Source organism: Photobacterium carnosum, from assembly GCF_021236965.1.
Taxonomy (GTDB): domain Bacteria; phylum Pseudomonadota; class Gammaproteobacteria; order Enterobacterales; family Vibrionaceae; genus Photobacterium; species Photobacterium carnosum.
This window is the reverse complement of record NZ_WMDN01000029.1, coordinates 1-42,928: the sequence shown is the minus strand read 5'-3', so window position 1 is coordinate 42,928 and position 42,928 is coordinate 1. Positions and strand designations below refer to the sequence as shown.

Below are 42,928 nucleotides of genomic sequence, written 5' to 3'. Positions count from 1 at the left end.
GTGCAGGATGTGCAGGATGTGCAGGATGTGCAGGATGTGCAGGATGTGCAGGATGTGCAGGATATTCTTAGAAAACGTGTCCGTAATAGCAATGTATAGATATAAAAAATGCTGGCCTTAGCCAGCATTTTTATTATTTATCAGCGAGGATAAATTAGATAGCTACAACGTTCGCAGCTTGCAGACCTTTTTGGCCTTGCTCTACTTCAAAAGACACTTTTTGGCCTTCAGCAAGCGTTTTGAAGCCTTCTGAAGCGATAGCACGGAAGTGAACGAATACGTCAGCACCGCCGTTGTCTTGAGTAATAAAACCAAAACCTTTCTCTTCGTTAAACCACTTAACGATACCTGTTGTATTAGACATAATGTGTCCCTTAACTTAAATGTAATTATATTATTGCGTAGCGTAATAATCTGAAATGATAATATTTATATAAGTAATAATCTTCGCGTAATCACTATAACAATACCGTGTTGTCATAGAAGGCATTCAATACTTACATAATCATTAAATAATGTCATTTGGCGAGATAAGACATTTAATTAAAATCATTTCTTAATTAAATCCCCTGAGGTATTAATAAGAAATGTAGAAATTACCAATTACTTTATTGCTGCTGTTCGTTATGTTGCCTGCGGCTGTTTTTTCACAGTAACTAAATGATATATCTAGATTATCAACATTACCGTTAATAAGAATATGGCGTTTTAACACATCACTGTTTAACTGGTGAATATTGGCAGTCCAAGCACGTTGATCTTTTACTAAATTAAAATTTACTATCATTGTTTAACCTCTTGGTTTTCATTTGAATTTACAGGGTTTTCTGGGCGAGTTTGTTGGAACCAAAACCGCTTACGGCCTAATGAACGAGACATAAGTATCCTCAATTGTTTATGCGTAACAAAATATTAAGATGATAAAATTCATCTAAATCTTTTCTACGGATTAAGTATTAAAATGCTATTTATAATAATGTAACGAAGAAAATAAGGAACGTAACGACAGATGCAGATGCAGATGTTGGAAGTGTTTTATATTTCGATGATATTGTATAAATAATTTTTTAGTTAAAAGTGACGTAAATGGTACAAAGACCATTTACGTCGACTTAGAATATTATAAAGCTACAACGTTTGCAGCTTGAAGACCTTTTTGGCCTTGCTCTACTTCAAAAGACACTTTTTGGCCTTCAGCAAGAGTTTTGAAACCTTCAGAAGCGATTGCACGGAAATGAACGAATACGTCAGCACCGCCATTGTCTTGAGTAATGAAACCGAAACCTTTCTCTTCGTTGAACCACTTAACGATACCAGTAGTAGACATAATGTGTCCCTTAATATTGGATTAAAATTCATAATATTTACCGTGATTATATCACGATGCACTGAAAGCTTGAATTATTGAATGTGACTATGAAGCTAAGGGAAACACTAAGGAATGCAACAATAACGAAGATATTCTGAGGGTTTTTCTTTTACTTGATGTTTTCATTAATAACTCTGAACAACAGAGCGACATCATTATTATGTGGTTCGCACTTATTGTAAAGACTTATTTTCACAAAAAATATCAAAAAAAACATAAGTAGATGATATTACTTGGAAACATTTTATACTTAACCAAGTAATACCGATAAAAAAACATCATTTTGGATAAAATTTGAATCTTTTAAGCATTTAAATCATAAAAATTATCGCTTAAATATCAAGCATTCTGACCAGCGACATAACCAGAACTCCATGCCCACTGGAAGTTATAACCGCCAAGCCAACCGCTAACATCCATCACTTCACCAGCAAAAAACAGACCTTTAATTTTTTTAGATTCCATGGTTTTTGATGACAATTCATCAGTATCAACCCCACCCAACGTCACTTCAGCAGTGCGGTAGCCTTCAGTGCCATTTGGCGCAATGTTCCATTGATGAAAATAGGTTGCTAGCTGTTCAAATTCTTTGTGATTAAGTTGCTTTAATGGCTTATCCGTAATATCACCACGAGTAATCAGCACCTCAATTAAACGCTTAGGTAACAAACGAGATAAGGTGATTTTTAGACTCTGATTAGGATGCTGTTCGCGTAATTCAATTAACGTTTCAGCTAAATTAAGCATCGGTAATAAATCAATGCTCACTTTCTGACCAGGCTGCCAGTAAGATGAAATTTGCAAAACCACAGGGCCCGATAAGCCACGGTGGGTAAATAATAAATTTTCTTTGAAACTGGTACCGTCAGCGGTTGTGATCACCGCAGGTACAGCAATACCCGATAATTCTTCAAAACTATTTTTATCTTGTTGATGCAGTGTAAATGGCACTAAACCTGCGGTAGTTGGCACCATTTTCAAACCAAACTGTTGTGCTAATTGATAACCAAACGGGGTTGCGCCCAATTTCGGCATCGATAAGCCGCCAGTTGCTACCACCAGCGATTCACAACTGATGATTTCACCATTAACACTCAGACTAAAACCTGTCTCTAATTGCATGATTGAGGTGATATCGGTCTGATAACGTAAACTGATATTTGGCAAGTCACATTCAGCAACTAACATTTTGACAATATCTTTCGCTGAATCAATACAAAATAACTGACCGTGATCGCGCTCTTCATAGTCAATTTCATGCTGACACATTAAGCCGATAAAATCCCATTGGCTGTATTGCGATAATGCTGATTTAACGAAATGGGGATTACGACAAACATAATTATTAGCAGCGACATCATTGTTAGTGAAGTTACAACGACCGCCACCTGAAATTAAAATTTTACGGCCAGGTTTCTTACCATGATCAAGCACTAACACTGAGCGTCCACGCTGACCTGCAGTGGCAGCGCACATTAAGCCTGCAGCACCTGCACCAATAATTACTACATCATATTTGTTTGCCATCGATTTCAATCAGCCTTAAATGTCACTAAATAAACGCAAAAAGGATGCTAACGATTAGCATCCTTTTTCTATTGTTGGCTCTATTTTACCTGCCTCTTAGCCCAATACCAACCGCTATCCAACCACAGCGATTTATTCGATTAAAATCAAGCTTGTTGACGACTATCTATGGCAGTTAATGCGGTAATTGCAGCTGTTGGCATATCTAATGTCGTGGTTGGTAACGCAAAATCAGCACCATGTGCATGTACAATCGCGACAATTTGCAGCATCACATCTTGCTGCACCGCTTTGTATTTGACCCAATCAACCGTTTTGGTAAAAGTGTAAACCAAAATATTCAGCGACGAGGGTCCATAAGTGTCAAAACTGACAATCAAGGTTTGACGCGTTTCAATATCAGCATGATTTTGGAGCATTTTTTTAATATCATCAACCACCAGCCCCACCACAGCCGCATCACAATAACGTAAACCGACACTTTGTTTAATACGTCGATTCTGCATCCGTGAAGCATTCTCAACCACCACTGAACTAAAGACGGAGTTCGGTACATACAATGGTCGCTTATCAAAGGTACGAATCACTGTCATACGAAACCCAATCCGCTCAATAGTACCTTCTATTTGTCGATCTGGACTGCGGATCCAGTCACCCACTTTAAAAGGTCGATCAAAATAAAGCATCATCCCACCAAAGAAGTTAGCCAATAAATCCTTAGCTGCCATACCGACCACTAAGCCACCGACACCACCAAAGGTGAGTAACCCCGACAAACTTAAGCCGAAATTTTGCATCACAACTAAACTGCTCAACACTATTACCAGTAAGCGTAATATTTTTGAAATAGCAGTTACCGTAGTTGCATCGCGATGGGGACGATTATCTAAGATGGTTTGTTCAATATTGGTGATCAACCGCATCACAATCCAAATAAAGACCCCGACCAATAATAGATGGCGTAATGACGCTAAAAAACCACTGGAATAGGTCGTAACATTATCGACCATGATTCCTAATGCCATCAGCCCAGGCCACACCCAAATACATAATGAAACCGGTGTTCGAACAGCATCAATTAAGGCATCATCCCAAATTAAATGGGTTTTACTTGCCATGGTAGCTAAGCGGCGTGAGAGTAATAACCACCCACACCATAATAATGTACTTAACAGTAGTAACAGGCCGATGTTATACATCCAATTAACAGATGCTCCTTTTTCAAGGGATGACCACCAAATGACAAATTGATCCATAACGACTTAGTTTCCGATGCTGAATGGGTAAAAATGAGAGGTAATTGATAAGCTGTGATTATATCAATACCAATGATATAACACTGAATGAGGATACAGCAAAGAAAGTGCCACCAGAAAAATGACACCTAAATACATAAAACGAAGATTAAAGTCCGAGGAACGCGACAGCAAAAATAGCCACAAAGAAAGTGATCATAAAGGTAGTGGCCAATACAAATAATTTACGGACTTTCATGCATTTAGCCATAAATAACGGATCGTGATGTTTTTTATACTGTTGGCTACGAATGTAATGAAATAAGCGAATCTGTTTACTAACATTGCCTTGAGACGAAAAGAAACCACGCCCATCCACCTGTTGATATAACAATGGATCGCAATCTCTCATTACCACGAGTAAAGATCGTAGTGTACTGATATATCTACAAGTATTAACCGTTGCTACCATAAAAATTGCAACCAAAAGTGCATCACCACTGATCATAGTTATCCCCTCTTATATATCATTTGCTTATAGGGATAAAAGGGGCGATATTTTATTATCGTCCCCAGAATCATTTAAGCTTGTGAGTCCATTACCGATGTTGGTGCAGATTCACCTTTAGCCATCGCTGCTAAGTCTTTATCAATAAAAAATAGTGCTTTACCATCTTCACCGACTAATTCAATTTTATCCAAAATACCTTTGAATAATTTTTCTTCTTCGTGTTGCTCTGATACATACCACTGTAAGAAATTAAAGGTTGAATAATCTTGAGTAGAAAATGCAACATGAGCTAATTCATTAATTTTTTTAGTAATCAGTTGTTCATGCTCATACGTTTCACGAAACACCGTACCAAGAGAAGCAAACTGATGTTTTGGTGCTTCAATAGTACCTAAAATAGGTAATGCACCCGTTTCACTTACATAAGTAAACAAGCGTTGCATATGTTGCATTTCTTCAGCAGCATGCACACGTAAGAACGCCGCAGCACCTTCAAAACCTTTATCTTCACACCATGCGCTCATTTGCAGATATAAATTTGAAGAAAAGAATTCTAAATTAATTTGCTCGTTAAGATTTTCAACCATTGCCTTGGCTAACATAGCACTACTCCTGTCTGTTTAAGTGTAATCAATACATTGTCACTATGCATTGTTAAGAATGCAACAAAGGGACAAAACGTCCTCAAAAAGAAAACGTCTATTAGTATAAGCTACTAAAATAACAATAAAAGTGACTCAGTGATTACGAAAAATAATTAACCATTTCGTAACCTATAGATGCGATCTAATCGATATTTTTAAGTATATACCAGTGCTAACATAGATCATTATTATATAGTCATGGAATGTAAGTGATGGTTTATAAACATATTCTCGCTGCTATCGACCTTTCTGAAGACAGCGCCTATCTCGTCAATAAAGCCGCTAAATTAGCACAATCGTTGGATGCAAAATTATCACTGGTCCATATCGATGTTGACTATGCTGATCTCTACACTGGTTTAATTGATATTAACTTAGCAGAAATGCACGAACGTGCTGAAAGCGATGCTCAAAACAGATTACATGAGCTTGCCAATAATGCGGGTTACCCTGTTGCTCACACCCTAGTGGGTAGTGGTGATCTAAGTGAAGAAATTTGTGGCGCTATCAAAGATCTTAATGTTGATTTAGTTATCTGTGGTCATCATCAAGATTTCTGGAGTAAGATTTTATCATCAACGCGTCAACTTATTAGCCGTACTCCTGTTGATCTACTTATCGTACCGCTCAAGTAACACCAATGAACAATAGTCACCGTTATTATAACGGTGACTAATCTGTTGTTATGATTTCAGCATTATAATTATCATATTCCTCACGCCACAATTTAGTTACACTGCCGTCACCTTTTACAACATACCATGTTGCGACGATGAGATACTTATCTGTAATTACCCTTTTATGGGCATTTTCTTTTAGCTTAATTGGCGTTTATCTTGCGGGCCAAGTTGATGCTTGGTTTTCAGTATTAACCCGTGTCTGCTTAGCCGCAGTAGTTTTCTTACCGTTTTTACGTACCAAATATCTACACCCAAAGCTTGCTCTCAAATTAATGGTTGTCGGCGCGTTTCAGTTAGGGTTGATGTATTGTTTTTATTATCAATCGTTCTTGTATCTAACCGTACCAGAAGTGTTGCTGTTCACTATTTTCACTCCGATTTATGTCACCCTTATTTATGACGCATTACATAAACAATTCTCGCCATGGTATTTACTGAGTGCAGTGATCGCAGTGATTGGGGCGGCGGTAATTAAATTTGAGGGGATTAACCAACACTTCATTATTGGATTTTTCATTGTTCAAGGCGCTAACCTATGCTTTGCGATTGGTCAGGTTGGCTATAAACGCATTATTGAACAAGAACAAACGAATATTCCACAGCATACGGTCTTTGGCTGGTTTTATTTAGGGGCAGTTTGCGTGGCAGTGCCGATGTATTTATTATTTAGTAATAGTGCCAAATTACCCACAACATCATTACAGTGGGGAATTTTAACCTACCTCGGTGTGATTGCTTCTGGATTAGGATATTTCATTTGGAACAAAGGCGCGACAATGGTCAATGCTGGCGCGTTAGCAATAATGAATAACGCCTTAGTCCCCGCAGGGCTAATCGTTAATATTGTCATCTGGAACCACGATGTGGATTACTTACGATTAATTATTGGTGGCGGGATTATTTTATTATCATTATGGTTTAACGAAACATGGGTTAAACAAAAGGTTGCGACCCAAAGAGAATTATCCATCAAAAAATAGGCACAAAAAAGGCGCGACTATCGCGCCTTTCTCATGCGGTTCATTCGTTAAATAAACGCAAACGCATCAGCAAACATATGATCGCGTAATGCACCTTTTTCAGTACAGAAACGTTCACGTGCCGCACCCGCCATTTCAAAACGACCACACACATAAATGTCATAGGCAGATAAGCTTACAAAATCATCAGCAACCGCATCAAGCACATTACCAACTTTACCCTGCCAACCTTCAGTTGCGGTTTCTACCACGGGCACATAGCTAATATTGGGGTATTGCTGGGCTAATGCCTGCATTTCGGCGTTAGCATATAATTGGCACACATCACGCCCTCCCCAATAAACAAAGATCGGCTGAGTTAAACCACGACTAATACAATTATCAACCATACTGCGAATATAAGAAAAACCCGTCCCCCCCGCAATCATCAATAATGGACGCTGACTTTCATGGCGTAACCAAGCTTCACCATGCGCAGCTTCAACCGTCACTGTTTGGTGAGTAGCTAACGCGTTCTTCATTGTATCAACCACTTCTAGCGCATACGCATTATGCTCAGCAGCACCAATATGAAGTTCAAGCTCATCTTGACGACAAGGGCTGCTAGCAATCGAGAACGGACGTTTATCTTGCTCTCCCATTACCGCTAATAAGTATTGCCCTGCTTTGAAATCGAGGGCTTGTAATGGCGTTAATAAAATACGGTATGTATTACATGCCAACGGTTCAACTGACTTTACTTCACATTGGATAGACATGGTTTTCCTCTAGTCTAACGATAATACCAAGTCGCTTTCCACCCTCGCAAGACAAGCAAAAATCCAGCCTTGTGCCTGCTCTTGTGGCGTCAACATCGGCTCAAGCTCATAGCTTATTTGACCGTATTGTTTACGACACATACACATCGCACAAGCACCCACTTGGCAGCGATTAGGAAAAGCGATACCTGCGTTGAGCGCTGCTTGTAATACAGTTTGCTGCGGGCTAGCAGTAAACGTAATGTTATTTGGCAACAGGCGTACTTGGTACATAAAAAACTCTCAGTTCAATGACGAATATTGTCACTGAAATATAAAAATATCAGGCGATTAATTAGTGCTTATGATAGCGATCCAATTTAGTTTTTAATCGCTAATTGGGCCCACATTGCATCAACCTGCGCCACTATCTGTGGATCTTTAACGATTGGAGTTCCCCATTCACGGTGGGTTTCTACGCCAATTTTATTAGTCGCATCAAAGCCAATTTTCGAACAACAAGTCGGTGTGGCTGCAATTAATACCGTATCACGACTAGGATCCACCCGTGTCGTCACCGCCCAAATAACATCATTCCAATCGCGTACATTAACGTCACCATCACACACAATCACAAACTTAGCATCGGTAAATTGATTTAAAAATTCCCATACACCAGTCATCACTTGCTCGGCTTCACCCGCAATGGTTTTATTCATACTTATGATTGCCATGCTGTAATTAGCGGCTTCAAGCGGTAGATAGCAATCAATAATGGCAGGGAATTGTAACTTCAACGCAAGTAATCCAGCCTCAATATCAAACGCAGTCTTAACAGGCGTAGCCTCTGTTTGCATTGTTGCCAATTCTGCAGGCCATTTAATGGTGGCATCAATCCCCATTTTTGAACCTAAACCCACTACGGGCGAGGCGAAATCCAGCGAATCAATCGGAGTATTATCAATAAATAGGCTATCTCTCACCGGATCCATTCGCGTCGTCATCGCATGAATCACGCTCTGCCAATCACGAGCATTAACGTCATCATCACACACGATAACAAACTTGGTATACATGAACTGACGTAAGAACGACCATACCCCCATCATCACCCGCTTAGCATGGCCGGGATATTGCTTCTTCATTGTTACCACTGCCATGCGATAAGAACACCCTTCTGGCGGCAGATAAAAATCGACAATTTCAGGAAACTGCTTATGTAAAATCGGCACAAAGACTTCGTTTAATGCCACCCCAAGCACTGCGGGTTCATCCGGTGGACGCCCGGTATAGGTACTGTGATAAATCGGATCGTTACGCATCGTAATATGAGTAATGGTAAACACATGATGGCGTTCAACCTCATTGTAATAGCCGGTATGATCACCATAAGGGCCTTCATCAGCATATTCTTCAGGGTCGATATAGCCTTCCATCACAATTTCAGCACTGGCTGGTACTTGTAAGTCGTTACTGATGCTTTTAACCACCTCAGTACGACTACCACGCAATAAACCAGCAAATGCATATTCAGACAGTGAGTCAGGTACAGGGGTTACTGCACCAAGCACGGTTGCAGGATCAGCCCCAAAAGCAACCGTGACAGGAAATTTTTCACCCGGATGGGCTTCACACCATTCACGCATATCTAACGCGCCACCACGATGCGCCAACCAACGCATAATGACTTTATTTTTAGCAATTTTTTGCTGACGATAAATACCAAGATTTTGGCGCTTTTTATTGGGGCCACGGGTAATAGTTAACCCCCATGTTAACAACGGTGCGACATCGCCAGCCCAACAACTCATCACTGGGATTTTATCTAAATCAATCTCATCACCTTGCCAGATGATTTGTTGGCAAGGCGCTTTACGTAATACTTTAGTGGGCATATTAAGCACTTGCTTAAATATCGGAATTTTATTGATCGCATCCCGCAAGCCATGCGGTGGCTCGGGCTCTTTTAAATACGCTAACCATTCTCCGACTTCGCGTAACTGCTTAACATTGTCGCGCCCCATTCCCATTGCAACTCGCTCTGGCGTACCAAACAAGTTTGCCAGTACAGGCATGTCATAACCTACAGGATTTTCAAATAACAATGCCGGACCACCAGCACGCAAAGTACGATCGCAAATCTCCGTCATTTCCTGATTAGGATTAACCGGCTGTTGAATACGTTGTAATTGCCCTTGCTGCTCTAAATAGGCAATAAAGTCACGTAGATCTTTGTATTTCATAGCGACTACCTGTAGCTAAACAAAGTCAAACCAGCATTGCTGACATTAACTTAATGAGAATGATTTTTGCTAGTATAACCAGTTGTGAGATGGAAAACACCCGTCGCCCACAAAAAGAAAATACCCTTTTATATTCTGTGGGTTAAGCCATAATCATAAGAGCATTATTTAAAATTTAGCCATAAAAAAGCGCCACCCTAAGGTAGCGCTTTTAATTCAATAACTGCTTAAATGAATTATGATTTCTGACGACGCATTGCGTCAAAGAACTCTTCATTAGTTTTGGTCATTGATAGTTTGTCGATCAAGAATTCCATGCTGTCAGATTCACTCATTGGGTGAACGATCTTACGCAGGATCCACATTTTCTGTAGCTCATCAGCTTTCGCCAATAACTCTTCACGACGGGTACCAGAACGATTAATGTCAATCGCAGGGAAAATACGTTTCTCAGCAATTTTGCGAGAAAGATGCAGTTCCATGTTACCTGTACCTTTAAATTCTTCGTAGATAACTTCATCCATTTTAGAGCCAGTATCTACTAGCGCTGTTGCGATGATAGTTAAGCTACCGCCTTCTTCGACATTACGTGCCGCACCAAAGAAGCGCTTAGGACGGTGAAGAGCGTTAGCATCCACACCACCTGTTAATACTTTACCTGAAGAAGGAATAACGGTGTTGTAAGCACGCGCTAGACGAGTAATTGAGTCAAGTAAGATAACAACATCTTTCTTATGTTCAACCAAACGTTTTGCTTTTTCGATAACCATTTCTGCCACTTGTACGTGACGTGAAGCTGGTTCATCAAACGTTGATGCAATGACTTCGCCTTTTACAAGACGTAGCATCTCAGTTACTTCTTCCGGACGCTCATCGATAAGCAATACCATCAACACACATTCTGGGTGGTTGTGAGAAATACTTTGAGCGATATTTTGCAGTAACATTGTTTTACCGGCTTTTGGCGGTGCAACAATCAAACCACGTTGGCCTTTACCGATTGGAGAGGCTAAATCTAGAACACGCGCTGTAATATCTTCTGTTGAACCATTACCACGTTCCATACGCATACGATCGTTTGCGTGTAGTGGAGTAAGATTTTCAAAAAGGATTTTATTGCGAGCGTTGTCAGGTTTGTCGTAGTTTACTTCGTTAACTTTTAATAGAGCAAAGTAACGTTCACCGTCTTTCGGTGGACGAATCTTTCCGGCAATGGTATCGCCAGTACGAAGGTTAAAACGGCGAATTTGGCTTGGTGATACATAAATATCATCAGGGCCTGCAAGGTAAGAACTGTCTGCGCTACGCAGAAAGCCGAAGCCATCTTGCAAAATCTCTAGAACACCGTCGCCAAAAATATCCTCACCACTCTTCGCGTGTTGCTTAAGAATGGAGAAGATGATGTCCTGCTTACGTAAGCGGGCCAGGTTTTCCAATCCTAAACTTTCGCTAAGTGATACCAACTTAGGAATAGGTTGGCTCTTGAGTTCTGTAAGATTCATAGTGGTGGGTTTCTTGTCTGTCAAAATCGGGGTTCTATATTAGTTGAGATAAGGATGACCAATAGGGTTTGGTCAAGAATTGAACGGAAATGCAATTTCTGTGCATTACGTTAACACTAAATGTTCTACCAGTCTAGCATAGTCGCTAGACCAACCATGCACAACTTAGAAATTGTGCATGGCTGGTATTATATCACTTATAAGTTCGCTTCAAGGAACTCTTTCAGTTGAGTTTTTGATAACGCGCCAACTTTAGTTGCTGCCACTGCGCCATCTTTAAACAGTAATAACGTTGGAATACCACGAATACCAAACTTTGGCGGTGTTGCCGCATTTTGGTCGATATTTAATTTACCAATCGTTAATTTGCCTTCGTATTCATCAGCGATTTCATCAAGAATCGGGGCAATCATTTTACATGGACCACACCATTCAGCCCAAAAATCAACCAGTACCGGGCCCGCAGCATTGACAACATCAGTATCAAAACTTTCATCGGTAAGCTGCACAATCTTATCGCTCATCTTCCACTCCAACAGTGATTTTGTTAGCTGATATTGAATTAACCAGCAAATCGTTATCCTATTTGAATGGAATACGTTTCGTATTGCAACCCTAAGCTGATATTCTATAGTAATGAAAACGACACATATCACAGAGCAGAAATTTGCCGAACTAGGGTTAAACCCTCTAGTGCTAAAAGGATTGGAAGAGAAAGGGTTTCATTATTGTACCCCGATCCAGGCCTTGGCATTGCCAGTTGTGCTCACTGGCCATGATATCGCGGGACAGGCTCAAACAGGTACGGGTAAAACCCTTGCCTTTCTGACCGCTACTTTTAACTATCTATTGGAGACACCTGCACCAGCAGAGCGTAAAACCAATCAACCGCGGGCGATCATTATGGCGCCAACACGTGAGTTGGCGATCCAAATTTTCAATGATGCGTCATCGCTACTTGCAAGCACTGGCCTTAAAGCTGGCCTTGCTTACGGCGGTGAACCTTATGAAAAACAAAAACAAGTGTTTGACGAAGGCGTTGATCTTTTAATCGGTACTTGTGGCCGTATTATCGACTTTTATAAGCAGCGTGTTATCGACCTTGCCAGCATTCAAGTGGTGGTATTGGATGAAGCCGATCGTATGTTCGATTTAGGTTTTATTAAAGATATCCGTTTCTTGTTCCGCCGCATGCCTGAACCTAAAGCGCGTTTAAACATGCTGTTCTCAGCAACGTTATCATACCGCGTTAAAGAACTTGCATTTGAGCACATGAATAGCCCAGAAAGTGTTGTGGTTGAACCTTCACAAAAAACAGGCCATCTCATTCAAGAAGAGTTGTTCTATCCATCAAACCAAGAAAAAATGCGTTTATTACAAACGTTAATTGAAGAAGAATGGCCAGATCGTGCGATTATTTTCGCTAACACTAAGCATCGTTGTGAAGATGTTTGGGGTCATTTAGCCGCTGATGGTCATCGCGTTGGTCTACTCAATGGTGATGTACCACAGAAAAAACGTGAACGTATTCTAGAAGAATTCACTAAAGGTGATCTTGATATCCTAGTAGCTACTGATGTCGCTGCTCGTGGTTTACATATCCCAATGGTTACGCACGTATTTAACTACGATCTTCCTGATGATGCGGAAGATTATGTTCACCGTATTGGCCGTACTGGTCGTGCCGGTGAAAGCGGTAACTCCATTAGTTTTGCTTGTGAAGAATACGCGATTAACTTGACAGCGATTGAGGCTTACATTGAGCATGGTATTCCACAATCAAAGTATGACTCTGAAGCACTTTTAGATGATTTACCTGCGCCGATTCGCTTACAGCGTACTCCTCGTCAAGGTGGTCGTCGTAATAACCAGCGTCAAGGTCAAGGCCAGGGCCAAGGGCAATCTCGTCAGCGAAATAATCGCCGTCGTCCGCCACAAAACAAACCAGCATAAAATAAGTTAAAGTATCTCTATGGAAAGAAATTCAGTATCACCGCTTTATGCCGCTATTGATCTAGGTTCGAACAGTTTTCATATGTGGGTTGTTCGTGAAGTCAATGGCAGTGTTCAAACGCTAGCTAAAATTAAACGAAAAGTACGTTTAGCTGCGGGTTTGAATAATCAAAACGAACTCAGCCAAGATGCCATTCAACGGGGTCTTGACTGTTTGGCAATATTTGCCGAGCGTTTACAGGATATTAAACCTGATCATATTCGCATTGTCGGCACTGCCGCCTTGCGCACAGCGGTCAATGCTAACGAATTTCTTTCCCAAGCTCACAGTATACTTGGGTATCCAGTGAGTGTGATTGCGGGTAAAGAAGAAGCACGTATTATCTATCAAGGGGTAGCACATACCTCGGGTGGCAGTGATAAACGCTTGGTGGTCGATATTGGTGGTGCCAGTACCGAAGTCATTATTGGTGAAGGTTTTGATGCCAGCGCCCTGACGAGCCTAAAAATTGGTTGTGTCACTTGGCTAGAGCGGTATTTTAAAGATCGCTACCTAACCTCGGTCAACTTTGATGCTGCCATTAACGGTGCTAAAGAAGCGATTGAAACCATTATTGAACGTTACACCCACCAAGGTTGGGAAACCTGTGTTGGCGCTAGCGGCACCGTGCAAGCATTACAAGAAATTATGCTCGCACAAGGCATGGATGAGATTATCACTCTGCCAAAACTTAAGCGCCTTCAACGCCAAGCAATGCAATATGAACGCTTAGAAGACCTTGATATTGAAGGGTTAACATTAGAGCGTGCACTGGTTTTCCCTAGTGGATTATCGATACTAATTGCGCTGTTTGAATCATTGGAGATTGAATCTATGACCCTTGCTGGCGGTGCGCTACGTGAAGGCTTGATTTATGAAATGATGGATCAAATGCGTCATCACGATGTGTGCTCTCGTACTATTATGAGCATGCAACAACGGTTTCAATTAGATCATACCCATGCCGATAACGTCAGTGATATGGCGTTAGCGTTATTAGCCCAATGCCCAAGTTGGCAATTGGAGCCACCAGCTGAAAACTTGCTTCAAGCGGCGGCCAAATTACATGAAATTGGTGCTAGCATTGAATTTAAAAAAAGTGGTGAACATGCGGCTTATTTAATTAAGCACATGGACTTACCGGGCTTTACTCGCGCTCAAAAAAATCTTATGGCTGAGCTATTGCGCCGCCATAACGGCCCATTAACCAGCTTACCAGAGCAACATGCGTTATCGGCGCCAAGTGCTGCTCGTTTACTACGTCTACTGCGATTAGCGATTATTTTATGCCACCGCCGAGATCAAAACTGTTTGCCTCCCTTCAGCTTACGCATGGAAGACAACAAATTGACGTTATTATTATCGGCAAAATGGTTGATCAATAATCCATTAACTCGTAGTGAACTTACCCAAGAAGCCACCCGCCAAACAGATATGGGCTGGCCAATGACAGTAACGGCACAAGACTGATAGCACTTAATAATTTAGTTAAGCGGATTTTCCTCTTAGCACTATGATCAAAAAAGGCTCCCCAAGGAGCCTTTTTTATTAGCTATTACTTTACGATTAGCTGGTCTTAACCTGTAATACCACTGTGACGCAACATCGCATCAAGTTGTGGCTCACGGCCACGGAAACGCTTAAACAATTCCATTGGCTCTTCGCTACCACCTTTTTCTAATATGCATGTTAGGAAGTCGCTACCTGTTTGAGTATTAAAAATACCTTCTTCTTCAAAACGAGAGAATGCGTCGGCTGACAATAATTCTGCCCACAAGTAACTGTAATAACCTGCGCTATAACCACCTGCAAAAATATGACTAAAGCTATGCGGGAAACGACCCCACTCAGGACTAGGCACCACAGATACTTTGTCTTTAACTGCAAATAAGGTTTCTAACACTTGGGCACCAACTTGTGGATCGTAGTTAGTGTATAAACTGAAATCGAATAAACCAAATTCAAGCTGACGCAAAATAAACATCGCTGATTGGAAATTTTTAGCCGCTAGCATTTTATCTAGCATCGCTTTAGGCAATGGTTCACCTGTTTGGTAATGACCAGAAATAAACGCTAACGCTTCTTCCTGCCAACACCAATTTTCTAAAAATTGACTTGGTAATTCCACGGCATCCCACGGCACACCATTAATACCGGATACCGCCGCCACATCAATTTGGGTTAGCATATGGTGAATACCATGCCCTGTTTCATGGAACAAGGTTGTAACTTCGTTATGCGTAAACAATGCAGGTTGATCGCCAACAGGACGATTAAAGTTACAGGTTAAATATGCCACTGGTGTTTGCAGGCTACCATCAATGCGAGTACGGCGAACCATACACTCATCCATCCATGCGCCACCACGTTTATGTTCACGGGCATATAAATCTAAATAGAAACTACCACGCAACGTGCCTTTAGCATCAAAGATGTCATAGAAGGTCACCGATTCATGCCACACTTGCACCCCATGGCGCTGTTTTATCTCAAGTCCAAAGACGCGATTTAGTACTTCAAATAATCCCGCAACCACTTTTTGTTCAGGGAAATATGGTCGTAATTCTTCATCAGAAATACTGTAACGATGTTGCTTTAATTTTTCAGAATAAAAAGCAAAATCCCACGGCTCAAGCTGTTCAACCTTAAATTCATTACGCGCATAGTCGCGCAACTCAGCCACTTCACGCTCACCTTGTGGCTTGGCGCGATCAGCTAAGTCATTTAAAAAGCCCAGCACTTGGTCAGTCGATTGTGCCATCTTAGTTGCCAGTGATTTCTCACCGTAGCTGCTAAAACCTAATAACAATGCAACTTCATGACTCAATTTTAGTTTTTCTGCAATAATTTCAGTGTTATCAAATTCACCTGTATTTGGACCTTGATCAGACGCTCGTGTGCTAAATGCTTGATACATTTCGGCGCGTAACTCGCGGTTATTACAGTACGTCATCACAGGTAGGTATGAAGGAATATCTAACGTAAATAGATAGCCTTGCTCATCTTTAGCTTGTGCATTCGCTTGTGCTGCTTGCAATGCGGATTCTGGTAGGCCACGAAGTTGTTCAACATCAGTGATCACTTTGCTCCACGCCATAGTGGCATCGAGTACATTATTACTAAACGTTGAAGCTAATTCGGATAAGCGTTTACTGATCTCACCAAAACGTTGTTGTTGCTCAGCAGGTAAACCAATACCAGAAAGCTCAAACTCTTTCAGGGCGTCAGTAACCGATTTTTGTTGGGCTTGACTTAAATCAGCAAAATCATCACTGACTTGAATCATCTTATACGCATCATAAAGGCCTTTATGTTGTCCAACCCACGTCGCGTAATCTGATAATAACGGTAAGCAACTTTCATACGCTTGGCGTAACTCAGGGCTATTTTTCACCCCATTAAGATGCCCTACTGGTGACCAAATACGTCCAAGACGATCATCTAATTCAGCCAATGGACGACAAATCGTATCCCATGTCGGCATCTGAAATTGAGATAACACAGCTTCAACGTTATTTCGACAATCAGTGATCGCTTGTTCAATCGCAGGTTTTATGTGTTCTGGCTTAATATGAGCAAACGGTGGTAAATCAGTCATCGTCAACAATGGATTAGACATACATTTTTCCTTTATTTTTATCTTATTATTAACATGCGCCCGTGATAGATAAATTTCAATCATTTGCTTAGTTTAGAATCTAAAAAGACCCAAATAACGCATTTACTTAATTCTGATAGTAGCAAAGGTTGGCGTCATGGTTGGATATTGATGAATAATTGACGATAATAGCCATTAGCATCCCTGCTTTAGATACCGATAGAGACTAATTTCATGCTGAGTTATCGCCACAGCTTTCATGCTGGCAACCACGCAGATGTGGTTAAACACATTGTTCAAAGCTTAATTCTGGATGCACTCAAGCAGAAAGATAAACCATTCGTGTATCACGATACTCACTCAGGTGTTGGTCGTTACGATCTCCAAGACGAGCGCAGCGAAAAAACTGGTGAGTTTAAGCAAGGTATCGCCCGTATTTGGTCACGCGACGATATACCAAGTGATATTGCTGCTTATATTGATACGATCAAAGCCCTTAACAACGGTGACGAACTGCGTTATTACCCAGGTTCACCCAAGGTCGCTCGTTCACAAATCCGCGCACAAGATCGAATGGTGTTAACCGAGTTGCACCCAAGTGATTTCCCCTTATTATTGCAAGAATTCCGCGGTGATCGCCAAGTAAAGATGTATCAAGAAGATGCTTTTGCGCGTCTAAAAGCAAGCTTACCGCCTAAAGAACGCCGCGGTATGGTGCTTATTGATCCTCCTTATGAGCTTAAACATGAATATCAAGATGTGGTCAAAGCGATTAAGCATAGCCACCAACGTTGGGCTACAGGTACCTATGCAATTTGGTATCCGGTGGTTTACCGCGAAACAATTGATAATATGATTCAAGGTTTAAAAGACTTAAATATTCGCAATATTCTTCAAATTGAACTGGGTGTAGAACCGGACACTGAAGAACGTGGCATGACGGCTTCAGGCATGATTGTGATTAATCCACCATGGAAACTAGCCAGCCAAATGCAGCAAATACTGCCATGGTTACAACAAGCGATAGCACCAAATCATGGTCACCATAAAATCGAGTGGATAGTACCTGAGTAAACAACAGCAATAATCTATCGACTCAATAAGCAGCCACATTTACTTGTGGCTGTTACATTTCCCTCGTGACAATCATCATTTTCGATGGTAAAACATCATACTAATCTATTTTTCCGATTTTAAATCCTCGTCACTCAGCCCAATCTTGATTACACTAGGTGACAGTGAATATTCATAACATCTATTGGAGTAAAGTCATGGCGAAGCATTTTGATTATATCTGTATCGGTGGTGGTAGCGGTGGTATTGCATCAGCAAACCGTGCAGCAATGTATGGCGCTAAAGTAGCAATCATTGAAGCAAAAGCACTTGGTGGCACTTGTGTTAACGTCGGTTGTGTACCTAAGAAAGTAATGTGGCACGGTGCTCAAATCGCTGAAGCTATTCACCTTTACGCTAAAGACTATGGCTTTAATGTTGATGTGAAAGAATTTAGCTGGGCTAAACTGGTTGAAAACCGTGAAGCTTACATCAGCCGTATTCACGCTTCTTACGACAATGTACTTGGCAATAATAACGTCGAAGTAATTAATGGTTTTGCGACCTTTGTTGACGCAAAAACTATTGCCGTTAACGGTGAGCATTACACCGCTGATCATATTTTAATTGCGGTTGGCGGTGAGCCATCAATTCCAAATGTACCCGGTGCTGAACATGGTATCGACTCTAACGGATTCTTTAAACTAGTTGAGCAACCAAAGCGTACTGCGATTGTAGGTGCTGGTTATATCGCGGTTGAAATCGCGGGTGTATTAAGTGCTCTCGGCACAGATACCCACTTATTTGTTCGTAAAGAATCACCACTACGTAGCTTTGATCCAATGATCGTGGATACTTTAGTGGAAGTAATGGCAGCAGAAGGCCCAACCCTTCACACCCATTCAATTCCTAAAGAAGTAGTTAAAGAAGCCGATGGTTCTATTACACTTCATTTTGAAGACGGTAAATCACATAACACCGATTTATTGATTTGGGCGATTGGTCGTCACCCAACCACGGACAAAATCAACCTTCAAGCTGCTGGTGTTGAAACTAACGCTCGTGGTTACATCAAGGTTGATCAATACCAACAAACCAATGTTGATGGCATTTATTGTGTTGGCGACATCATGGAAGGCGGTATCGAACTAACCCCGATTGCAGTTAAAGCAGGTCGTCAATTGTCTGAACGTTTGTTTAATAACAAGCCTGAAGCCAAAATGGATTACAAACTGGTACCAACAGTGGTATTTAGCCACCCGCCAATTGGTACTATTGGCCTTACAACTCAAGAAGCGATTGATCAATATGGCGAAGAAAACGTCAAAGTTTATCAATCAGGCTTTACCTCAATGTACACCGCAATAACGACTCATCGCCAGCCATGCAAAATGAAACTTGTTTGTACGGGTGCAGATGAAAAAGTTGTTGGTTTACATGGTATCGGCTATACCGTTGATGAAATGATTCAAGGTTTTGGTGTTGCCATCAAGATGGGCGCAACCAAAGCTGATTTCGATAGCGTTGTTGCTATCCACCCAACAGGTTCGGAAGAATTTGTTACGATGCGATAGTCATGCATTAGACCACCATTAACATCTAATGGGGTTAATTTAAGCTGGTTATATCTATATTGATAACCAGCTTTTTTATTCTGTGAATTTACATAACAACAACAAATATATCATTTAATTAAAAATAAATTCCATATTATATTCATTTCAATGTTAATCTTGTTTCATAAAAAATAACTAATTTAACTTCATGTACTTAATTATTTATTACAATGGAAATATTTAATTGTAACAACAATACAGTTATGGTAAATATACGCCTAAAATTATATTTAATGATGGCGATAAAGATAAATCATGCTTTATTTAAAAATATTATTCAAATGTAGTATGAAAAGATGAAACTGAAAAAAATATTTCCATTTATGATCGCTATTTTATTAAGTGCTTTATTATCTTTATTAATAAGTCATATTACTATTCGTTATATAGAACAAAAACAAATAGCTACAATTGAAGCATTATTAGATAATGTTATATATAAACCTAAGCAACATATTGAGCATCTAGACAATCTACAAGCCAATAATGATGAAGAAAATGAACGAATTTTAGATTTAATTGACAGAAAACATCCAGAAATAATGGGGATTTCATATATAAAAAACGGAAAATATTATTATGGTAATAATGGTAGTATTAGTAATACAATTCCTAATTATATAAAAGATGTGATAAACAAAAATCTTCCTGTTAAATTTTTCACTGACCCTTATAATAAAAATAATCTAATTTATATTTTTAAATATGATAATGGTTATTATATAATAAATTTCTATTCCAAATTATTAAACGATTTTAGTCACAACGCAATAACAAATTATCAAGTCAAAGACAATAATGACAAATCACCTATGTCTTTTTTATACTATAGTTTAACCAATAATATAAAACACTTACATTTAGTCATTACTAGCGGATTAACATTAAATAAATTCATCTCATTATTATTTAGTAGTTTCATTCTATCATTACTATGTATATATACAATTTCATTTCTACTAACCTCATTTTTTGATAGTAAAAGAGTTTTAAATAGAAAAATGAAAAAAGCTGTCATTAATAATGAATTTGTACCTTTTTATCAATCAATATATTCCGCTAAACAAAAGAAATTTATTGCAGCTGAAGTATTATGTCGATGGCATTCAAATGGACTTATCATCCCACCATCTGAATTTATTTCTGACCTAGAAAAAACTAATGATATAAAAGAAGTCACTTTCACTTTAATAAAAAAATCATTTGCTACTATAAAAAAATCAAATATAAATAAAGACTTTATGCTAAGTTTCAACTTTACCGTCACAATGCTTCTTGATGAAATATTTATGACTAAAATCATCAGTTTCATTAAAGAAAATCCAATGGTAAAAAATCGAATTATCATTGAATTAACCGAAAGCGAAAATAACTTTATTTATCTAAATGAAATAAATAAAATAATGCATCAATTAAAAAAAGAATCAGTATTACTCTCTATTGATGACGTAGGTACTGGATATTCCAATCTAATAACCATACAAGAATTACCTTTTGATATAATGAAAATAGATCGATGTTTTATATCAGATAAATTTGCCGTGTCAAAAAGTAATATGCTTGAAACTTTGGCTGTTTTAGGTGATTCTTTGAATTTAATGATTGTTGCAGAGGGCATCGAAACGATATCAGAATTAGAAAAAATAAATAGCTTAAATATTGATTTGTGCCAAGGGTTTTATTATTCAACTCCTTGTAATTCAAGTGAGTTTATAAATAGAACTGTTAGTGAACCACATCTATACAAATAATAACATTTATAATTAAAAGTACTATCTATGTTTATTTTTATATCATGTCATGTTGTTTATCTAAAAATAAAACACAGCTAAATTATTCCCATTCAAATCGATTTCTATTGTTACTTTTAGCTTTATATAGTGCTTTATCTGCTCTTTGTAATCCTACTTTATTTGATTCAACGGGTGATTTATATGCCATACCTATACTCAGTGTCATATAATTTTCATCTCTAACTATAATTTCTTTTATCTCATTTAAAAGATACTCCGCAAAAATAACAGCCTCTTGTTTATCATTACTGATAATGAATGCTGAAAATTCATCACCACCTAATCGTGCAGAAAATATATTTTCATATTTATAATTTAATAAAACCTTCCCAAAACAATGTAAAATCCTATCACCTTCTTCATGACCATATTTATCATTGATTTTTTTAAAATTATCAATATCAATCATAATAAATAAAAGCATCTTATTTTCATGCTTTCTTAATTCGTCATAGAAATATCTACGGTTAGGAAGTTCAGTTAAATCATCAATTGTTGCAAGCATCTTAAAATAATTACATTGTTTATTTGTTTTTTTTATTGAAATAATTATTCCGGTTATTAATAATAATATACCTATTGTTTTAAATACATTATATATCCATAGTGAAACCCATGTTGGTTGTATACTAACATCATTATAAACAGTAGCTAATAAAGAACCGCCCCATAAAAACAAACCAATACTCAAAATTATATATGCTTCTTTAACTAAAAAATTAGTCCATTGAAGTAATATAAAAGAAATTAATATAAATACTAAATTTAGTATATCAAATGAATATTTATACAATATATTATTCTCATGCGGGATTTTTATATCAGAAAATAAAATCATACTAATGCATATATTAGAAAAAACACATAAAAATAGTGTAATAATAAGAACTCCCTTTGTACGATTATACGTTGAAAGTTTTTTTTTGTGCTTTTTTAGTAATTGGTACAATTTAAACATCTTTTAAAAAAATCCTTTATATCTTATAACAATCCTGAAGAGTATCACCCTATAATATATTATATCAAAAATTCATATGAAACACAGTTAGTACCGACAACTTAATTTCCATGTTTTCACTACGGTTTAATTATTAAGATAAAAAAACACCGCTTAAAAGCAGTGTCTTTGTTTTGAGTTTTATCAAGCTAACTAATGATGATGATGACCATCTTCATGGTTATGACCACAGCTACAGCTTGGCGCAATCACCGTTTGAATGGGGGTTAAGGTAATTTTAGTTAATAGCTCTTCAGTACTAACAGTATTTAATAAATGCATGTTCTCAGCGTTAACGGCCATTGGGTCTTCAATTGCACGTTGAGCTTGCATGACGTCAATCATCTGTTGAGTCACAGCTTCTGGTAACGACAACTCACGGATCACTTTAAGTTCATTATTAGCAGTATCAAGTGCCATCATTGATAATGCCAATGTTGATGTTGTTGGCTGTTGAAAATACTCACTTGGGATAGCTGCGGCATTAAACTGAATATCAAACGCTAGCTCAGCTAATTTAAAGACAACCAAGCAACCACCATTATCAGTTTTCATCAAACCAAACTCTGCAGTGGCTTCTGCCATCATTTGTTGTTCTTCTGCTGTGATGCCCGTTAAGCCAATAAAAACGATATTACTCATATCATTACGGAACATCTCAATAACTGCGCCATCACCAGCAACAAACGGATGTTCATCAATGATCTGACCGACATGAAATTGCTGATTTGAATGTACTGCCATGGTGTACCTCATCGTTATTTAAGCTCAATCATTTCAGTCTATACGAAATTAACAAGCATTTATGATATAGATCTATTCTAACCATTACCTTGTGATTAACAATACTATCAAAATCAAAAACACTGTTACCAAACAGTAATAGTTATATTTTAAAATCATAAAAAAGCCTTAACAATAAGTTAAGGCTTTAATTTATAAAAACTAAATATTATATCTTTTATTTTGCAGGTGCAAAATCTGCAGCTGCTGGGCGATGTGCAGTATAGATAGCTTCACCATCACTCTCAGCATCAAAGATAACCTTAACATCAGGGCTAAATAAAATAACATCGCCAACTTCAGCAACATATTTAGTACCCGCTTCATCACGAACCACAATTTTACCTTTAGTGATCACTTTGTACTCAACAGAATCATAAAAGTATTCAAATTCAACACCAGGAGACATGGTGAAGTGACCAATCGTTAGTGCATTACTGTTAGTAGTTACAGCAACTTCAGCCATGTCACTTTTTAAGCCTTCAACTTCAAGTAATTTACTTAAATCATTAAGTTTAAAAGTACCTGATTTAATCAGTGTAATACCTGGCTTAGTTGTTAATGTTGTCATTGGTAGATCCTTATTTTCATATATAAGACCAAAGTTAATACTTTCATCTTATTAAGTATTTGTGATCGTATTACCTTGATAGTAATACGATCTATTATTGGATTTAGAAGTCACATAAATAAATGTCGGTACTCGCTAAGTTATTCTCATAACCTCAACCGAATATTTATTTAATTAGGCATCATCTTGAGTGATGCTTTCTGGTGTGATGGAGTCTAACGGATCACAAAAAATCAACAATAGCTTAAAAATATAAAGACTATTACCATACGGTAACAATATGCGAGTAATAACGCTCTGACACTATAAATAAGTATTTTATTTTTAATAGTATGTAGACACTATATGCTTCAAGTAGAAAAAACGCTTAGTTCGAATAAAAAACTTAAAAAACAGCATAAATAACCAATTTTTTCGTTACTGACTATTCCATCTATTCAATAAAAACGGTAGTCTTCAAATTCTTATTTATGGGATAACAATGAATAGTTATTCTAACAAAACCTCGGGGATACCCCCATTAATTCGGCCGTTTCTACCAGTAGGTTATATAAAAATATGCATCAACAAGCAGTAACACCACCTAAAAATATCCATAATTGGTTAATGTTTATCATCCCATCATTAATGGGGGTATTTTTATTTATGGCACCAATTAACTTTGATGGTGATATCACTATTCCCATTGCAGTATTAGCCAAAACTATTCAAAGCCATTTTGAAAATTCGCTAACATCCATTGTGACGGCTATTATTAGCTTCACTGCTATAATGTCTATTATCACTAAACTGTTTAAACCCGGATTTATCATCCGTAATAGCTTCGTCAATGGTATATTAAACCCATCTCCCATGTGGTTTATTGTGCAACAACTTGGCGCTATCTTTGCGGTGATGACCTACTTTAGCCTTGGCCCGGTAATGTTCCGTAACGATGCCACCGGTGGCTTAGTCTTAAATGATTTATTGCCAGTATTGTTTTCAGTATTTATTTTTGCGGGATTATTATTACCACTACTGCTTAATTTTGGCTTACTCGAATTCTTTGGTACTTTATTTACTCGGATCATGCGCCCTATTTTTGGTCTGCCTGGTCGCTCATCTGTTAACTGTATTGCTTCATGGTTAGGTGATGGCTCTGTTGGCGTATTACTGACCAGTAAGCAATATGAATCAGGCATGTACACCCAGCGTGAAGCCGCTGTTATTGGAACAACATTCTCAGCAGTATCGATTACTTTCAGCTTAGTGGTCATTGCTCAAGTTAATTTAGAGCATATGTTTGTCCCGTTTTACTTAACCATCTGTTTAGCGGGTTTAGTTGCCGCGATTATCGTGCCACGCTTACCACCGTTATCACGTAAGAAAAATATCTATATTAATGGCACCACTGAATCATCACATGATGAAACGGTTCCTGAAGGTCATAACATTTTCTCGTACGGACTAGAGCAAGCACTAAAAAAAGCAGCTGAAGTAAAAAGCTTACCTGCAATTCTGCTTGATGGTATTAAAAACGCGGTTGATATGGTATTTGGCGTGCTACCTGTTGTAATGGCAATTGGTACCATCGCATTAGTGATCGCTGAGAACACCCCTATTTTTGATTACCTAGGAATGCCATTTATTCCATTCCTTGAATTGCTGCATATTCCAGAAGCAGAAGCAGCATCAAAAACAATCGTCGTCGGGTTTGCTGATATGTTCTTGCCATCAATTTTGGCATCAACCATTCAAAGTGATATGACCCGCTTTATTATTGCCGCGATGTCAGTCACCCAATTGATTTATATGTCTGAGATTGGCGCACTACTCATTGGTAGTAAAGTCCCCGTTAAAGCATGGGAATTATTTGTAATCTTCATTCTGCGTACCTTAGTCACTCTGCCAGTGATTGCGCTAATGGCACATTTGATTTTCTAAATTATACGGTTAATAAATACCAAAAAGGCGACCACTCGGTCGCCTTTCTTCATTTACTCTCAAGATAGCAAGTCTAATCTAACCTTTATAAGTCTTAGGGTTAAACACATCCCGTAACCAATCACCTAGCAAGTTAATCACTAAACCTAACGATGGTTGACACAATTAAACCAACACTATCAACGCCCCTCTGGTCTGCTATTCCTAACATCAGAGATGCACTACCAAACTACGCGCTTCACCATTTCCAACAGACGAAAAAAAACCGTATCTTTTGATTCAGGTTTCTTAATGGTGGTCGGTGAAGAGCAAGGTTCTAATATCGGGAACCCCCGACTCTCGGCCTTTCTACACAAAAATCAGCGATAATTTTCTATAGACGAAAAAAAATCTGAATCTTTCAATTCAGGTTTCTTAATGATGGTCGGTGAAGAGCTAGGTTCTAATATCAGGGAACCCCCAATCCTCTGCCTTTCTACACAAAAATCAGCGATAATTTTCTATAGACGAAAAAAAACCTGAATCTTTCGATTCAGATTTTCTTAATGATGGTAGGTGAAGAGCTAGATTCTAATATCGGTGAACCCCCGATCCTCTAGCTTTAAACCAATGATACCGATTTACTTTTATACAGACGAAAAAAAACCGTATCTTTCAATACGGTTTTCTTAATGGTGGTCGGTGAAGAGGGATTCGAACCCCCGACCCTCTGGTCCCAAACCAGATGCGCTACCAAACTGCGCTATTCACCGACAATGTTTAGGCTTACAAGGCCAAGGTCTCTAATAAAAGATAACCTGAAAATGGGGTGGCTAACGAGGCTCGAACTCGCGACAACCGGAATCACAATCCGGGACTCTACCAACTGAGCTATAGCCACCATTGTTAGTGGTCGGTGAAGAGGGATTCGAACCCCCGACCCTCTGGTCCCAAACCAGATGCGCTACCAAACTGCGCTATTCACCGACTAAATCGTTACTAAGAAAACAAACCATCTGGTCCGCTAATCCTAGAAGCCTGAGATACGCTATAAAACTACGTTATCACTGACTAAATTCTGTGTGCTTGTAAAACAAGCGGGCTTTTAAAAGCCAACATGCTGACTGGGAGATCAACATCTTATAATATGGGGTGGCTAACGAGGCTCGAACTCGCGACAACCGGAATCACAATCCGGGACTCTACCAACTGAGCTATAGCCACCAATGTTTTTTACCTTTGCCAATACGACCGGATGATGGTGCGCCCGAAAGGATTCGAACCTTCGGCCTTTGGCTCCGGAGGCCAACGCTCTATCCAGCTGAGCTACGGGCGCCTTGCCCTATCGACGAGGTGAATATTACGGATCAGAACGCGACTCGGCAAGTGTTTTTTTTTGTTTTTATTCCGCTCGCTGATTTTATCAGCAAATCGATGTTGATTCGTATCATACACAGCACAACATCAGTCTTGAACATTCATCATTATTGCTATACTTACCAAATTGCAACATCTGCTATACGTGTAAATCAGCATACTCTTAAGCAGTATTTTATTACTTTTCCTTAATAACTGGATGTATAAAGGTGCCAAAAATGGATTTATCTTTACGACCATGGCTTATCGCTATTTGTACCAGTCTTTGTTTCTCGACCACGACGATAGCAGCTGACATGTCAGCCACTGCGATCAATGATCGAATAAAACCCATAGGAAATATACATATTGAAGGGACGACACCGCCAATCGCTGCTGTAGTAACGTCTTCGCGAACAGGCCAAGTCATTTATGACCAATATTGTGCTTCTTGTCATAACAATGGCTTGATGGGAGCACCAAAAAAAGGTGACGCAGATGATTGGGCCACTCGTATGAGCCAAGGTGATGCAGTTCTAGCTAAACACGCCATTGAAGGTTTTAATGCTATGCCCGCAAAAGGAACTTGTATGGACTGCAGTGATGATGAAATTGTGGCCACCATTAATTACATGATTAAACCAAACTAAAATAATTTTTACTCGTTACATTTAATTTATTGACTGTATTTAGTATCAGTAAGGGGGATCTCTCCCCCTTACTTATGATAGATCTTTCGCTAGCCGTTATTTTTTAAACAAATTACGAATATTAGCAATATGGGCTTGCCCCTTATGCATTCGCTCTTCTGCCGTCACAGGCTTACGTTCACTTTCCCAGTCGAGATCATCTTGCGGTAATTCATACAAGAAACGACTAGGCTCTGGTTTGAGCAACTCACCATATTGGCGACGCTCTTTACATAACGTGAACGTCAGCTCTCGTTGCGCGCGGGTGATCCCCACATAAGCAAGACGGCGTTCTTCATCGACATTATCTTCATCAATACTAGTTTGATGTGGCAAGATACCCTCTTCAGCCCCAACCAAGAACACATAAGGAAATTCCAATCCTTTAGATGCGTGTAAAGTCATTAACTGCACTTGATCAGCATCACTATCATCTTCCCCGCGCTCCATGATGTCGCGTAGGGTTAATCGTTGGACTACTTCTTTCAGCGTTTTAACTTCATTATCGTAGTTATCACCTTCTAAATCAGCGGTGATCCAACTGTATAGATCTGAGACGTTTTTCATTCTCATTTCAGCAGCCTTAGGACTGGCAGACGTTTCGTAAAGCCAATCGTCATAATGAATATCACGCACTAATTGGCGCACTGCCGCAACCGTATCACCACGTTCAGCGTTATCAGTTAGCTGATTGATCCAGTGAGTAAATCGCTGCAATGATTCTAAGCCTCGCCCTGAAAGATGGTGCTCAAGCCCCATTTCAAAACTGGCAGCAAACAAGCTCTTTCCTCGCATATTGGCATATGTTCCCAACTTTTCGAGGGTAACTGGACCAATCTCACGTCGGGGTGTATTCACTATACGTAAAAAAGCATTATCGTCATCAGGGTTGGTCAATAGCCGTAAATAAGCCATCATATCCTTAATTTCAGCCCGAGAAAAAAATGATGTTCCACCTGAAATATTATATGGGATCCGATTTTGTATTAATGATTTTTCAAATAGTCGTGACTGATGATTACCTCGATATAAAATTGCATAATCTTTATAAGCAGTATTATTCATAAAGCGATGCGCAATTAATTCGCCAACCACTTTTTCAGCTTCATGATCTTCATTTTTTGCGGTTAACACTTTAACCATTGCGCCGTCAGGAATGGCAGAAAAAAGTTCTTTTTCAAACAAGTGCGGATTGTTAGCAATAAGAATATTTGCCGTTCGCAAAATACGACTAGTCGAACGATAATTTTGTTCAAGCTTAACCACTTTAAGATTCGGAAAATCTTTATTAAGTAAGGCTAAATTTTCTGGCTGAGCACCACGCCATGAATAAACAGACTGATCATCATCGCCAACTACGGTAAATCGTGCTCGTTCACCAACCAACAATTTCACAAACAGATATTGGCTAGTATTGGTATCTTGATATTCATCCACCAGCAAATAACGAATTCGATTTCGCCACCGTTGGCGTACGTCTTGATTGTCACGTAGCAACAATACTGGCATTAAAATCAAATCATCAAAATCAAGTGCGTTATAAGCTTTCATTTGACGCTGATACATTTCATAGCAATGGGCAAACAATTGATCACGCTCAGTTTGCGCTCGACCTGCCGCATCAATCGGCGACAACATGTCATTTTTCCAGTTAGAAATTGTTGACTGTAATTGCTTTAATAAATCCTTATCACCATCGAGTTCTTCTTCCGTCAACTCTTTCAATAGCGCCATCTGATCTTGATCGTCAAACAATGAAAAATTAGCTTTTAAGCCTAAATATTTACATTCTCGACGCACAATATTAAGCCCCAAGGTATGGAAAGTTGACACCATCAACCCTTTAGACTCTTGACGACCTAATGTTTGACCAACACGCTCCTTCATTTCACGCGCAGCTTTATTGGTGAAAGTTAAAGCAGCGATATTACGTGCTTTATAGTCACACTTCTGAACTAAGTAAGCGATTTTATTAGTTATAACACGTGTTTTACCTGAGCCGGCTCCTGCCAAGACTAAGCACGGCCCAGAAACGTATTTAACTGCTTCTGTTTGCCTTGGGTTCAGTTTCATTAGTTATCCTGACGTCATTAAAAATTGGGCGCATGTTAACGCGCTTTAATTACAAGTCTATTCACTTAACGTGCAATGACACTTTATCACTTATTAACATTTTGTTTTAATTTCATCATTTAAATCAACTTAACACTAGATTTTAGTTAAATATATTAAATAAGGTCTAAAATTAATCAGAGCAAATCGAACTGAATTCTAAATAAGCTTAAATGTTGATTACAAAACAGCAAATAAACGTTACATTGCTGTTAAATAAGAAAATAATATTTAACAGTAATTATATTGCTTAAATCTAGGAGATTTCATGCGGAAAATCGCAGCTATTGCTACTATTATCAGCTTAACACTAGGGATATCAGCTTGTGACCAAAACACATCCAAAGACCAATCTCAGCAAGCTACAAAAAGTGTACCTGTAGACACACTTATCGTCAGTTCTCATCCACAAGCCATCCATGTAGAACTCCCTGGTCGTAGTAAAGCCTACCTTGAAGCAGAGGTTCGTCCTCAAGTATCAGGCATCATCACTGAACGTAGTTTCAAAGAAGGCAGTAGTGTAAGCAAAGGGCAATCATTGTATAGCATTGATTCAGCAACTTATAACGCCGCATACCTCAGTGCAAAAGCGGGTTTAGCCCAAGCTCAAGCCAACCTAGATTCTGCCAAAGCACTTGCTAAACGTAGCCAAACCTTGGTTAATCGCGGCGCTATCAGTAAACAAACCTATGATGATAACAAAGCAAAATATAAAGTTGCTCTTGCTGGCATTGATGTTGCAAAAGCGAGTGTTAATAAAGCCAAGATAGATCTCAATTATACCAAAGTTAAAGCCCCAATAGCGGGTCGTATTGGTCAATCATCCGTAACACCAGGTGCATTAGTCAGTGCGGGTCAACCGCTAGTATTAGCCACTATTCAGCAATTGGATCCGATTAATATTGATATCGCGCAATCAAGCACCCAATTACTACGTTTAAGATCAGCCCTTAAACAAGGTCAACTTCAAGCTAGCGATAATGCTGATGTTGAACTCATTCTTGAAGATGGCAGTGTTTATTCTCATCACGGAACACTACAGTTTGCTGAAGTAAATGTTGATCCAAATACAGGGTCCGTTACTTTACGTGCCGAATTCCCAAACCCTAATGGTGTTTTACTACCTGGAATGTATGTTCGCGCAGTACTGAATACGGGAACCGATCCAAAAGCGATCATGATCCCGCAAAAAGCCATTACTCGCAACAGTAAAGGCCAAGCCATTGCGATGGTTGTAGGCGCTGAAAATAAAGTGGAATCACGTACAGTGACCACAGCAGAAACAATTGATAATCAATGGCGAATCACTAGCGGACTTAAAGACGGCGATCAAGTAATTGTTGATGGCTTACAAAAAATCCGTCCAGGCGTTGTGGTTGAACCAACCCCAATAACTGCCACTCAATCGCAATAATAGGGAATAAATTATGGCTCGCTTCTTTATTGATCGCCCTATTTTTGCTTGGGTGATTGCCATTATTGTTATGTTAGCTGGTATCTTATCCATTCTAAAACTACCAGTTTCGCAATACCCTAGCATAGCACCACCAACCGTTGTCATTAGCGCTAACTACCCAGGTGCTAATGCTAAAACAATGGAAGATACGGTTACACAGGTTATCGAGCAACGCATGACGGGTATCGATAATTTACGTTACTTATCATCAACCAGTGATAGCTTTGGTAATGCCCAAATTACCCTAACCTTTAATGCCGAGGCTGATCCTGATATTGCTCAAGTACAAGTTCAGAACAAACTTCAATCAGCGCTGCCATTACTACCAATGGAAGTGCAGCAACAAGGTGTTAAAGTTAATAAATCTAGCTCAAGCTTCTTAATGGTGGTCGGATTCTATTCCGAAGATGGCTCAATGGATAAAAATGACATTTCGGACTACATCAGTTCCAATGTATCAGATCCAATGAGTCGAGTTGCTGGTGTAGGTGAAATCCAAGCTTTTGGTGCTCAATATGCGATGCGTATTTGGCTAGATCCTCTCAAGCTAACAAAATATAACCTAACAAGTATTGATGTCATTGCCGCAATCAAAGAACAAAATGCGCAGGTGTCTGCTGGTCAACTTGGTGCATCGCCATCACTACCAGGCCAAGAGCTTAACGCAACCGTATCAGCCCAAAGTCGTTTAAAAACCCCTGAACAATTTAAGAACATTATTGTTAAGTCGGATTCTTCTGGAGCAAAAGTCCATTTAAGTGATGTTGCACGGGTTGAATTGGGTGCTGAAGATTACTCAGTACAAGTATTTTATAACGGTAAACAAGCCAGTGGTTTAGGTATAAAGCTAGCAACAGGTGCAAACGCTCTTGCAACAGCAGAAGCGGTTAAAGCTAAAATTGAAGAATTAAAGCCATTCTTCCCTGAAGGCTTAACAGCAGTTTACCCCTACGATACTACACCGTTTGTTGAAAAATCGATTGAAGGTGTTGTACATACTCTATTTGAAGCGGTCGCATTGGTGTTTATCATCATGTACCTCTTCTTACAAAACTTTAGAGCAACTTTAATTCCAACCATCGCTGTACCAGTAGTATTACTTGGTACCTTTGCGGTGCTGTCATTAGCCGGTTTTTCCATTAACACCCTTACTATGTTCGCCATGGTACTTGCTATCGGCTTGCTGGTTGATGACGCGATAGTGGTGGTGGAAAACGTCGAACGAGTCATGCATGAAGAAGGCTTAAGTGCCGTTGAAGCAACCCGAAAATCGATGGATCAAATTACTGGCGCTCTGGTTGGTATTGCATTAACCCTTTCAGCTGTATTTGTACCAATGGCATTTATGTCAGGTTCTACGGGTGTTATTTATCGTCAATTCTCGATAACCATTGTAACCGCAATGACATTATCCGTATTGGTGGCAATGATCCTCACCCCTGCGCTATGTGCCACCATGCTTAAACCTGTTGAGCATGGCAGTAATGAAAAAGGCTTCTTTGGTTGGTTTAACCGCACCTTTGATAAGTTAACGAGCCGCTATGAATCTAGCGTTGCGGCAATGATCAAACGTTCAATTCGTGTAATGCTAATCTTTCTTGGTTTAACCGTTGCTGTTGGCTGGATATTCATGCGGATGCCAACCTCTTTCTTACCCGATGAAGATCAGGGTATCTTATTCAGTCAGGCAATATTGCCCGTCAACTCAACCCAAGAACAAACCCAAGAAGTAATGGATAAAGTATCTGATTACTATTTAACCCAAGAAGCTGACAGCGTCGCAAGCGTATTTAGTGTCTCTGGCTTTAGCTTTGCGGGTAGTGGTCAAAATATGGGTATGGCGTTTGTGGGCTTGAAAGATTGGTCCGATCGTCAACTGCCTGGCATGGATGTTAATTCAATCGTTAACCGATCCATGGGCTATTTCCAAAAAATTAAAAATGCGATGGTATTCTCGTTTGCACCGCCAGCCGTTATCGAATTGGGTACCGCAAGTGGTTTTGATTTCTACCTTCAAGATCGAAGTGGCCAAGGACATGACAAACTGATTGCCGCTCGAAACCAATTACTTAAATTAGCATCTGAAAACCCTAACTTAGTCGGTGTTCGCCCGAATGGTCAAGAAGATGCACCGATGTACCAAATCAACATCGACCAATCAAAAATTCGGGCTTTAGGAATTAATATTCAATCAGTAAACCAAGTTTTAGGTACTGCTTGGGGCAGCTCATACGTCAATGACTTCATTGACCGTGGGCGAGTGAAAAAAGTTTTCGTTCAAGGTGATGCACAATACCGTATGAAACCAGGGGATCTTAATACTTGGTATGTTCGTAATAACCAAGGTGAAATGGTGCCATTCTCAGCTTTTGCTACTGGAGAATGGCAATATGCCTCGCCGCGTCTAGAACGTTTTAACGCTACACCTGCCGTTAATATTCAAGGCAGTGTTGTTACCGGTTATAGTACAGGCCAGGCAATGCTCGATATTGAAGCAATGGTGAAAAAATTACCACCAGGCTTTGGCGTTGAGTGGAATGGTTTATCGTATGAAGAACGACTATCAGGCAACCAAGCCCCCATGCTTTATGCACTATCTATCTTGGTGGTGTTCTTAGTTCTTGCCGCACTTTATGAAAGTTGGTCAGTACCTTTTGCGGTGGTATTAGTAGTACCACTCGGTATTATCGGTGCTCTACTGGCCATGAATGCTCGTGGTCTGCCTAACGATGTATTCTTCCAAGTTGGCCTCTTAACGACGGTAGGTCTAGCCACCAAAAATGCCATCCTGATCGTGGAATTTGCCAAAGAATACTACGAAAAAGGGGCTGGATTAGTAGAAGCAACATTGCACGCTGTTCGTGTTCGTCTACGTCCAATTATAATGACATCACTGGCCTTTGGTCTTGGTGTTGTCCCATTAGCAATCAGTACGGGTGTTGGTTCTGGTGGTAAAAATGCCATTGGTACCGCAGTACTTGGCGGTATGTTAAGTTCGACATTCTTAGGTATTTTCTTTATTCCAATTTTCTTTGTGGTAGTAGAGCGTATCTTTAGTCGCGGTAAAGAAAAATCGGCAACCAAGAACACACCACCAACACAGCAATAATAACGGCTTAAACCGTCATTAATATAAAAGCCCATATCAAGACTGATATGGGCTTTTTTTGTTTTTTATCACTACGTCTCTCCACATCCCACTCAATAAGCATAACCGCAAACACCTAGTCATTATAATTAATGATATAAATACGTAAATAAGGCTTGCGAATCAATAATCAAATCCTACAATAGCGCTGAATGAACATTCATTCATACCACTCCTATTAAATATAAACAGCCATGACTGATAAAAAAGAGCGAATATTAACTGCAACCGAAAAACTATTAGCCACCTATGGCTTTCATGGATTATCCATGCAAATGGTCGCCAAAGAAGCTCAAGTTGCAACAGGCACAATTTATCGCTATTTCAACGATAAAGATGATTTACTGTATCAACTCCATGAACATATTTTAGGTTATATCGCGAAAAAAATTAGTCATAATATTAACGATAGCATGTCGATAAAACAGCGCTACCGTATTATGTGGCTAAACCTATGGCATATGTCTATTAATGGTGAGGCTCCATTAATTAATCAAGGACAATTTCAACACTTGCCTCGCAACAATTCTTTTGAAAAGAAAGCATTAAATAAACAACTCTTTAGCTGCGTCAATCAAATGTTTGACGAAGGTAAAGCCTGTCATTTATTTAAACCGCTTAATAATGAGATTTTAAGTACACTGAGCTTAGAAACGAGTTGCTATTTAGCTCGTCGAAAAATCAATGGTAGATTAGAGATCACTGATAGCGAGCTTGATGCAGCTATCAATGCTTCTTGGGATGCCATTATTCAACATTAATATTGTAATTTCGGAGCGTACCTTACAATGAAAAAATGGATCGTGATGTTACTTCTTGCTCTTCTGCTATTTGGAAGCGTAATTGGTTTCAATCTTTTTAAAGAACATAAAATAGCCGAATATATGGCAAATATGCCGGAAGCTAATTATCCGGTAACCGCAACCACGACTAAAGCAGAAAACTGGTACCCAGCACTGCAAGCGATTGGTTTCATTGAGCCAATGCAAGGTGTTACCTTAACATCAGAAGCGGCAGGCGTGATCAGTGATATTAATTTCGAATCAGGTCAAAAGGTAAAAACTGGCCAGCTTCTGGTTTCTATTAATTCCAATGTTGAGCAATCTAGCTTACAAAGTACCGAAGCAAAACTGCCATCAGTACAAGCATCTTACCAACGTTATAAAGATCTTTATCGTAAAGGCTCAGTATCAAAATCTAGTCTTGATGAAGCAAAAGCAAACTACCTAGCACTAGTTGCTCAAATCAAATCATTAAAAGAATCTATTCAACGTCGTAATATAAGCGCACCTTTTGCGGGTGAAATTGGTCTACGTAATGTTTATTTAGGTCAATATATTCAACCTGGTACCAAAATTATTCGTTTAGAAGACACGACAACGATGCGTTTCCGTTTTACCGTACCACAAACAGATATATCTAAAATCAAAATAGGCCAAGCTGTTGATATCAATATCGATGCTTACAAAAACACTGATTTTAAAGGCCAAATTACAGCGATTGAACCCGCGGTTAACGCCCAAACAGGTTTGATTCAAGTACAAGCTGACATTCCTAACAGCGGTGGCATGTTACGTAGTGGTATGTTTGCCCGTGCGCGTGTGGTTCAACCAACCATTACCGATCAAATCGTAGTGCCTCAAACAGCGATTACTTACACTCTTTACGGCGACACAGTGTATGTATTACGTACTATTGATGGCAAATTACGTGCAATACAAACAGTGGTAACAACAGGTTTAAATAAAGGTAATAAAGTGCGAGTTCTTTCAGGTTTAAAAGCTGGAGAGCAGATCGTAACTAGCGGTCAAATTCGTCTTAGCAACAAGTCATTAGTGCATGTCGTTAAAAATGACGCACTGAAGGCTCCTGCTGAAATCCCATTGCTGTAACTGGAGAACGCTCAGGATGCGCTTTACTGATATATTCATCAGACGCCCGGTATTAGCAATTTCGATCAGTTTAATGATCGCATTGCTTGGCCTTCAGGCGATTTTTAAAATGCAGGTTCGTCAATATCCGGACATGACTAATACCGTAGTAACCATAAGTACGGCTTACTACGGCGCCAGTGCTGATCTTATTCAAGGATTTATCACTCAACCACTAGAACAAGCAATTGCTCAAGCCGATAATATCGACTACATCACTGCCAAAAGCATAATGGGAATGTCGAGCATTACCGTACAAATGAAATTAAACACCAACCCGAATGCAGCCTTGGCGGATATTCTTGCCAAAGTTAACTCGGTGCGGGCTCAGTTACCCAAAGAGACTCAAGATCCAACCATTTCACTTTCTACTGGTGGTGGTACTGGTGTGCTCTACCTTGGTTTCACCAGTAAAACATTAAGCTCAAGTCAAATTACTGACTACATCGAACGTGTAGTAAAACCGCAATTATTTACGGTTGGTGGTGTGGCAAAAGTAGATATGTACGGTGGTGTACCGTTTGCATTACGTGTTTGGCTTGATCCACAAAAAATGGCAGCATTTAACTTATCTGCTAGTGACGTGACTCAAGTACTACAAGCAAACAACTACCAATCTGCTGTTGGTCAAGCTAATAATGATTTCGTGTTGTACAACGGTAGTGCCAACACACAATCAAATAGCCCAGCATCACTAGAGAAACTAGTTGTATCAAGTAATAACGGTCAAGTGATCCGTTTAGGTGATATTGCTAAAGTAACATTATCACGTAGCAGTGATAGCTACCGTGCAACGGCAAATGGTCAAGAAGCCGTCGTCGGTGCGATTGAAGCGGCACCAAGTGCCAACCCAATCAACATTGCTAAAGACGTTCGTGAATTATTACCAACCATTGAACGTAACATGCCAAGCACCATCAAAATGACAATCATGTATGACTCAACGATTGCGATTAATGACTCTATTCATGAAGTTATTAAAACCATTCTAGAAGCTGCATTGATCGTATTAGTGGTTATTGCACTATTTATCGGTTCACTACGCTCAGTTATCATTCCAATTATTACCATTCCACTATCATTGGTTGGTGTGGCATTAGTAATGCAGTTATTCGGTTTCTCATGGAACCTAATGACATTGCTGGCTTTAGTGCTTGCAATCGGCTTGGTAGTTGATGATGCGATTGTAGTATTAGAAAACGTTGAACGGCACATCAAGCTCGGACAAACGCCATTTAGAGCTGCCATTCTTGGTACTCGTGAAATCGCTATTCCCGTGATTTCAATGACTATTGCTTTAGGTGCGGTATACGCGCCAATTGCATTAATGGGTGGTTTAACAGGTTCATTATTTAAAGAATTTGCGCTAACCCTTGCAGGTGCGGTATTTATTTCAGGAATTATTGCCTTAACATTATCACCGGTAATGTGTGCAACTTTCCTGAAAGAAAATGAAAAGCCGAATAAATTTGAACTAATAGTACACGGTTTTCTTGACCGACTAACGTTACGTTATGAAAAAATGCTTAATGGCATCATGCACATGCGTTTAGTTGTTATCGTGTTTGCTCTCTGTGCTTGTGCAAGCTTGCCGTTATTATTCAAATTTATTCCAAGTGAATTAGCACCTGCTGAAGATAATGGTGTGGTGGTATTTATGGGTACAGCGCCTGCAAACGCCAACCTTGATTTCATTCAAGACACCATGGATCAAGTTAATAAAGTATTAACCTCAGAAAAAAATGTTGAATATGCACAGATCTTCTCAGGTATTCCATCGGCTAACCAAGCATTTGGTCTAGCTACATTAAAACCATGGAGCCAACGCGATCAAAGCCAAACTGAAGTCGCGAATGACGTAACTGAAAAAATCAAAAATATTCCACAAATGGCGGTTACTGCCTTCCAAATGCCAAGCCTTCCAGGTGCTGGTTCTGGTTTGCCAGTGCAGTTTGTTATCACTACACCTAACAACTTTAAGAGCCTCTTCCAAGTGGCTGCTGAAATGTTGACTAAAGTGAAAGATAACCCAATGTTCGTCTACTCAGATTTAGACTTGAAGTATGATTCTGCGACCATGAACATTGATATCGATAAAGATAAAGCCGGTGCTTATGGTGTCACCATGCAAGCTATTGGTAATACTCTAAGTACAATGTTAGCCGGTGGCGATATTAACCGCGTTGATATTTTGGGTCGTTCTTACAAAGTGATTCCACAAGTTGAGCGTAAAGATCGTTTTAATCCTCAAGATTTAAACAATTATTATGTCAAAACAAAGAGCGGAGATTTGATTCCACTAGGTAGTCTAGTAACGATCAGAGTAACCCCAGCGCCACCAACCTTACCAAGCTTTAACCAACAAAATGCGGCAACCATCGGTGCAGTATTAGCCCCAGGCACCTCAATTGGTGAAGCTGTAAATTGGTTAAATACTGAATCAGCTAAAGTATTACCGAAAGGTTACGGTCATGACTACTTAGGTGAAAGCCGTCAGTATGTGACTGAAGGTAATGCGCTATACGCTACATTTGGTCTAGCACTAGCAATTATTTTCTTAGTGCTTGCGATTCAATTTGAATCATTACGTGATCCACTCGTTATCCTTGTTTCAGTACCACTCGCTATCTGTGGTGCACTGATTGCCCTCGCGTGGGGTGCAACAACACTGAACATCTACTCGCAGATAGGTTTGATAACCCTCATAGGCTTGATAACCAAACACGGTATATTGATTTGTGAAGTTGCCAAAGAAGAACAGCTCTACCACGGCAAAAACCGTATGGATGCTGTGATGGAAGCCGCGAAGATCCGTCTTCGCCCAATCCTAATGACAACATGTGCAATGATTGCAGGTCTAGTACCACTGTTGTACGCATCAGGTGCAGGCGCAGCATCACGTTTCAGTATTGGTATTGTTATCGTTGCTGGTTTATCTATCGGTACACTATTTACCTTGTTCGTATTACCCGTTATTTATACGTTCTTGGCAAGTGAACATAAACCACTACCTGTATTTGTTGAAGATGACGATGGTTTAGATAACCACTTCTAATTTATCAAAACAAAAAAGGGCGCTGAGTCATCAGCGCCCTTTTCTTTTTATCTCACCGACAATTACAATAGTTAATAACGATTTTCGCAACGGAGTAAACGGATCATGTTCGATTCAAAAAAACTTGAGCAAATAGCTAAACAAATTCAAGACGCAATGCCTAAACCAGTTAAAGATCTAGGTAATGATGTTGAACAAAAAGTACGTCAGGTGATCCAATCACAATTAGGTAAGCTTGATATTGTCACTCGTGAAGAGTTTGACGTCCAAACGCAAGTGCTATTGCGCACTCGTCAAAAATTGACCGAGCTTGAGCAAAAAATGGCAGCATTTGAAGCTAAATTAAATGCTGAAGACAACAGCACCAACGCTTAATCAATGATAACAACACCCATTAAAAAGCCCAGTTCTCATCAAACTGGGCTTTATTTTTAATTATAGTTGAAACTAAATATTAACCACCAACAGCAATATGCTTCATGTCTTTCATATAACCACGTAGTTGCTTACCAATCACTTCAACTGGGTGATTACGTAATGCTTCATTTACTTCAATCAACTTTTGATTATCAACAAAGTTAGTTGTTGTCGCCAAACCTTTACCAATCACATCCGTAGTGACCGTAGCCATAAAATGATCACGCAATAACGGTGTTGCCACATTAGCAAATAAATAGTTACCGTACTCAGCAGTATCAGAGATAACCACATTCATCTCGTACAAACGTTTACGCGCGACCGTATTAGCAATCAGCGGTAACTCATGCAATGACTCATAATAAGCTGACTCATCAATAATACCTGACGCCGTCATCGCCTCAAAGGCTAGCTCAACCCCTGCACGTACCATCGCGACCATCAAAATACCGTTATCAAAGTATTCTTGCTCTGAAATTTGAAGATCTGATGCAGGATAGTTTTCAAATTGTGTTTCAGCCGTTTCACCACGCCAACCTAATAATTCAGCATCATCGTTAGCCCAGTCAGTCATCATGGTACTTGAGAAATGACCTGAAATAATATCATCCATATGTTTGTTATATAACGGACGCATCAACGCTTTTAGTTGCTCAGATAAATCAAATGCTTGGACTTTGGCTGGATTTGAAAGGCGATCCATCATATGTGTCACACCACCAAACTTCAGTGCTTCAGTGATCGTCTCCCAACCAAATTGCAGTAATTTACCTGCATATTCCGGCGCAATACCATCAGCCAGCATTTTCTCATAACAAACAATAGAACCCGCTTGAAGCATGCCACAAAGAATAGTTTGCTCTCCCATCAAATCCGACTTCACTTCAGCCACAAACGATGACTCAAGCACACCCGCGCGATGCCCTCCCGTTGCCGCAGCCCATGCTTTAGCAATTTCAAGACCATCAGCTTGAGGATCATTTTCAGGATGAACAGCAATCAAGGTTGGCACACCAAAACCGCGTTTATATTCTTCACGCACTTCCGTACCCGGACACTTAGGCGCTACCATTACCACCGTTAAGTCTTTACGGATTTGCATCCCTTCTTCAACAATATTAAAACCGTGAGAATAACCTAATGCAGCACCTTGCTTCATCAGTGGCATCACCGTTGCAACCACATTGGTATGTTGCTTATCCGGCGTAAGGTTTACCACTAAATCTGCATGTGGAATCAGTTGTTCATAACTACCAACGTCAAAACCATTATCACGTGCATTTTTAAAGGATGGACGTTGCTCATCAATCGCAGCTTGGCGTAGGGCATAAGACACATCCAATCCAGAGTCACGCATGTTAAGACCTTGGTTTAAGCCTTGCGCACCACATCCGACAATAACCACCTTTTTACCTTTGAGGTAATCAGCTTCAGTTGCAAACTCTGCACGATCCATAAAACGACAACGACCCAGTTGATCCAACTGCTGGCGCAAATTTAAGGTATTGAAATAATTAGCCATAACAACAAACTCCGTGAAATATATTTATCCTTGGTTCGATATTTATTTATCGAATAGATTGATAGTAGAACAGGAAAGTTGTTGCTCAAAGTGATATATTCACAACAATTAATTGCAAATTATGCAACATAAGCCTATGAACATTAAAAACCTACAACTTTTTATTCACTTAAGTGATTCGCTGAGTTTTCATCAAACAGCACAGGCAATGCATATTAGTCCATCAGCGCTGAGTCGTGTTATTCAACGGCTAGAGCAAGAGTTAGGGCAAAGCTTATTTCGTCGAGATAATCGCAGTGTTGAACTTACGATAGCTGGAAAAAAACTGATCCCAGTCGCCACAACTATCATTTCTAATTGGCTTTCACTAAAAATAGGATTAAACAGTGATAGCTCATTATTACAGGGAAAGCTGAAAATATTTTGTTCTGTAACGGCTAGTTATAGTCATTTACCCTCAATACTAACGGCTTTTCGACATCGCTATCCGCAAATAGAAATTCAATTATTAACGGGGGACTCCGCATTAGCTATTGATAAAGTACTTAATGGCGAAGTTGATGTTGCCATTACAGCAAAGCCCGAACATCTCTCAAATAAGCTGACTTATATTGAATTAGACCATATCCCAATGTCAGTGATCTCGCCGGCTATTTCTCCTCCAGCGATTCAACAATTATTAAATGATGGTCCTAACTGGCAAGCATTACCTTTTATTGTTGCAGAATCGGGTCCTGCAAGATCACGAGCGAATACTTGGTTCAAAGACAAAAAGATCACGCCACCAATTTACGCGCAGATTTCTGGCCATGAAGCCATTGTGAGCCTGGTAGCATTAGGCTGTGGTATTGGAATTGCACCAGATATTGTGATTAATAACAGCCCAATGAGTAATAAAGTGCAGCGCTTCCCCGCTGAGTTTATTGCGCCATTAAGCTTAGGACTATGTTGTAAACAATCACGCCATCAAGAAAGTGTATTAAAGGCGTTACTGCAATTATTTTAATCTCTTTATATTAATACCTACCATTCTGTCAGCTTAAGCAATACTTAAATTATACAGACGTAAAAAGCCCCGACATTGCTATCGAGGCCATCTTGAAGATGGCAGGAGTTACGAAGTTCGAACCCCCAACACCCGCTGATTTTCGGTATAGCGGAATCCGCTGCTCTGCCAGTAAGAACTATATTCATAAATTATATATGAGCCTTCTTTAAGATGGCAAGAGTTACGATACTCGAACTCCCAACACGCGATTATTTTCGGAATGGCGAATCCGCTGCTCTGCCAATTAACGCTACAAGCATAAATTACAGATAACAAAAAGGCTCATATCTTTCGATATGAACCGTCTTTAAGATGGCAGGAGTTACGATACTCGAACGCCCAACACGCGCTAATTTTCGGTATGGAGAATCCGCTGCTCTGCCAATTAACGCTACACCGCTCGATCATAATAATACAGACGTAAAAAAGCCCCGATATTACTATCGAGGCTTTCTTGAAG

Annotated in this window: 34 protein-coding genes and 5 tRNA genes; 16 read left to right on the top strand and 23 right to left on the bottom strand. The window is 39.5% G+C overall.

The window, feature by feature from the left end; all coding sequences use genetic code 11:
- Positions 1-154: 154 nt before the first annotated feature.
- From cspE (GLP24_RS18065) to ftnA, 7 genes are all read right to left on the bottom strand, one after another.
- Positions 155-364 (bottom strand): transcription antiterminator/RNA stability regulator CspE, encoded by a 210-nt coding sequence (cspE, locus tag GLP24_RS18065; RefSeq protein ID WP_011218617.1) that lies wholly within the window; start codon positions 362-364, stop codon positions 155-157.
- Between the two features lie 213 nt (positions 365-577).
- Positions 578-787, bottom strand: coding sequence for a hypothetical protein (locus GLP24_RS18060; protein WP_045032057.1), 210 nt, complete (start codon positions 785-787; stop codon positions 578-580).
- 333 nt (positions 788-1,120) lie between these two features.
- On the bottom strand, positions 1,121-1,327 hold the full coding sequence (gene cspE, locus GLP24_RS18055) for a transcription antiterminator/RNA stability regulator CspE (RefSeq protein WP_036789206.1): 207 nt from the start codon (positions 1,325-1,327) through the stop codon (positions 1,121-1,123).
- Between the two features lie 381 nt (positions 1,328-1,708).
- On the bottom strand, positions 1,709-2,896 hold the full coding sequence (locus GLP24_RS18050; protein ID WP_232616361.1) for a BaiN/RdsA family NAD(P)/FAD-dependent oxidoreductase: 1,188 nt from the start codon (positions 2,894-2,896) through the stop codon (positions 1,709-1,711).
- Positions 2,897-3,042: 146 nt separating this feature from the next.
- Positions 3,043-4,152, bottom strand: coding sequence for a mechanosensitive ion channel family protein (locus tag GLP24_RS18045; protein ID WP_232603334.1), 1,110 nt, complete (start codon positions 4,150-4,152; stop codon positions 3,043-3,045).
- 148 nt (positions 4,153-4,300) lie between these two features.
- Complete coding sequence (gene uspB / locus GLP24_RS18040) at positions 4,301-4,639, bottom strand: universal stress protein UspB (RefSeq protein WP_193435492.1); 339 nt, start codon at positions 4,637-4,639, stop codon at positions 4,301-4,303.
- Between the two features lie 74 nt (positions 4,640-4,713).
- Positions 4,714-5,244 (bottom strand): non-heme ferritin, encoded by a 531-nt coding sequence (gene ftnA, locus GLP24_RS18035; protein ID WP_101770217.1) that lies wholly within the window; start codon positions 5,242-5,244, stop codon positions 4,714-4,716.
- A gap of 254 nt (positions 5,245-5,498) precedes the next feature.
- Between ftnA and GLP24_RS18030 the strand changes: the two genes are divergently transcribed.
- Both GLP24_RS18030 and GLP24_RS18025 read left to right on the top strand, forming a co-directional pair.
- Complete coding sequence (locus tag GLP24_RS18030; RefSeq protein WP_101770216.1) at positions 5,499-5,921, top strand: universal stress protein; 423 nt, start codon at positions 5,499-5,501, stop codon at positions 5,919-5,921.
- A 137-nt stretch (positions 5,922-6,058) separates the two neighbouring features.
- Positions 6,059-6,946, top strand: a complete 888-nt coding sequence (locus GLP24_RS18025; RefSeq protein WP_232616360.1) for a carboxylate/amino acid/amine transporter — start codon at positions 6,059-6,061, stop codon at positions 6,944-6,946.
- Positions 6,947-6,993: 47 nt separating this feature from the next.
- Here GLP24_RS18025 and fre read toward each other — a convergent pair whose 3' ends face one another.
- The 5 genes from fre to trxA form a co-directional block, all read right to left on the bottom strand.
- On the bottom strand, positions 6,994-7,704 hold the full coding sequence (gene fre / locus GLP24_RS18020) for an NAD(P)H-flavin reductase (RefSeq protein WP_101770214.1): 711 nt from the start codon (positions 7,702-7,704) through the stop codon (positions 6,994-6,996).
- Between the two features lie 9 nt (positions 7,705-7,713).
- A complete protein-coding gene (locus tag GLP24_RS18015; protein ID WP_101770213.1) occupies positions 7,714-7,977 on the bottom strand; it encodes a 2Fe-2S iron-sulfur cluster-binding protein in 264 nt (87 codons plus the stop codon).
- Positions 7,978-8,063: 86 nt separating this feature from the next.
- Complete coding sequence (ubiD, locus tag GLP24_RS18010) at positions 8,064-9,926, bottom strand: 4-hydroxy-3-polyprenylbenzoate decarboxylase (protein ID WP_232616359.1); 1,863 nt, start codon at positions 9,924-9,926, stop codon at positions 8,064-8,066.
- A 236-nt stretch (positions 9,927-10,162) separates the two neighbouring features.
- Positions 10,163-11,428, bottom strand: coding sequence for a transcription termination factor Rho (rho, locus tag GLP24_RS18005; protein ID WP_101770211.1), 1,266 nt, complete (start codon positions 11,426-11,428; stop codon positions 10,163-10,165).
- 197 nt (positions 11,429-11,625) lie between these two features.
- Entirely contained in the window at positions 11,626-11,952 is a 327-nt protein-coding gene (gene trxA, locus GLP24_RS18000; RefSeq protein ID WP_045032077.1) for a thioredoxin TrxA, read from the bottom strand.
- Positions 11,953-12,064: 112 nt separating this feature from the next.
- Here trxA and rhlB point away from each other — a divergent pair, with 112 nt between their 5' ends.
- Both rhlB and gppA read left to right on the top strand, forming a co-directional pair.
- Complete coding sequence (rhlB, locus tag GLP24_RS17995; RefSeq protein WP_101770210.1) at positions 12,065-13,381, top strand: ATP-dependent RNA helicase RhlB; 1,317 nt, start codon at positions 12,065-12,067, stop codon at positions 13,379-13,381.
- 19 nt (positions 13,382-13,400) lie between these two features.
- Positions 13,401-14,891 carry a guanosine-5'-triphosphate,3'-diphosphate diphosphatase gene (gppA, locus tag GLP24_RS17990; protein WP_232616358.1) on the top strand — a complete coding sequence of 497 codons (1,491 nt, stop codon included), beginning with the start codon at positions 13,401-13,403 and terminating at the stop codon, positions 14,889-14,891.
- A gap of 106 nt (positions 14,892-14,997) precedes the next feature.
- Here gppA and prlC read toward each other — a convergent pair whose 3' ends face one another.
- Positions 14,998-17,040, bottom strand: coding sequence for an oligopeptidase A (gene prlC / locus GLP24_RS17985; RefSeq protein ID WP_232603331.1), 2,043 nt, complete (start codon positions 17,038-17,040; stop codon positions 14,998-15,000).
- A gap of 213 nt (positions 17,041-17,253) precedes the next feature.
- On the opposite strand from prlC, the gene GLP24_RS17980 reads away from it, so the two are divergent.
- The 3 genes from GLP24_RS17980 (at position 17,254) to GLP24_RS17970 (ending at position 21,439) form a co-directional block, all read left to right on the top strand.
- A complete protein-coding gene (locus GLP24_RS17980) occupies positions 17,254-18,093 on the top strand; it encodes a 23S rRNA (adenine(2030)-N(6))-methyltransferase RlmJ (protein ID WP_101770207.1) in 840 nt (279 codons plus the stop codon).
- Positions 18,094-18,290: 197 nt separating this feature from the next.
- Positions 18,291-19,646 (top strand): glutathione-disulfide reductase, encoded by a 1,356-nt coding sequence (gene gorA, locus GLP24_RS17975; protein ID WP_232616357.1) that lies wholly within the window; start codon positions 18,291-18,293, stop codon positions 19,644-19,646.
- A gap of 338 nt (positions 19,647-19,984) precedes the next feature.
- Positions 19,985-21,439 carry an EAL domain-containing protein gene (locus GLP24_RS17970; RefSeq protein ID WP_152654368.1) on the top strand — a complete coding sequence of 485 codons (1,455 nt, stop codon included), beginning with the start codon at positions 19,985-19,987 and terminating at the stop codon, positions 21,437-21,439.
- A gap of 82 nt (positions 21,440-21,521) precedes the next feature.
- Here the strand turns inward: GLP24_RS17970 and GLP24_RS17965 are convergent, their stop codons facing one another.
- The 3 genes from GLP24_RS17965 to GLP24_RS17955 form a co-directional block, all read right to left on the bottom strand.
- On the bottom strand, positions 21,522-22,319 hold the full coding sequence (locus GLP24_RS17965) for a GGDEF domain-containing protein (protein WP_232616356.1): 798 nt from the start codon (positions 22,317-22,319) through the stop codon (positions 21,522-21,524).
- 312 nt (positions 22,320-22,631) lie between these two features.
- Entirely contained in the window at positions 22,632-23,222 is a 591-nt protein-coding gene (locus GLP24_RS17960) for a hypothetical protein (RefSeq protein WP_101770203.1), read from the bottom strand.
- 217 nt (positions 23,223-23,439) lie between these two features.
- Positions 23,440-23,832 (bottom strand): hypothetical protein, encoded by a 393-nt coding sequence (locus GLP24_RS17955; protein WP_101770202.1) that lies wholly within the window; start codon positions 23,830-23,832, stop codon positions 23,440-23,442.
- Between the two features lie 558 nt (positions 23,833-24,390).
- Here GLP24_RS17955 and GLP24_RS17950 point away from each other — a divergent pair.
- Positions 24,391-25,755 carry a YjiH family protein gene (locus GLP24_RS17950; protein WP_101770201.1) on the top strand — a complete coding sequence of 455 codons (1,365 nt, stop codon included), beginning with the start codon at positions 24,391-24,393 and terminating at the stop codon, positions 25,753-25,755.
- Between the two features lie 675 nt (positions 25,756-26,430).
- On the opposite strand, the gene GLP24_RS17945 is transcribed toward GLP24_RS17950, so the two are convergent.
- From GLP24_RS17945 to GLP24_RS17925, 5 genes are all read right to left on the bottom strand, one after another.
- A tRNA-Pro gene (locus tag GLP24_RS17945) sits at positions 26,431-26,507 on the bottom strand.
- Between the two features lie 52 nt (positions 26,508-26,559).
- Positions 26,560-26,635: transfer RNA gene (locus tag GLP24_RS17940), tRNA-His, on the bottom strand.
- Between the two features lie 9 nt (positions 26,636-26,644).
- Positions 26,645-26,721, bottom strand: a tRNA-Pro gene (locus tag GLP24_RS17935).
- A gap of 161 nt (positions 26,722-26,882) precedes the next feature.
- Positions 26,883-26,958, bottom strand: a tRNA-His gene (locus tag GLP24_RS17930).
- A 35-nt stretch (positions 26,959-26,993) separates the two neighbouring features.
- A tRNA-Arg gene (locus GLP24_RS17925) sits at positions 26,994-27,070 on the bottom strand.
- Positions 27,071-27,329: 259 nt separating this feature from the next.
- Here GLP24_RS17925 and GLP24_RS17920 point away from each other — a divergent pair.
- Positions 27,330-27,740, top strand: coding sequence for a c-type cytochrome (locus GLP24_RS17920; RefSeq protein ID WP_232613628.1), 411 nt, complete (start codon positions 27,330-27,332; stop codon positions 27,738-27,740).
- Between the two features lie 96 nt (positions 27,741-27,836).
- On the opposite strand, the gene rep is transcribed toward GLP24_RS17920, so the two are convergent.
- A complete protein-coding gene (gene rep, locus GLP24_RS17915; protein WP_101770198.1) occupies positions 27,837-29,852 on the bottom strand; it encodes a DNA helicase Rep in 2,016 nt (671 codons plus the stop codon).
- Between the two features lie 307 nt (positions 29,853-30,159).
- On the opposite strand from rep, the gene GLP24_RS17910 reads away from it, so the two are divergent.
- The 6 genes from GLP24_RS17910 to ubiK all read left to right on the top strand — a co-directional run bounded on the left by GLP24_RS17910 (position 30,160) and on the right by ubiK (position 39,856).
- Positions 30,160-31,305 (top strand): efflux RND transporter periplasmic adaptor subunit, encoded by a 1,146-nt coding sequence (locus GLP24_RS17910; RefSeq protein ID WP_221945278.1) that lies wholly within the window; start codon positions 30,160-30,162, stop codon positions 31,303-31,305.
- Between the two features lie 13 nt (positions 31,306-31,318).
- Positions 31,319-34,456 carry an efflux RND transporter permease subunit gene (locus GLP24_RS17905; RefSeq protein WP_232578063.1) on the top strand — a complete coding sequence of 1,046 codons (3,138 nt, stop codon included), beginning with the start codon at positions 31,319-31,321 and terminating at the stop codon, positions 34,454-34,456.
- Between the two features lie 233 nt (positions 34,457-34,689).
- Positions 34,690-35,256, top strand: a complete 567-nt coding sequence (locus GLP24_RS17900; protein ID WP_101770195.1) for a TetR/AcrR family transcriptional regulator — start codon at positions 34,690-34,692, stop codon at positions 35,254-35,256.
- 27 nt (positions 35,257-35,283) lie between these two features.
- Positions 35,284-36,387, top strand: a complete 1,104-nt coding sequence (locus tag GLP24_RS17895; RefSeq protein ID WP_101770194.1) for an efflux RND transporter periplasmic adaptor subunit — start codon at positions 35,284-35,286, stop codon at positions 36,385-36,387.
- A gap of 16 nt (positions 36,388-36,403) precedes the next feature.
- Positions 36,404-39,481: a multidrug efflux RND transporter permease subunit gene (locus tag GLP24_RS17890; RefSeq protein WP_101770193.1), complete on the top strand. Its 3,078-nt coding sequence runs from the start codon at positions 36,404-36,406 to the stop codon at positions 39,479-39,481.
- 105 nt (positions 39,482-39,586) lie between these two features.
- Positions 39,587-39,856 (top strand): ubiquinone biosynthesis accessory factor UbiK, encoded by a 270-nt coding sequence (ubiK, locus tag GLP24_RS17885; RefSeq protein ID WP_101770192.1) that lies wholly within the window; start codon positions 39,587-39,589, stop codon positions 39,854-39,856.
- Positions 39,857-39,935: 79 nt separating this feature from the next.
- On the opposite strand, the gene ilvC is transcribed toward ubiK, so the two are convergent.
- On the bottom strand, positions 39,936-41,420 hold the full coding sequence (gene ilvC / locus GLP24_RS17880) for a ketol-acid reductoisomerase (protein WP_232616355.1): 1,485 nt from the start codon (positions 41,418-41,420) through the stop codon (positions 39,936-39,938).
- Between the two features lie 136 nt (positions 41,421-41,556).
- Here ilvC and ilvY point away from each other — a divergent pair, with 136 nt between their 5' ends.
- A complete protein-coding gene (gene ilvY / locus GLP24_RS17875; RefSeq protein WP_232616354.1) occupies positions 41,557-42,426 on the top strand; it encodes an HTH-type transcriptional activator IlvY in 870 nt (289 codons plus the stop codon).
- Positions 42,427-42,928: the final 502 nt, after the last annotated feature.

Bases quoted from the DNA above. Each gene is read 5' to 3' on its own strand.
- rep (WP_101770198.1), bottom strand. From the start codon at position 29,852: ATGAAACTGAACCCAAGGCAAACAGAAGCAGTTAAATACGTTTCTGGG.
- GLP24_RS17970 (WP_152654368.1), top strand. From the start codon at position 19,985: ATGAAACTGAAAAAAATATTTCCATTTATGATCGCTATTTTATTAAGT.
- GLP24_RS17910 (WP_221945278.1), top strand. From the start codon at position 30,160: ATGCGGAAAATCGCAGCTATTGCTACTATTATCAGCTTAACACTAGGG.
- GLP24_RS17980 (WP_101770207.1), top strand. From the start codon at position 17,254: ATGCTGAGTTATCGCCACAGCTTTCATGCTGGCAACCACGCAGATGTG.
- rho (WP_101770211.1), bottom strand. From the start codon at position 11,428: ATGAATCTTACAGAACTCAAGAGCCAACCTATTCCTAAGTTGGTATCA.
- uspB (WP_193435492.1), bottom strand. From the start codon at position 4,639: ATGATCAGTGGTGATGCACTTTTGGTTGCAATTTTTATGGTAGCAACG.
- prlC (WP_232603331.1), bottom strand. From the start codon at position 17,040: ATGTCTAATCCATTGTTGACGATGACTGATTTACCACCGTTTGCTCAT.
- ftnA (WP_101770217.1), bottom strand. From the start codon at position 5,244: ATGTTAGCCAAGGCAATGGTTGAAAATCTTAACGAGCAAATTAATTTA.
- ilvC (WP_232616355.1), bottom strand. From the start codon at position 41,420: ATGGCTAATTATTTCAATACCTTAAATTTGCGCCAGCAGTTGGATCAA.
- GLP24_RS18030 (WP_101770216.1), top strand. From the start codon at position 5,499: ATGGTTTATAAACATATTCTCGCTGCTATCGACCTTTCTGAAGACAGC.
- rhlB (WP_101770210.1), top strand. From the start codon at position 12,065: ATGAAAACGACACATATCACAGAGCAGAAATTTGCCGAACTAGGGTTA.
- GLP24_RS18025 (WP_232616360.1), top strand. From the start codon at position 6,059: ATGAGATACTTATCTGTAATTACCCTTTTATGGGCATTTTCTTTTAGC.
- GLP24_RS17960 (WP_101770203.1), bottom strand. From the start codon at position 23,222: ATGGCAGTACATTCAAATCAGCAATTTCATGTCGGTCAGATCATTGAT.
- ubiK (WP_101770192.1), top strand. From the start codon at position 39,587: ATGTTCGATTCAAAAAAACTTGAGCAAATAGCTAAACAAATTCAAGAC.
- GLP24_RS18015 (WP_101770213.1), bottom strand. From the start codon at position 7,977: ATGTACCAAGTACGCCTGTTGCCAAATAACATTACGTTTACTGCTAGC.
- cspE (WP_011218617.1), bottom strand. From the start codon at position 364: ATGTCTAATACAACAGGTATCGTTAAGTGGTTTAACGAAGAGAAAGGT.
- cspE (WP_036789206.1), bottom strand. From the start codon at position 1,327: ATGTCTACTACTGGTATCGTTAAGTGGTTCAACGAAGAGAAAGGTTTC.
- GLP24_RS17950 (WP_101770201.1), top strand. From the start codon at position 24,391: ATGCATCAACAAGCAGTAACACCACCTAAAAATATCCATAATTGGTTA.
- ubiD (WP_232616359.1), bottom strand. From the start codon at position 9,926: ATGAAATACAAAGATCTACGTGACTTTATTGCCTATTTAGAGCAGCAA.
- GLP24_RS17900 (WP_101770195.1), top strand. From the start codon at position 34,690: ATGACTGATAAAAAAGAGCGAATATTAACTGCAACCGAAAAACTATTA.
- GLP24_RS17905 (WP_232578063.1), top strand. From the start codon at position 31,319: ATGGCTCGCTTCTTTATTGATCGCCCTATTTTTGCTTGGGTGATTGCC.
- GLP24_RS18050 (WP_232616361.1), bottom strand. From the start codon at position 2,896: ATGGCAAACAAATATGATGTAGTAATTATTGGTGCAGGTGCTGCAGGC.
- GLP24_RS18045 (WP_232603334.1), bottom strand. From the start codon at position 4,152: ATGGATCAATTTGTCATTTGGTGGTCATCCCTTGAAAAAGGAGCATCT.
- fre (WP_101770214.1), bottom strand. From the start codon at position 7,704: ATGTCTATCCAATGTGAAGTAAAGTCAGTTGAACCGTTGGCATGTAAT.
- gppA (WP_232616358.1), top strand. From the start codon at position 13,401: ATGGAAAGAAATTCAGTATCACCGCTTTATGCCGCTATTGATCTAGGT.
- trxA (WP_045032077.1), bottom strand. From the start codon at position 11,952: ATGAGCGATAAGATTGTGCAGCTTACCGATGAAAGTTTTGATACTGAT.
- GLP24_RS17920 (WP_232613628.1), top strand. From the start codon at position 27,330: ATGGATTTATCTTTACGACCATGGCTTATCGCTATTTGTACCAGTCTT.
- GLP24_RS17895 (WP_101770194.1), top strand. From the start codon at position 35,284: ATGAAAAAATGGATCGTGATGTTACTTCTTGCTCTTCTGCTATTTGGA.
- ilvY (WP_232616354.1), top strand. From the start codon at position 41,557: ATGAACATTAAAAACCTACAACTTTTTATTCACTTAAGTGATTCGCTG.
- gorA (WP_232616357.1), top strand. From the start codon at position 18,291: ATGGCGAAGCATTTTGATTATATCTGTATCGGTGGTGGTAGCGGTGGT.
- GLP24_RS17890 (WP_101770193.1), top strand. From the start codon at position 36,404: ATGCGCTTTACTGATATATTCATCAGACGCCCGGTATTAGCAATTTCG.
- GLP24_RS17965 (WP_232616356.1), bottom strand. From the start codon at position 22,319: ATGATTTTATTTTCTGATATAAAAATCCCGCATGAGAATAATATATTG.
- GLP24_RS18060 (WP_045032057.1), bottom strand. From the start codon at position 787: ATGATAGTAAATTTTAATTTAGTAAAAGATCAACGTGCTTGGACTGCC.
- GLP24_RS17955 (WP_101770202.1), bottom strand. From the start codon at position 23,832: ATGACAACATTAACAACTAAGCCAGGTATTACACTGATTAAATCAGGT.